Source organism: Pseudomonas sp. R1-15, from assembly GCF_051132085.1.
In the GTDB taxonomy this organism is placed as follows: domain Bacteria; phylum Pseudomonadota; class Gammaproteobacteria; order Pseudomonadales; family Pseudomonadaceae; genus Aquipseudomonas.
The window spans coordinates 4,591,703-4,647,638 of the sequence record NZ_CP071660.1 but is presented as its reverse complement, the minus strand read 5'-3'; the positions used below and the strand labels follow the sequence as shown (position 1 = coordinate 4,647,638).

The 55,936-nt window shown below is 61.6% G+C and carries 55 protein-coding genes (1 of these 55 only partly in view); 17 read left to right on the top strand and 38 right to left on the bottom strand.

Translation table 11 applies throughout. The features are described 5' to 3' along the window. The 3 genes from J3P97_RS20875 to pdxH all read left to right on the top strand — a co-directional run. Positions 1-475: the 3' end of a serine hydrolase domain-containing protein gene (locus J3P97_RS20875; RefSeq protein ID WP_434572239.1), read on the top strand. It extends 671 nt beyond the left edge of the window; the window shows 475 of its 1,146 coding nt (coding positions 672-1,146); its start codon lies off the left edge, out of view; its stop codon occupies positions 473-475. Positions 476-593: 118 nt separating this feature from the next. After that, positions 594-1,694: an OmpA family protein gene (locus tag J3P97_RS20870; RefSeq protein WP_434672686.1), complete on the top strand. Its 1,101-nt coding sequence runs from the start codon at positions 594-596 to the stop codon at positions 1,692-1,694. Between the two features lie 24 nt (positions 1,695-1,718). Beyond that, entirely contained in the window at positions 1,719-2,366 is a 648-nt protein-coding gene (gene pdxH / locus J3P97_RS20865; RefSeq protein WP_434656178.1) for a pyridoxamine 5'-phosphate oxidase, read from the top strand. On the opposite strand, the gene J3P97_RS20860 is transcribed toward pdxH, so the two are convergent. Further along, positions 2,314-2,598, bottom strand: coding sequence for a hypothetical protein (locus J3P97_RS20860; RefSeq protein WP_434601657.1), 285 nt, complete (start codon positions 2,596-2,598; stop codon positions 2,314-2,316). The genes pdxH and J3P97_RS20860 overlap by 53 nt on opposite strands. A 173-nt stretch (positions 2,599-2,771) precedes the next feature. Between J3P97_RS20860 and J3P97_RS20855 the strand changes: the two genes are divergently transcribed. Beyond that, on the top strand, positions 2,772-3,236 hold the full coding sequence (locus J3P97_RS20855) for a glycine zipper 2TM domain-containing protein (RefSeq protein ID WP_003184697.1): 465 nt from the start codon (positions 2,772-2,774) through the stop codon (positions 3,234-3,236). Between the two features lie 656 nt (positions 3,237-3,892). On the opposite strand, the gene nhaA is transcribed toward J3P97_RS20855, so the two are convergent. Continuing rightward, a complete protein-coding gene (nhaA, locus tag J3P97_RS20850; protein WP_434672685.1) occupies positions 3,893-5,080 on the bottom strand; it encodes a Na+/H+ antiporter NhaA in 1,188 nt (395 codons plus the stop codon). Positions 5,081-5,346: 266 nt separating this feature from the next. On the opposite strand from nhaA, the gene J3P97_RS20845 reads away from it, so the two are divergent. Continuing rightward, the gene (locus J3P97_RS20845) at positions 5,347-6,441 is read left to right on the top strand and encodes a PLP-dependent cysteine synthase family protein (protein WP_434672684.1); all 1,095 of its coding nucleotides are present in this window, start codon (positions 5,347-5,349) and stop codon (positions 6,439-6,441) included. A 158-nt stretch (positions 6,442-6,599) separates the two neighbouring features. On the opposite strand, the gene J3P97_RS20840 is transcribed toward J3P97_RS20845, so the two are convergent. The 3 genes from J3P97_RS20840 to J3P97_RS20830 form a co-directional block, all read right to left on the bottom strand. After that, positions 6,600-8,213, bottom strand: coding sequence for an NAD(P)/FAD-dependent oxidoreductase (locus J3P97_RS20840; protein ID WP_434628851.1), 1,614 nt, complete (start codon positions 8,211-8,213; stop codon positions 6,600-6,602). Positions 8,214-8,323: 110 nt separating this feature from the next. Next, entirely contained in the window at positions 8,324-8,998 is a 675-nt protein-coding gene (locus tag J3P97_RS20835; protein WP_434605197.1) for a COG3650 family protein, read from the bottom strand. Positions 8,999-9,057: 59 nt separating this feature from the next. Beyond that, positions 9,058-9,657: a short chain dehydrogenase gene (locus J3P97_RS20830; RefSeq protein ID WP_434672683.1), complete on the bottom strand. Its 600-nt coding sequence runs from the start codon at positions 9,655-9,657 to the stop codon at positions 9,058-9,060. 105 nt (positions 9,658-9,762) lie between these two features. On the opposite strand from J3P97_RS20830, the gene J3P97_RS20825 reads away from it, so the two are divergent. Further along, on the top strand, positions 9,763-10,671 hold the full coding sequence (locus J3P97_RS20825) for a LysR family transcriptional regulator (RefSeq protein ID WP_434672682.1): 909 nt from the start codon (positions 9,763-9,765) through the stop codon (positions 10,669-10,671). A gap of 104 nt (positions 10,672-10,775) precedes the next feature. On the opposite strand, the gene J3P97_RS20820 is transcribed toward J3P97_RS20825, so the two are convergent. From J3P97_RS20820 to J3P97_RS20795, 6 genes are all read right to left on the bottom strand, one after another. Further along, entirely contained in the window at positions 10,776-11,477 is a 702-nt protein-coding gene (locus J3P97_RS20820) for an ABC transporter ATP-binding protein (protein ID WP_186613630.1), read from the bottom strand. Next, positions 11,478-12,245 carry a high-affinity branched-chain amino acid ABC transporter ATP-binding protein LivG gene (gene livG / locus J3P97_RS20815; protein WP_434672681.1) on the bottom strand — a complete coding sequence of 256 codons (768 nt, stop codon included), beginning with the start codon at positions 12,243-12,245 and terminating at the stop codon, positions 11,478-11,480. Further along, positions 12,242-13,498 carry a high-affinity branched-chain amino acid ABC transporter permease LivM gene (locus J3P97_RS20810; RefSeq protein WP_434572259.1) on the bottom strand — a complete coding sequence of 419 codons (1,257 nt, stop codon included), beginning with the start codon at positions 13,496-13,498 and terminating at the stop codon, positions 12,242-12,244. The genes livG and J3P97_RS20810 overlap by 4 nt, the downstream gene beginning before the upstream one ends. Beyond that, a complete protein-coding gene (livH, locus tag J3P97_RS20805; RefSeq protein WP_014336891.1) occupies positions 13,495-14,418 on the bottom strand; it encodes a high-affinity branched-chain amino acid ABC transporter permease LivH in 924 nt (307 codons plus the stop codon). The genes J3P97_RS20810 and livH overlap by 4 nt, the downstream gene beginning before the upstream one ends. Before the next feature lie 230 nt (positions 14,419-14,648). After that, a complete protein-coding gene (locus J3P97_RS20800) occupies positions 14,649-15,776 on the bottom strand; it encodes a branched-chain amino acid ABC transporter substrate-binding protein (RefSeq protein WP_434601653.1) in 1,128 nt (375 codons plus the stop codon). A gap of 60 nt (positions 15,777-15,836) precedes the next feature. After that, entirely contained in the window at positions 15,837-16,073 is a 237-nt protein-coding gene (locus tag J3P97_RS20795; RefSeq protein WP_434672680.1) for a hypothetical protein, read from the bottom strand. A 42-nt stretch (positions 16,074-16,115) separates the two neighbouring features. Between J3P97_RS20795 and J3P97_RS20790 the strand changes: the two genes are divergently transcribed. After that, complete coding sequence (locus J3P97_RS20790) at positions 16,116-16,421, top strand: DUF2288 domain-containing protein (RefSeq protein ID WP_434601651.1); 306 nt, start codon at positions 16,116-16,118, stop codon at positions 16,419-16,421. Between the two features lie 286 nt (positions 16,422-16,707). Here the strand turns inward: J3P97_RS20790 and J3P97_RS20785 are convergent, their stop codons facing one another. After that, positions 16,708-18,882: a hypothetical protein gene (locus J3P97_RS20785; protein ID WP_434601650.1), complete on the bottom strand. Its 2,175-nt coding sequence runs from the start codon at positions 18,880-18,882 to the stop codon at positions 16,708-16,710. A 191-nt stretch (positions 18,883-19,073) separates the two neighbouring features. Then, entirely contained in the window at positions 19,074-21,263 is a 2,190-nt protein-coding gene (locus J3P97_RS20780; RefSeq protein ID WP_434672679.1) for a putative bifunctional diguanylate cyclase/phosphodiesterase, read from the bottom strand. A 290-nt stretch (positions 21,264-21,553) separates the two neighbouring features. On the opposite strand from J3P97_RS20780, the gene J3P97_RS20775 reads away from it, so the two are divergent. Continuing rightward, entirely contained in the window at positions 21,554-22,903 is a 1,350-nt protein-coding gene (locus J3P97_RS20775) for a spinster family MFS transporter (RefSeq protein WP_434572271.1), read from the top strand. 141 nt (positions 22,904-23,044) lie between these two features. Here J3P97_RS20775 and J3P97_RS20770 read toward each other — a convergent pair whose 3' ends face one another. Next, positions 23,045-24,580, bottom strand: coding sequence for an MDR family MFS transporter (locus J3P97_RS20770; RefSeq protein WP_434601648.1), 1,536 nt, complete (start codon positions 24,578-24,580; stop codon positions 23,045-23,047). A gap of 51 nt (positions 24,581-24,631) precedes the next feature. Continuing rightward, positions 24,632-25,822: a 4-hydroxybenzoate 3-monooxygenase gene (pobA, locus tag J3P97_RS20765; RefSeq protein ID WP_434601647.1), complete on the bottom strand. Its 1,191-nt coding sequence runs from the start codon at positions 25,820-25,822 to the stop codon at positions 24,632-24,634. 170 nt (positions 25,823-25,992) lie between these two features. On the opposite strand from pobA, the gene J3P97_RS20760 reads away from it, so the two are divergent. Further along, complete coding sequence (locus tag J3P97_RS20760; RefSeq protein ID WP_434628867.1) at positions 25,993-26,886, top strand: helix-turn-helix domain-containing protein; 894 nt, start codon at positions 25,993-25,995, stop codon at positions 26,884-26,886. 7 nt (positions 26,887-26,893) lie between these two features. Here the strand turns inward: J3P97_RS20760 and J3P97_RS20755 are convergent, their stop codons facing one another. The 18 genes from J3P97_RS20755 to J3P97_RS20670 form a co-directional block, all read right to left on the bottom strand. Beyond that, on the bottom strand, positions 26,894-27,070 hold the full coding sequence (locus tag J3P97_RS20755) for a hypothetical protein (RefSeq protein WP_264430132.1): 177 nt from the start codon (positions 27,068-27,070) through the stop codon (positions 26,894-26,896). A gap of 259 nt (positions 27,071-27,329) precedes the next feature. Further along, positions 27,330-27,689, bottom strand: a complete 360-nt coding sequence (locus tag J3P97_RS20750) for a DUF5064 family protein (protein ID WP_434601646.1) — start codon at positions 27,687-27,689, stop codon at positions 27,330-27,332. A gap of 64 nt (positions 27,690-27,753) precedes the next feature. Next, positions 27,754-28,683 carry a carbamate kinase gene (gene arcC, locus J3P97_RS20745; RefSeq protein WP_434672678.1) on the bottom strand — a complete coding sequence of 310 codons (930 nt, stop codon included), beginning with the start codon at positions 28,681-28,683 and terminating at the stop codon, positions 27,754-27,756. A 166-nt stretch (positions 28,684-28,849) separates the two neighbouring features. Further along, positions 28,850-29,860, bottom strand: a complete 1,011-nt coding sequence (locus J3P97_RS20740) for an ornithine carbamoyltransferase (RefSeq protein WP_434572282.1) — start codon at positions 29,858-29,860, stop codon at positions 28,850-28,852. A 66-nt stretch (positions 29,861-29,926) separates the two neighbouring features. Beyond that, a complete protein-coding gene (gene arcA, locus J3P97_RS20735) occupies positions 29,927-31,183 on the bottom strand; it encodes an arginine deiminase (RefSeq protein WP_434672677.1) in 1,257 nt (418 codons plus the stop codon). A gap of 31 nt (positions 31,184-31,214) precedes the next feature. After that, entirely contained in the window at positions 31,215-32,642 is a 1,428-nt protein-coding gene (arcD, locus tag J3P97_RS20730; RefSeq protein ID WP_434672676.1) for an arginine-ornithine antiporter, read from the bottom strand. 688 nt (positions 32,643-33,330) lie between these two features. Further along, positions 33,331-34,677, bottom strand: coding sequence for a CoA transferase (locus tag J3P97_RS20725; RefSeq protein WP_434672675.1), 1,347 nt, complete (start codon positions 34,675-34,677; stop codon positions 33,331-33,333). A 33-nt stretch (positions 34,678-34,710) separates the two neighbouring features. Then, complete coding sequence (locus tag J3P97_RS20720) at positions 34,711-35,142, bottom strand: YbaN family protein (protein ID WP_434672674.1); 432 nt, start codon at positions 35,140-35,142, stop codon at positions 34,711-34,713. A 134-nt stretch (positions 35,143-35,276) separates the two neighbouring features. Then, complete coding sequence (locus J3P97_RS20715) at positions 35,277-35,867, bottom strand: biliverdin-producing heme oxygenase (protein WP_434672673.1); 591 nt, start codon at positions 35,865-35,867, stop codon at positions 35,277-35,279. 159 nt (positions 35,868-36,026) lie between these two features. After that, positions 36,027-38,621, bottom strand: coding sequence for a TonB-dependent receptor (locus tag J3P97_RS20710; protein WP_434672672.1), 2,595 nt, complete (start codon positions 38,619-38,621; stop codon positions 36,027-36,029). A 118-nt stretch (positions 38,622-38,739) separates the two neighbouring features. Beyond that, positions 38,740-39,702 (bottom strand): FecR family protein, encoded by a 963-nt coding sequence (locus tag J3P97_RS20705; RefSeq protein WP_434601639.1) that lies wholly within the window; start codon positions 39,700-39,702, stop codon positions 38,740-38,742. 114 nt (positions 39,703-39,816) lie between these two features. Then, positions 39,817-40,335, bottom strand: a complete 519-nt coding sequence (locus tag J3P97_RS20700) for an RNA polymerase sigma factor (protein WP_434572297.1) — start codon at positions 40,333-40,335, stop codon at positions 39,817-39,819. Positions 40,336-40,409: 74 nt separating this feature from the next. Continuing rightward, positions 40,410-41,750 (bottom strand): ATP-binding protein, encoded by a 1,341-nt coding sequence (locus J3P97_RS20695; protein WP_434672671.1) that lies wholly within the window; start codon positions 41,748-41,750, stop codon positions 40,410-40,412. Between the two features lie 68 nt (positions 41,751-41,818). Continuing rightward, a complete protein-coding gene (locus tag J3P97_RS20690) occupies positions 41,819-42,256 on the bottom strand; it encodes a Spy/CpxP family protein refolding chaperone (protein WP_434672670.1) in 438 nt (145 codons plus the stop codon). A gap of 309 nt (positions 42,257-42,565) precedes the next feature. Then, the gene (locus J3P97_RS20685) at positions 42,566-43,243 is read right to left on the bottom strand and encodes a response regulator transcription factor (protein WP_025215146.1); all 678 of its coding nucleotides are present in this window, start codon (positions 43,241-43,243) and stop codon (positions 42,566-42,568) included. 7 nt (positions 43,244-43,250) lie between these two features. Then, positions 43,251-43,661: a translation initiation factor 2 gene (locus tag J3P97_RS20680; RefSeq protein ID WP_434572302.1), complete on the bottom strand. Its 411-nt coding sequence runs from the start codon at positions 43,659-43,661 to the stop codon at positions 43,251-43,253. 114 nt (positions 43,662-43,775) lie between these two features. Then, positions 43,776-44,075, bottom strand: coding sequence for a YciI family protein (locus J3P97_RS20675; RefSeq protein WP_434672669.1), 300 nt, complete (start codon positions 44,073-44,075; stop codon positions 43,776-43,778). Position 44,076: 1 nt separating this feature from the next. Next, the gene (locus J3P97_RS20670; protein ID WP_434601633.1) at positions 44,077-44,673 is read right to left on the bottom strand and encodes a septation protein A; all 597 of its coding nucleotides are present in this window, start codon (positions 44,671-44,673) and stop codon (positions 44,077-44,079) included. A gap of 87 nt (positions 44,674-44,760) precedes the next feature. Here J3P97_RS20670 and J3P97_RS20665 point away from each other — a divergent pair, with 87 nt between their 5' ends. From J3P97_RS20665 to rluB, 6 genes are all read left to right on the top strand, one after another. Further along, complete coding sequence (locus tag J3P97_RS20665; protein WP_434572306.1) at positions 44,761-45,624, top strand: PHP domain-containing protein; 864 nt, start codon at positions 44,761-44,763, stop codon at positions 45,622-45,624. A 13-nt stretch (positions 45,625-45,637) separates the two neighbouring features. Further along, a complete protein-coding gene (locus tag J3P97_RS20660) occupies positions 45,638-46,267 on the top strand; it encodes an L-threonylcarbamoyladenylate synthase (RefSeq protein WP_305499273.1) in 630 nt (209 codons plus the stop codon). A 132-nt stretch (positions 46,268-46,399) separates the two neighbouring features. Next, positions 46,400-47,098 carry a segregation and condensation protein A gene (locus J3P97_RS20655; RefSeq protein ID WP_434674578.1) on the top strand — a complete coding sequence of 233 codons (699 nt, stop codon included), beginning with the start codon at positions 46,400-46,402 and terminating at the stop codon, positions 47,096-47,098. Positions 47,099-47,109: 11 nt separating this feature from the next. After that, the gene (gene scpB, locus J3P97_RS20650; protein WP_434672668.1) at positions 47,110-48,069 is read left to right on the top strand and encodes an SMC-Scp complex subunit ScpB; all 960 of its coding nucleotides are present in this window, start codon (positions 47,110-47,112) and stop codon (positions 48,067-48,069) included. A 122-nt stretch (positions 48,070-48,191) separates the two neighbouring features. After that, positions 48,192-48,383 (top strand): DUF1289 domain-containing protein, encoded by a 192-nt coding sequence (locus J3P97_RS20645; RefSeq protein WP_305499277.1) that lies wholly within the window; start codon positions 48,192-48,194, stop codon positions 48,381-48,383. Between the two features lie 144 nt (positions 48,384-48,527). Beyond that, entirely contained in the window at positions 48,528-49,763 is a 1,236-nt protein-coding gene (gene rluB / locus J3P97_RS20640; protein ID WP_305499278.1) for a 23S rRNA pseudouridine(2605) synthase RluB, read from the top strand. Positions 49,764-50,013: 250 nt separating this feature from the next. Here rluB and J3P97_RS20635 read toward each other — a convergent pair whose 3' ends face one another. Both J3P97_RS20635 and J3P97_RS20630 read right to left on the bottom strand, forming a co-directional pair. Continuing rightward, on the bottom strand, positions 50,014-50,979 hold the full coding sequence (locus tag J3P97_RS20635; RefSeq protein ID WP_434672667.1) for a leucyl aminopeptidase: 966 nt from the start codon (positions 50,977-50,979) through the stop codon (positions 50,014-50,016). Between the two features lie 85 nt (positions 50,980-51,064). Continuing rightward, complete coding sequence (locus J3P97_RS20630) at positions 51,065-51,202, bottom strand: hypothetical protein (RefSeq protein WP_003178782.1); 138 nt, start codon at positions 51,200-51,202, stop codon at positions 51,065-51,067. A gap of 656 nt (positions 51,203-51,858) precedes the next feature. On the opposite strand from J3P97_RS20630, the gene J3P97_RS20625 reads away from it, so the two are divergent. Together J3P97_RS20625 and arfB are read left to right on the top strand one after the other, a co-directional pair. After that, a complete protein-coding gene (locus tag J3P97_RS20625) occupies positions 51,859-53,280 on the top strand; it encodes an amino acid permease (protein WP_434672666.1) in 1,422 nt (473 codons plus the stop codon). Between the two features lie 263 nt (positions 53,281-53,543). Continuing rightward, complete coding sequence (gene arfB, locus J3P97_RS20620) at positions 53,544-53,957, top strand: alternative ribosome rescue aminoacyl-tRNA hydrolase ArfB (protein WP_434672665.1); 414 nt, start codon at positions 53,544-53,546, stop codon at positions 53,955-53,957. On the opposite strand, the gene J3P97_RS20615 is transcribed toward arfB, so the two are convergent. The 3 genes from J3P97_RS20615 to J3P97_RS20605 all read right to left on the bottom strand — a co-directional run bounded on the left by J3P97_RS20615 (position 53,954) and on the right by J3P97_RS20605 (position 55,668). Continuing rightward, a complete protein-coding gene (locus J3P97_RS20615; protein WP_434601628.1) occupies positions 53,954-55,153 on the bottom strand; it encodes an MFS transporter in 1,200 nt (399 codons plus the stop codon). The genes arfB and J3P97_RS20615 overlap by 4 nt on opposite strands. 83 nt (positions 55,154-55,236) lie before the next feature. Then, the gene (locus J3P97_RS20610) at positions 55,237-55,449 is read right to left on the bottom strand and encodes a hypothetical protein (protein WP_434628911.1); all 213 of its coding nucleotides are present in this window, start codon (positions 55,447-55,449) and stop codon (positions 55,237-55,239) included. A 75-nt stretch (positions 55,450-55,524) separates the two neighbouring features. Continuing rightward, complete coding sequence (locus tag J3P97_RS20605) at positions 55,525-55,668, bottom strand: hypothetical protein (protein ID WP_305499286.1); 144 nt, start codon at positions 55,666-55,668, stop codon at positions 55,525-55,527. Positions 55,669-55,936: the final 268 nt, after the last annotated feature.

Here is a 55,936-nt window from a genome sequence, read left to right as displayed (position 1 = left end):
GCAGGTGACGATGCGTGAACCTTCGGCCATGACCACCCGGGCCTTCACCAACCCGCCATCGATCATGACCAGCACCAACAAACCCGAGTGGCGCCGCATGCAGCAACCGGCCGCCAACGGCCACGGCAATGCCCGGAGCATCGCCGGGTTCTACGCCGGTCTGCTCGATGGCAGCCTGCTGGAAGGCGAAATGCTTGACGAACTGACCCGCCAGCACAGCTTCGGCGAGGACAAGACTTTATTGACCCAGACCCGTTTCGGCCTGGGTTGCATGCTCGACCAGGCGGATGTGCCCAACGCGACCTATGGCCTCGGGCCGCGGGCGTTCGGTCACCCTGGGGCAGGGGGCTCCATCGGTTTTGCCGATCCCGAGCATGACGTTGCGTTCGGTTTCGTGACCAACACATTGGGACCTTACGTCCTGATGGACCCGCGCGCGCAGAATCTCGCGCGGGTGCTTGCCACTTGTCTGTAAACAGTGGTTGTCGGTAATGCACACAGGAACCTCGGCTCCTTTGCGGTTTCCAAGCGTCTGTTTATGCGGCCGGAACATGGCCTCTGTTTTTTCATCCTGATCATTTTGTGGATATCCAATGTCATCGAATAAAACCCTCGCTCTGGCGCTGTGCTTCGCTATTACCGGTTGCGCACAAAACCCACAAAATGATGCCGAGGGCGGCGGAGGCTGGTGGCCGTTCGGCTCGTCCGACAAAGTCGCGAGCAAGGACGCGGCGCCATCGGCTCCTTTGAAACCCGCCGCCGAGGCACCGCAGGCCAAGGCCGAGGGAGCCACGCACTGGTGGTGGCCGTTCTCTCCGGATGAATCCGCCGCGGATGATGTCGCCAAAAAAGAACCGCTGAAACCTGAAGCCAAGGCGCCAGCCGTGGCCGAAGCCGAAAGCAACGGCAAATGGTGGTGGCCGTTCGGCGGCAAGGAACAGGAGACCGCCAAGGCGGTGCCGATGCCCGACCCGAAAGTCACCCAGGCCTGGCTCGACGACTATGAGCCGAAGCTGCGTACGGCGATCAAGGACAGCAAGCTCGAACTCGAACGTCGCGATAACGTGCTGGTGGTTACCGCTCCCGCGGACGGTTCGTTCAACCCTGATCGTCCGGCCATGCTGCTGCCGGTGACACTTGGTCCGTTCACTCGCGTCGCCAAGATTCTTGAAGCCGATCCGAAAACCGCCGTACTGATCCTCGGTCACGCCGATACGTCGGGCGCGGCGCCGGCCAACCTGAAGCTCAGCCAGGAACGTGCTCAATCGGTGGCGGCGATTTTCCGTCTCAGCGGTTTGCAGCGTGATCGCCTGATGCTGCGTGGCATGGGCTCGGTGGCTCCGCGTGCGGCCAACGACAGCGTTGAAGGCCGGGCCTTGAACCGTCGCGTCGAGTTGCTGGTTACGCCAGCGAACACCATGGTTGCATTGCTGAGCAAGTACAACATGCCAGCCCCTGCGCCAGTAACCATGGTAGCTGCCCAGGACGTGAAACCTGCCGCGCCGGCCCCGGCCCCGGCGACGAAAAAGGCTGCCGCTCCGGCTGCCAAGAAAGCAGCGGCCAAGAAGGCTCCGGCGAAGGCACCCGCGAAGAAGACCCCGGCCAAGAAGGCTACGCCCGCGAAGAAGCCCGAGCCGGCCAAGGCCGCTGCCGACGGCAAGAAAGTCGCTGCCGCCGATACCGCCAAACAGTGATTGGCTGACCACAAGGAACGCGCCATGACCCAAACCCTGGCTGATATGCGCCGTGACTACACCCGCGATGGCCTGACCGAGGCGCAAGCCCCGGCCGAGCCGTTCGCCTTGTTTCACCAATGGTTTGCCGAGGCGGTGAAAACCGAACAGGCACCGGTGGAAGCCAATGCCATGACCCTGGCGACGGTGGACGCAGACGGCAGGCCTCACTGCCGGATCCTGCTGCTCAAGGGGCTCGATGCCGAGGGCTTCACGTTCTTCACCAACTACGACAGCGCCAAGGGCCAGCAACTGGCCGCGAGTCCGTTCGCGGCCATGACGTTTTTCTGGCCGACGCTGGAGCGCCAGGTGCGCATCGAAGGCAAGGTCGTGAAGGTCACCCCGCAAGAGTCGGACGCTTATTACCAGGTACGGCCGCTGGGCAGCCGTCTCGGTGCCTGGGCCTCACCCCAGAGCCGGGTGATCGCCGGGCGGGATGAGCTGGAAGACTTGCTCAAGGCCACTGAGCAACGCTTCAGCGACAGCCAACCCCATTGCCCCGAGCATTGGGGCGGCTATCGCCTGTTGCCCGAGCGCATCGAATTCTGGCAAGGCCGCCCGAGCCGCCTGCACGATCGCCTCAACTATCGCCTGCAAGGCGCGGACTGGATTCGCGAGCGTCTGGCGCCCTGACGTCGGAGTAACCTGCCGCAGCGGCCTGGAGCCAGTGCGGCAGGTCCCGACGCTTGGTCCCTTGTTCGCGGGCGAGGGCCAATTGTTGCAGCATGTAGTCTCGCTTCCGTCCATCCTGCCCCGCCAACGACAAGGCCAGGTCGCGGTCCATCCAGCGTTTGATACGTACGTAGAGCCATCCATGAAAGTACAGACCGGCGACGGTGGTGGCGACTATGATGAAGTAATCCATGGAAAATCCCGGGGTCGATGACGCGAACTTTCGAAATTGGCGCTACTGTTGGGTGAATTTTTCGGGGTGCGCCTGTATCCCACCTGAATGAAAACAATTTTTCCCCGGCAAGGCCGTGACAGGCATCAAGCCGGGGGAGTTTAATGGATCACTGTCTTTTGGAGTTTGATGCTATGCGCAAGTCTGTTTTGCTGGTTGCTTCCTTTTCCACGATGGCGATGTTACTGACAGGCTGCCAGTCAAGCCTGACCGGTGACTCCTATTCCCGTGACGAAGCGCGTCGCGTGCAGACGATTCGCATGGGCACCATCGAGTCCCTGCGCCCGGTCAAGATCGAAGGTACCAAGACCCCGATCGGCGGCGCAGCCGGTGCGGTGGTGGGCGGTGTTGGCGGCAGCGCTATCGGTGGTGGTCGTGGCAGCATCGTGGCAGCCGTGATCGGCGCCGTGGCCGGTGGCCTGATCGGCTCCGCCACTGAAGAAGGCCTGACCCGTACCCAGGGTGTAGAGATCACTGTGCGTGAGGATGACGGCAGCATGCGTGCCTATGTCCAGCAGGTTCAGGAGAACGAAGTGTTCCGTGTAGGTGAGCGGGTGCGGATTTCGACTGTCGATGGTACGAGTCGCGTATCGCACTAAGGAGGGTTAGATCTGTCCTTGGAATACGAGATAGATCCATTGCTGCGGTAACGGCGGCTTATGGTTCCGCCCTGACGGCGAGTCACTTTTTCATCCATGCCGAGGTGCCCACTGCGCAACACCTTCGCTCAGCCAGCGTGGTTAACGGGGCGACCTAGATCGACGTCCACCGCGAGGCGGCCTGATAGCCGACCTGGTTTCGGTTGGCTCGCGTTTCCCCTGTGGGAGCGAGCCTGCTCGCGAAGGCGGCGTGTCAGTCAATTAAGATGTTGAATGTGCGGCCCCCTTCGCGAGCAAGCTCGCTCCCACAGGGGTTCCCTGTATGCCGTGAGGTCTGTGTCTGTCGAAGAATCCAGTGTGGGAGCGAGCTTGCTCGCGATGGCGGTGGTGCGGCTACAGAAATGCTAAGCGCATGTGTTGCTGTTGCTGTTGCTGTTGCTCTGCTTTTGACTTTGATCTCGGCGCCCCGTTAACCATGCCGGAGTGAGGGCACGCCGAGCCTTGGCGAGGTGCCGAGTGGTGGGGCAGAGCGTTTTTGGTTACTTTTGGGGCTCTTCCAAAAGTGACTCGCCGTAAGGGCGAAACCCTAAGCCGCCGTGACCGCAGCAACGGATATACACACCATCTCATGACAAGAAGCAAAGCCCGCTGAACTCTCAGGAACTCAGCTCTGAAGGCTTACGACTAGCCATCGCCGTCACCCCATATCCAATCAGCGCCGCCAGGATCGACCCGGTGAGAATCCCCATCCGATCCATCCCCGCATACTCACTTACCTCCGGCACGAACGCCAGGGAGCCGACGAACAGGCTCATGGTAAAACCAATGCCACAAAGAATCGCCACGCCTAGTATCTGCCCCCAATTGGCCCCGGCAGGCAGACTGGCGATGCCGATTTTCACCGCCAGCCAGGTCAGGCTGAACACGCCGACAGTCTTGCCCAGCAACAGGCCGATTGCGATGCCCATCGGAACATGATGGGTAAAGCTCTCGACCGTGACGCCGCTCAGCGAAAGGCCAGCGTTGGCGAATGCGAACAGCGGCAAGATAATGTAGGCCACCCAAGGATGCAGCGCATGCTCAAGCGTCAGCAGGGGGGAGGTTTCAGCGTTTCTCGTGCGCAGTGGGATGCAGAATGCCAGCGTCACCCCCGCCAGCGTGGCATGCACGCCGCTCTTGAGCACACAGACCCAGAGAATCAAGCCGATCACCATGTACGGCCCGAGCTTGACCACGCCCAGCCGATTCATTGCCACCAGGGCTGCGATGCAGGCCGCGGCCAGCCCCAACGACAGGGTCGACAGCTCGCCGGAGTAGAACATCGCGATGATGACGATGGCGCCCAGGTCATCAATGATCGCCAGCGTCATCAGGAACAGCTTGAGCGATACCGGTACGCGCTTGCCAAGCAAAGCCAGCACGCCGAGGGCAAAGGCAATATCGGTAGCCGTAGGAATCGCCCAGCCAGCGAGCGCGGCAGGGTTGTCGCGATTGAGAAACCAGTAGATCAGCGCCGGCACCAGCATGCCGCCTATTGCCGCGGCCCCCGGCAGGACGATCTGCGAAGGTTTCGACAGTTGCCCGTCGAGCACCTCGCGTTTGACCTCCAGGCCAATAAGCAGGAAGAACAGCGCCATCAGGCCGTCATTGATCCATAGCAGCAACGGCTTGGCGATCTTCAACGCACCGACCTGGACGACCACGGGCGTGTCCAGCAGGCCGCCATACAGCCAGGACAGCGGAGAGTTGTTGATGACCAGGGCCAGCACGGCGGCGGCAATCAAGAGCAGGCCGCTGGCAGCTTCCAGCTGGAAAAACCGCGTCAGTGAGTTACGTAGAGCCAAGGTTGCTCTCCATTAATCAAATCAAAAAGATGGCACACCCTAACCCGTACTGTTTGTTGTTAAAACAAAAGTTATATTCTTTTTTGTTATATGTCGTTACAGCGCCTGCGCCGGGCATTCAGGCAGTTGCCGGGCACATTGGACCTTAGCTGTACCTGTGCGGGATGTCGGTTTTTTCCTAAGCTGGTGTCTCGTATTTCCTGAATAGATCGTGCCCCCGGCCATCGGTCTGCCTGAAAGTCCTACCGGCCCTGCGAGAAAACACCATGAACAATCCCCGCCAATGGGCGCGTGAAGCCATCCGTATCATCGAGGCGGATTTCCAACGCAGTGCCGATACGCATCTGATCCCATTGCCGCTGGCCGGACTGCCGGGCATCGAGCTGTATTTCAAGGATGAGTCCAGCCATCCCACCGGCAGCCTCAAGCACCGACTGGCCCGCTCGCTGTTCCTGTATGCGTTGTGCAATGGCTGGCTCAAGCCCGGTGCACCGGTGATCGAGGCCTCCAGCGGCTCGACGGCGATTTCCGAGGCGTATTTTGCGCGATTGCTGGGCCTGCCTTTCATCGCGGTGATGCCTGCCACTACCTCCCGGGAAAAAATCGCCCAGATCGCCTTCTATGGTGGCCAGAGCCATCTGGTGGATGACCCTACGCAGATCTACGCCGAATCCGAACGTCTGGCCCGCGAGCATGACGGGCATTTCATCGACCAGTTCACCTACGCCGAGCGGGCCACGGACTGGCGGGCGAACAACAACATTGCCGAGTCGATTTTCCAGCAGATGCGCTTCGAGCGGCATCCAGAGCCCACCTGGCTGATCTCCAGCCCTGGCACGGGCGGTACAACGGCCACCTTGGGGCGCTACGTACGCTACCGCCAGCACAATACCCATGTGCTGTGTGCCGACGCCGAGCGTTCGGTATTTTTCGACTACTACCGCAGCGGCGATGCCAGCCTGCGCCTGGATTGCGGGTCGCGGATCGAAGGGATCGGTCGGCCACGGGTCGAAGCCTCGTTCCTGCCCAAGGTGATCGATGCGATGGTCAAGGTGCCGGACGCCCTGTCCCTCGCGGCCATGCACTACCTGGCCCAGCGACTGGGACGGCGGGTCGGCGGATCCAGCGGCACCAACCTGATCGGCGCGCTGATCGCCGCGAAGCGAATGGTGCAAGGCGGTGAGTCGGGGTCGATCGTGGCGATTCTGTGTGATGGCGGGGAGCGTTATGCCACGACTTATTACGATCCGGCGTGGCTGAAGGCCCAGGGGTATGAGTTGGACCCATTGATCGATGCGGTGGCGGGATGTGCGGAGCGCGGAGAAGCGCTGCCGGAGGGCGTGTTGCGGGCCAATATCTGAATCACTGGGATCCCCTGTGGGAGCGAGCTTGCTCGCGATAGCGGTGGATCAGCCAACGGATGAGTTGGAGGCCAAGCCGCCATCGCGAGCAAGCTCGCTCCCACAGGGGCCTGCTGTTCATTCAATCCAGATGAACAGCATTTCACAGTGAATGGAAGTCAGTCCTTCAAGCCAAGAATATCCCGCGCCACCGCTTCGGCGATCCGGATCCCGTCCACGCCCGCCGACAAGATCCCGCCGGCATAACCGGCACCTTCGCCAGCCGGGAACAGGCCTTTCACATTCAAGCTCTGCAGCGTTTCGTTGCGGGTGATGCGCAACGGCGATGAAGTCCGGGTCTCAATGCCGGTGAGTACCGCATCATGCAGTGAATAACCACGGATCTGTTTCTCGAACGCCGGCAGCGCTTCACGGATGGCCTCGATGGCGAAATCCGGCAGAGCCAGGGCCAGGTCGCCCAGGGCAACCCCAGGCTTGTAGGACGGTTCGACGCTGCCCAGCGCCGTGGACGGCTTGCCGGCGATGAAATCACCCACCAGTTGCGCGGGGGCTTCATAGTTGCTGCCACCGAGCACGAAGGCGTGGGACTCCAGGCGTTCCTGCAACTCGATGCCCGCCAGCGGGCCACCCGGATAATCCACTTCCGGCGTGATGCCGACGACGATGCCGGAGTTGGCGTTGCGCTCGTTGCGCGAGTATTGGCTCATGCCATTGGTCACGACGCGGTTCGGCTCGGAGGTCGCCGCCACCACGGTGCCGCCCGGGCACATGCAGAAGCTGTACACCGAGCGACCATTTTTCGCGTGGTGCACCAGTTTGTAGTCGGCGGCGCCGAGTTTCGGGTGGCCGGCGTACTTGCCCAGGCGTGCGCTGTCGATCAGCGATTGCGGATGTTCAATACGGAAACCCACCGAGAACGGCTTGGCTTCCATGTACACGCCACGGCTGTGGAGCATGCGGAAGGTATCCCGGGCGCTATGGCCCAAGGCAAGGATCACGTGTTTCGAACGGATCTGCTCACCACTGGCCAGCTCGACGCCAACCAGTTGGCCGTCCTCGATCAAAACGTCGGTAACTCGCTCGCCGAAGCGCACTTCACCGCCGAGGGCGCGAATCTGCTCACGCATGTTTTCGACGACGCCGGTCAGACGGAACGTACCGATGTGCGGCTTGCTGACATAGAGGATTTCTTCGGGGGCCCCGGCCTTGACGAACTCATGCAGGACCTTGCGCCCAAGGAACTTCGGATCCTTGATCTGGCTATAGAGCTTGCCGTCGGAGAATGTCCCCGCGCCGCCTTCGCCGAACTGCACGTTGGACTCGGGGTTGAGCACGCTTTTTCGCCACAGGCCCCAGGTGTCCTTGGTGCGCTGGCGTACTTCCGGGCCGCGCTCAAGGATGATCGGCTTGAAACCCATCTGCGCGAGCAACATGGCGGCGAAGATGCCGCACGGCCCGAAGCCGACCACGATCGGCCGCTCGCTCAAGTCCGCCGGTGCCTGGCCAACCACCTTGTAGCTGATGTCCGGCGCTTCGTTGACATTACGGTCATCGGCGAACTTGCGCAGCACACCGGCTTCATCGCGCACCGACAGGTCGATGGTGTAGATGAAGCACAGCTCGGAGGATTTCTTGCGGGCGTCGTAGCTGCGCTTGAACAGGGTGAAGTCGAGCAGGTCATCGCTGGCGATGCCCAGCCGCTGCACGATGGCAGGGCGCAAGTCTTCTTCGGGATGGTCGATCGGCAGCTTGAGTTCGGTGATTCGTAACATGACGGGGTCCGGTTCGCGGGGCGCACAACTGCGCCAAGGCGTTCTTCAAACCGGCGATTATAAGCCGCAATCCCGGTTTTCCGTGAGGTTAAAACCCGTCATGCGTCGAATCAGTCGTCGCGCGCGCCACCAAAGTAGGCGCAACCGCGCTGGACTTGACCGTTGACCCGCAACTCGGCGCTCATGTGCTGCACGCTGCCACTGGTGCTGTCGACGCAGCGTTGCGGCGTGACCCACAACTCGACCTTCTGGCCGTTGGCCTCGGTGCCGAGGTTGAAGCGGCCATCGCCCAACTGCTCCTCGACGTACGGCACCGCCAGCGGCGGCTGCCCTTGGCGATCCAGGACCAGGCCCTTGCCGCTGGCCTTGAGTGTCCATTCAGGGGCATGTCCCGCTGCCCGCAGAATCACCCGTTTGAAGTCAACATCATCGCAAGCGGTCCCGGAGCGTTCCAGGCGATACAGCTGCTCGACGTCCAGTTGGCTGTCGGTGCCGGCCGCTGCGCTGGAAACGATACGCCCGCGCAGATCGGCGAACAGTTTGCCGCGATCATCCGCCAGGGTGGCGGCTTGTTGCAGCACGCTGGTGCCGCCGGTGTCGTTGACGATGTAGCGGCGCTGTTCCTGGCACGGCTGGAACACCAGCTTGCCATCGGCCGCCGTGAGTTCGCCCTGCATGCGCGTCTGGCCGGCATGGGAGGCGCTCTGGCGCGGGGCGTCGAGCAACTGGCAGCCGGCGAAAAGCGCAAGCGAGGCAATACACAACAGGGAACGGGCGGCACGCATCATTGGGTCTCCAGACAAGTGCCGCCACGTTACTCAGACTGATCCTTCATCACAAGGGGTCAGCCGACGTGAAAAGTCTGCCCGGTTTGCAGGCCTTCGACGCTCTTGGCATAGGCCAATGCCACTTCAGCCGCAGGAACCGGCTTGTAGCCGCGGAAGTACGGCGCATATTTGTCCATCGCTTCCAGCAATACGTTCGGGCTTACCGAGTTGAGCCTGAGGCCCCGGGGCAGCTCGATTGCCGCAGCGCGCACAAAACTGTCGAGGGCGCCGTTCACCAGGGCCGCCGAGGCGCCGCTCTTGATCGGGTCGTGGCTGAGTACGCCGGTGGTGAGGGTAAAGGATGCGCCGTCATTGGCGAATTCGCGGCCGATCAATACAAGATTGACCTGACCCATCAACTTGTCTTTCAAACCGAGGGCGAAGCTTTCTTCGGTCATGTCGCCCAGCGGCGCGAAAGTGACGTTGCCCGCCGCACAAATCAAGGCATCGAAGCGACCGGTTTTTTCGAACAGGGCGCGGATCGAGGCGCTGTCGCTGATATCCACTTGCACATCACCGCTGTGGCGGCCGATACGGACAATTTCATGACGGGGCGACAACTCGTTAGCGATGGCCGAACCGATGGTTCCGTTGGCGCCGATCAACAGGATTTTCATGGACTGATCCTCAAATGGGGTGGACGAGGTTGCAGTCTAGAGTGGATTTTCCTTGGGATAAGCGTGCTAATAGGAAACCTTTGGTTTTCATTTGGAAACAATCCAATGAGCGAGATCGATGATCTGGCAGCGTTTGCCGTGCTGGTAGAGGCCGGCAGTTTTACCCTGGCGGCGCAGCGGTTGGGATGCAGCAAGGGTCAACTGTCCAAGCGCATCAGCCTGCTGGAGGAGCGGTTTTCAGTGATCCTGCTCCAGCGCACGACTCGACGCCTGAGCCTGACGGCGGCGGGTGCGGCACTGTTGCCCCAGGCCCAGGCCTTGTTGGTGCAGGTGGAAAGGGCGCGTCAGGCGTTGGCCCGCTTGAAGGGTGAAGTTTCCGGGCCGGTGCGGATGACAGTACCGGTTTCGTTGGGCGAAACCTTTTTTGAAGGCCTGCTGACCGAGTTCGCTCTCGCCTACCCCGACGTGCAGATCGAGCTGGAGCTCAATAACGGTTACCGCGATTTATCGCGCGATGGGTTTGATCTGGCGATCCGCTCGGATGCGACGATCGACGAGCGGTTGGTGGCTCGCCCGCTGCTGGCCTGGCATGAACTGACCTGCGCCAGCCCGGCCTATCTGGAACGCTTCGGTGAGCCCGCGGTTCCCCAGGCCCTGGCGGAGCACAAATGCCTGCTCAACAGTCACTACAGCGGTCGTGAGGAGTGGTTGTACCACCAGCAACATGAGTTGCTGCGGGTGCGGGTGTCCGGGCCGTTTGCCAGCAACCATTACAGCCTGTTGAAAAAAGCCGCCCTGGCCGGCGCTGGAATCGCCCGTCTGCCGTCGTATCTGCTTGACCAGGAACTGGCCGACGGCCGCCTGCGCTGGTTGCTGCGGGACTTTCAGACCCGTCGCATGCCGATGTACCTGGTGCATCCATATCAGGGAGGATTGCCCAAGCGTACGCAGGTGCTGGCTGATTATCTGATTGAATGGTTCAAACGCAGCGGGGAGGCGCTGGATCGGTTGTAATCGGTCCCTGTGGCGAGGGAGCAAGCTCCCTCGCCACAGGGATCTACGTCCAACATCCGAGCAAAAAAAACGGCCCGAAGGCCGTTTTTTCTATCGCGACAGACTCAACCGCCCAGGTACGCCTCGCGCACTTTCGGGTCGGTCAGCAGTGCTTCACCGGTGCCTTGCATCACCACGCGACCGTTCTCCAGCACGTACGCTCGGTCAGCGATCTTCAGCGCCTGGTTGGCGTTCTGCTCCACCAGGAACACCGTCACCCCATCCTTGCGCAGCTGTTCGATGATGTCGAAGATCTGCTGGATGATGATCGGCGCCAGGCCCAGCGACGGCTCGTCGAGCAGCAGCAGCTTGGGCTTGCTCATCAGTGCACGACCGATGGCGAGCATCTGCTGTTCGCCGCCGGACATGGTGCCGCCGCGCTGGGTAAAACGCTCTTTCAGGCGTGGGAAAAGGTGCAGCACCTTGTCCATCTGTTCCTGAAAGTCGCCCTTGTCGGTAAAAAAACCGCCCATGGCGAGGTTTTCTTCCACGGTCAGCCGGGCAAATACCCGACGGCCTTCAGGCACCACGGCGATGCTCTTGCGCATGATTTGCGCCGAGTCCTGTCCCACCAGCTCCTCACCCATGTAGCGGATGCTGCCGCTGTGGGCCTGCGGCGAACCGCAGAGTGTCATCAGCAGGGTGGACTTGCCGGCGCCGTTGGCACCGATCAGCGTGACGATTTCGCCCTGGCGGACCTCGACGTTGACGCTGTGCAGCGCCTGGATCTTGCCGTAGAAGGTGGAAACGTTTTCGAACTGCAGCATTTACGCTTCCCCCAGGTAGGCTTTGATCACTTCAGGATTGTCGCGGATCTGTTCCGGCGTACCGTCGGCCAGGGGCGTGCCCTGGTTGATCACGACGATGTGGTCGGAAATGCTCATGACCAGCTTCATGTCATGTTCGATCAGCAGCACGGTCACGTTGTGCTCCTCGCGCAGCACGCTGATCAGCGCCTTCAGGTCTTCGGTTTCCTTCGGGTTCAGGCCGGCGGCCGGTTCGTCGAGCATGAGGATCCGCGGACGGGTCATCATGCAGCGGGCGATTTCCAGGCGCCGTTGCTGACCGTAGGCCAGGGTCCCGGCGGTACGGTTGGCGAACTCGGTGAGGTTGACCTTGTCCAGCCAGTACGCGGCGTACTCCATGGCCTCGCGTTCGCTCTTGCGGAACGCCGGGGTCTTGAACAGGCCGGCAAAGAAGTTGGTGTTCAAGTGACGATGCTGGGCGATCAGCAGGTTTTCGACCGCCGTCATGTCCTTGAACAGACGCACGTTCTGGAAGGTCCGCACCACGCCCTTGCGGGCAATGTGATGACCGGGCAAGCCCTGGATCGGCTCGCCGTCCAGCAGGATGGTGCCGCCGGTAGGCTGGTAGAAACCGGTCAGGCAGTTGAACACGGTGGTCTTGCCCGCGCCGTTCGGCCCGATCAAGGCAACCACTTGTTTCTCTTTAACGGTCAGGGCCACGCCGTTGACCGCCAGCAAACCACCGAAGCGCATGCTCAGATTTTCGACTTTCAGGATCTCGCGGCTCATTTGCGCAGCTCCATGTGCGGGCGTTGCATAGGCAGCAGACCTTGAGGACGCCAGATCATCATCAGCACCATCAAGGCGCCGAACATCAACATGCGGTATTCGCTGAATTCACGCATCATTTCGGGAAGCAGGATCATCACGATCGCCGCCAGGATCACACCCAACTGCGAGCCCATCCCGCCCAGCACGACGATGGCGAGAATGATCGCCGACTCGATGAAGGTGAAGGATTCGGGCGTCACCAGGCCTTGGCGAGCGGCGAAGAAGCTACCGGCGAAACCGGCGAACGCAGCACCCAGGGTAAAGGCCGACAGCTTGATCACGGTCGGGTTGAGACCCAGCGCACGGCAGGCGATTTCGTCTTCGCGCAAGGCTTCCCACGCGCGGCCGATCGGCATGCGCAGCAGGCGGTTGATGACGAACAGCGCCGCCAGGGCCAGCAGCAGGGCGACCAGGTAGAGGAAGATCACCTTGTTGATCGAGTTGTATTGCAGGCCGAAGTACTCGTGGAAGGTCTGCAGGCCTTCGGCGGCTTTACGTTCGAAGGTCAGGCCGAAGAACGTCGGCTTCTCGATGTTGCTGATGCCGTTCGGGCCGCCGGTGATGTCGGTCAGGTTGCGCAGGAACAGACGGATGATCTCGCCAAAACCCAGGGTCACGATCGCCAGGTAGTCGCCGCGCAAGCGCAGGACCGGGAACCCCAGCAGAAAACCGAAGGTGGCGGCCATCATCCCGGCGATCGGCAGGCAGATCCAGAAGCTCAGGCCGAAGTAGTGCGACAGCAGCGCGTAGCTGTAGGCCCCGACGGCGTAGAAGCCGACATAACCCAGGTCCAGCAGGCCGGCCAGGCCCACGACGATGTTCAGGCCGAGGCCGAGCATCACGTAGATCAGGATCAGCGTGGCGATGTCCACCGCGCCGCGAGAGCCGAAGAACGGCCATACCAGGGCCACGACGATCAGGCCCAGCACGATCCAGCGCTGGGTCGACGGCAGGGTCAGGAAGTTGCTGGCCTTGGCCGGGATCACCGGCACGCCGGGCGACGCTTTCCACGCCGCACTGATCTGCGTGCTGAACAGCACCCGCAGGAACATCAGGACGGAACATACGGCGATGGTCGCCAGGATGGTCGGGCTGGTGCCGTGCACTTCCAGGTTGATACCAACGATGGTCAGTTTGAGACCGAGTACCGGATAGGCCACGGCCCAGACCAGCAGGGCGCTGAAGAGCGCCGATTTGAGATGCCTAGTCATACTTTCTCAACCTCCGGACGGCCCAGGATGCCGGTCGGCCGGAATAACAGAACCAGAACCAACAAGCCGAACGCCACGACGTCCTTGTACTGGTCGCCGAAGATGTCGGCACCAAAGGCTTCCGCCACGCCCAGCACCAATCCGCCGAGCATCGCGCCGGGGATGCTGCCGATGCCGCCGAGCACCGCGGCGGTAAAGGCTTTCAGGCCCACGAGGAAACCGGCGTTGGGGTTGATGACGCCATATTGCATGCTCAACAGCACCGCGGCGATGGCCGCGAGGGCCGCACCGATGACGAAGGTCAGGGCGATGATGTTGTTGGTGTTGATGCCCAGCAGGTTGGCCATCTTGATGTCCTCGGCGCAGGCGCGGCAGGCGCGGCCCAGGCGGGAACGGGAGATGAACAGCGTAAGGCCGAGCATGGCGACCAGGGTCACCACGAACACCACGATTTGCATGTAGGAAATCAGCACTTCATGTGCCCCGCCTGGCCCGATGGCGAAGTTGCCCGGAATCAGGTTGGGAATGGATTTGTCCTTGGAGTCTTGCGAAAGCAGTACCGTGTTCTGCAGGAAGATCGACATACCGATGGCGGAAATCAGCGGGATCAGACGGTTGCTGCCGCGCAGCGGGCGGTAGGCGATCCGTTCGATGCTGTAGCCATAGGAACTGGTAACCACGATGCTCGCGATGAAAGCTGCGGTCATCAACAGCGGGACACTGTCGAGTCCCATCATGGCCAGCCCGGCGATGGCGATGAACGCCACGTAGGAGCCGATCATGTACACCTCGCCGTGGGCGAAGTTGATCATTCCAATGATGCCGTAGACCATCGTATAGCCGATGGCGATCAGGGCATACGTGCTGCCAACGGTCAGGCCGTTAACCAGCTGCTGGAAGAAGTGATAGATGTCAGGCATTACAGCGCTCCTAAAAACCTGATACGCATTTCACTGGTGGAGTCATTTTCCCGCCCGGGTCCCGTGGATCTGCATCCACTTCGAACACGAGGTTTGCCAGCGAACCGCTGATGACGGTTTTGAGATTTTCAGGTGGGGAGACTGGCGGATCACGCCAGCGCGGCCCAATACATTTAAAACAAAGCCCACGGCACGCCGTGGGCTTTATTGGCAGTCAGTCAGGCCAGGCCTTACTGAGGCGAAGCTTCGGTTTTAGGTTTGCCGAAATGCCACTCGTAAACCACGAACTTGAAGTCCTTCAGGTCGCCCTTGTCGTCGAAGCTCAAGTCACCGGTTGGCGTCTTGAAAGTGCCGGCGTGGATGGCTTCAGCCACTTTGGTCGCGTCTTCGCTCTTGGCAGCCTTGATCGCGTCGGCGATCACGGTCACAGCGGAGTAGGACGGGAATACGAACGGACCGCTCGGGTCTTCTTTCTTGGCCTTGAACGCGTCAGCCAGGGCGACGTTGGCCGGATCCTGGTCGAAGGATTTCGGCAGGGTCACCAGCAGGCCTTCGGAGGATTCCTTGGCGATTTGCGAGATGGAGTCGTTACCCACGCCTTCCGGACCCATGAACTTGGCTTTCAGGCCTTTTTCCTGGGCTTGACGCAGAATCAGGCCCAGCTCCGGGTGGTAGCCGCCGTAGTAGACGAAGTCGACGTTGGCTTGCTTGAGCTTGGCGATCATCGAGGAGAAGTCTTTGTCGCCGGCGTTCACGCCTTCGAAGACGGCCACTTTCACGCCTTTGCCTTCGAGGGTTTTCTTCACGGCGCTGGCGATGCCTTCACCGTACTGCTGCTTGTCGTGCAGGACAGCAACGATTTTCGGCTTGACGTGGTCGGCGATGTAGTTGCCGGCCGCAGGGCCTTGGGCGCTGTCCAGGCCGATGGTGCGGAAGATCATCTTGTAGCCGCGCGCGGTGATGTCCGGGCTGGTGGCGGCCGGAGTGATCATGATCACGCCCTCGTCTTCGTAGATGTCCGAAGCCGGCTGGGTGGAGCTGGAGCACAGGTGGCCAACCACGAACTTGACGCCGTCGTTGACGACCTTGTTCGCAACCGCGACCGCTTGCTTCGGATCACAGGCGTCGTCGTATTCAACGGCGACCAGTTGCTTGCCGTCGACGCCACCCTTGGCGTTGATCTGTTCGATGGCCATTTTCGCGCCACTGAACTGCATGTCGCCGTATTGGGCTACAGGGCCGGTTTTCGGGCCGGCGATGCCGATCTTGATGGTGTCGGCGGCGAACGAATGGCTGGCAACCCCGGCCAGAACCATAGCGGCAAACAGTTTGGAAATCTGCTTAGTAGCCTTAGTCATAGTGCTCCACTCATGCTGTTGTAGTTTTTATAGTCCTGGCGCCGTAGCAGCAGAACCGGGTCAGATATCTTGGATACCCACGCGGAAAATGCCCCCGGCAACTGTACCGGTACAGTGTAGAGCGCCGATTGTTGGCAAGGGAAGCTGGCGCTTGGGGGCAAAGCCTGGGGGTGTCGCTTTATTGAAAGAAAAAGACAGATTCGCGGCGGGGTTTGTCCGGTCAAATCGGCAATCCTTGGCTTTCCTGCGCTTTTCAATCGGTGCTGCAATTGCAACCGGGTTTTTCTGCCAGACCACCGACGTTATCATTCGCGCCGATTTCTTTTCCGGACAGCTCCCATGAATCAAGAACCTAGCACCCTCTATGCCAAATTGCTCGGTGAAACCGCATCCATTACCTGGAAGGAGCTGGAACCGTTCTTTGCCAAGGGTGCCCTATTGTGGGTCGATCCGGCACTGGATCTGATCGCCGCCGCCGAGGCCATTGCCGAGGACGAAGGTACCAAAGTCGCCGCCTGGCTGGCCGGCGGGCAGCTCGCCAAGCTGTCTGAAACGCGGGCGCTGGATTTTCTTGAGCGTGATCCGCTGCTGTGGGCCGTGGTGGTTTCGCCGTGGATCATGATCCAGGAAAGGGCGTCGAATTGATCGGTGCACCAAGTTGGTTCGTGTTTCGGCATCTCGGAAAGTGTGTAGGTGAGTAGCGTGATGACAGCCTGCCGTGGCGAAACGCCACAGGGCAGGGTGACGTATACGTAACGGGAACAGTTTTTGGCGCGGCCGATGGGCTGCCTAATTGTTTCTGGATGTTGTTTTTGCGGTGCCGCTCGTGGCCCCTTCGCGAGCAGGCTCGCTCCCACAAGGGATATGTGTTCACAAATCCTGCGGGAGCGAGCCTGCTCGCGAATCGGCGCGACGCGGTGTCACTCCAGCCTCAATAACTCTTGCCAGTATGGTTATTCAGCGAAATAACCTTGGTCTTGCCGATCCGGTGACGGTAGATCTCGCGCAGGTACTTGATCGACTTCTTCACGCAGTCGCGGGACAGGCGGATGTCGTTGATCGAGACAAACTTGTCCTTGTCACTGATCAGCTCGCGGTACTTCTTCTCGTACATCGGCTTGATCGCGTACCAGTTGGTGTCGAGGATCTTCGCCGGGTTCTCGAATTCATTGAGCAGGTCGTCGATGCGTGCTTCGTCGAACTCTTCATTGATGATGAAGTCCAGGATCGAGTTGTCCAGGGTCTCGTCGAAGCGATACGGCGTGCGGGCAAAGCAGCGCTTGATGAACGCCACGATCAGGGTCAGGAAGTCATCCGACAGGCACGGGCTCTTGGCGATCAGGGTAGTCAGCGACAAGTTGGCCGAGGCGCCGATCACCAGCGCATAGCGCTTGAGCGTGGTGTTCGGGAACAGGCTGTTGAGGTGGGTCTTGAGCCGGTTCAGGTCCATGTAGGACAGCTTGTAGTCCTTGGGCAGCGAGACGATCGACACCACCGATGAGCAGTTCTTGAAGAAGTGCAGGTCGTGCAGGGCGGCGGCGTCATAGCCGGAATTCTTGTATTGCTCCAGCGAGGCCCGGTAACGCTTGGACTCGATCGGCAACAGGCTGATGCCTTCGATGGCCTGGGTGACCTTGTTGAAGTGCGGCAGGTCGATGGAGCGGAAGAACAGGTCATCGATGTTCAGGCGCGGCGGCTCCTTTTCGAACACCTTGAATTTGTCGCCGCTCGGCGCCGGGGTTTCCGGAACGACGGATTCAGCGTAGGCAATCGCTACCGGGCCGGCCAGGCTCATGAACAGGTCGTTGGCATCCAGGCGAATGGTTTCGCCGATGTCGATGCCGGCGCGCCGGAAGTAGTTCTGGTCGTAGTCGGTGGTCACGGCCTGGGCCGTGAGGATGTTGAAGATCTGCTGGGAAATATACTGGTTGGCGTGCTTTTCCATGGCATTGACATCGATGTTCTGGATATTGCCGTCATCGCTTTCTTCGGCGTAGCGCATGATGTCGTTGGAGATCAGCATCATCGCGTTCCATGGCCGGATACGGCCCATGACGCTGGCTTCGCTGCTGTCTTCGTTGGCGAAGTTGTACGAGAAATCCCATTCTTCCGAGAGGTATTTGCACAGCAGCCGTCCGGCGTTGATGTGCAGCGCCTCGGACATTTCACTGCGATGATCGGAAATGTTCGGCAGCACGCAGATGCCGCTGGTGAAGATCGGTTCGAAGACGAAGGAGTGGCCGCTCTTGCTGTCGTGTTCGTCCATCGGCTTGGTGTCGAACGTCTTGTTCATGTACGAGTACTGCTGGGCCAGGCCGAACTCCGAAGCCATGCCCGAACCGGTACCGCCGCCGGCGCTGAAGATCGAGAAGTACAGGCGCGACTGGTTGGCCTTGATGCCGCAGCTGTCGATCAGGTACGAGTGGATCATTTTCCAGTCGGGGCTGGAGAAGCGCTGGGTGTCCTTGTTCAGGATGATCTTCGCCAGGTACTGGCCGAGGATCGGCGCGTTACCGGCACCACCCGCATGGACTTCGGAGAGGTCCATGATTTTCATTTTGCTGTAGTCGCGCAAGAACCCGCTTTTTTCGCCCTTGCGGGAAAAACGGATACGCCCGGCGATGTCTTTGTCCAGGTCGCCGAGCATGACCAGCGGTTCCACCAGAAACACCGGTTTGCTGGCCTTGCTGGTCCCCAGGCGCAGGTTGCGCATCCACTGCGCGGGGCGATAGCCCTTGTCACCGTAGTGCTTGTCTTCGGCGTTGAATTCGTTGAGATAGAACTTGCGCGCGTTGTAGACCAGTTCCGCTACGTCCAGGGCGATGTTGGAGCCGCAGCGCCCGAGGCCGATCAGGCACACCGAGGGGAATTCCTGCTGGCCACGTTCGCTCTCGTCATCCACCAGGTGCGGCGGGCGGGGGAATACGGCATCACGCAGGCCATCGAGGTTGTCGAGGATGCGGTCGGTGTTGGTCTCGGTGAAATACAGATATTGCTGGGTCGCCAGGGATCGCGAGCTGCTCGACAGCGCCGAGGCGTCCGCGCCGTTGGCGGCCGGGCTCAGGGTCAGATCGGAAACCGCAGTGGCTGTTTTTTTGGAGGTCATTGTGCGCCGTATGCCTGACTGGTCGGTCCGACGACCTCTGTCATCGAACCATCGCGGATGGGAACTCGCGTCCTGACGGTCGCGAATATCGGGCCCAAGCATTCAGGGCTGCAGCCTGAGCAGCGCTCGGGAGAATCTTTCCTGATCATGTTGGATCGGCCATGGCGCGGCGTTCTTTAATCAAAAAGAGGCTAAATGATGGCAGCGACGGTGTGCGTTCGCTTGCGCTGGTCGATTTCGGCCAGCAGTGGCCGCAACTCAGGCAACGGTACCGGACGACCGAGCAGGTAGCCTTGAACCAAATCGCAGCCATGGCGTTCGAGGAAGTCGTATTGCTCGAACGTTTTGACGCCTTCGGTGACGACCCGTAAATGCAGCGTATGGGCCATGATGATAATGGCCCGGACGATGTCCATGTCTTGAATGGCCTGGGGAAAGTCTTGCATAAACGAGCGGTCGATCTTCAACGTGTTCAATGGCAGGCGCCTGAGGTAGGCCAGGGATGAATAGCCGGTGCCGAAGTCGTCGATTGATAATGAAACACCGAGGTCGCGAATCTGCTGCAGTAGAACCAGGGTCTTGGAAATGTTGCCCATCAGCGCATTTTCGGTCACTTCCAGCTCGAGCCGTTCTGGCGCCACCCCGCTGACGCGCAAGATGTGTTCGATTTCGTTGGCCAGTTCGCCTCTTGCCAGGTTCAAGGGTGAGCAATTCACCGTGACTGTGAGCGTTCCGCAATTATGGCGGGACAATTCGCCCAAGTCTTCGCAAGCCTTGCGCAGCGCCCAATTGTCCAGCTCGGCAATCAAATCATTGGCTTCGGCGATGGCAATGAACTGGTCAGGCATCAACAGTCCGCGTACCGGGTGTTGCCAGCGAATCAGTGCTTCAAGTTTCGTGACCCGGCCGAGTTTCAGGTCATAGATCGGTTCGTAATAAAGCATTAATCCAGTGCCTTCGCGCAGCGCATAGCGCAGTTCCTCCTCGAGTTGCAGCTCCAGCGTGGCGCGGATTTTCAGGTCCGCGCTGAAAAAGTGCAGCCCGTTACGGCCGCTATCTTTGGACTGGTATAGCGCCAGGTCCGCATTCTTGAGCAGTTCCTCGCAGGTCTTGCCGTCACTCGGAAACAAGCTGACTCCGATGCTAGTAGTCATGACCATGCGTCGTCCGGACAACTCGATGGGATCTTTCATTTTTTGCATGATGCGCTGGGCTATTTGCCGTGCTTCTTCACGGCCGTCAAGGCTGATCAGGAGGCAGAATTCATCGCCTCCGAATCGCGCCACCACGGCTTCGTGGCCGACCACCGAAGCCTTGATATAAGTGGACAGGACCTTGAGCAGTTCATCGCCGGCGTCATGGCCGAGACTGTCATTGATGCGCTTGAAGTGATCGATGTCGAGGAACATCACCGCGAGCATGCCGCCTTCGTGAGTCTTCTCAATGAGTTTCTCGGCGAAAATCTGGTTGAAGCCGCGGCGGTTGATCAGGTCTGTCAAGGGGTCGTGGTGGGCCACCTGCTGCAGCGAAATACGCGCTTGATCCAGCTCAGCGAGCAGGGCGTTGACCCGCCGCAGATCGTGCTCCTTGCGTTGCAGCATCTTGTTCGCCAGTGCGGCGCCAATGCTGCTGCCGATAATCAGCAGGGTCACCACTGCTACCGTCGACCCCAGTTGCAGATGATAGTTACCGCCGGGCAGCGGTTGCAGGCTGCCATCCGGCAGCACCAGGCTAAGGGCCGCCATCGCGGTGAAATGCATGCTGACGATGCCAGCACCAAGCACCAGGCTGGCAGTGTATTTGAGCAATTGGTGAACCATGCCGCTGCCGTTGCGCAAGTGACTGAAAATCCATAGGGCGGCCAGGCTGGCACCGATGGCGATCATTATCGAGAGAGCAAAGAGAACGGGTTGGTAGTAGATCATCGCGTCTGATCGCAGGGCGGCCATGCCCACGTAATGCATGATCGCGATGCCCAGGCCGATCCAGACAGCGGCCTGTAGGTATTGCCAGAAATTCAGATAAGGACGGCTGAGGGTATGCATTGCCAGCCATGAAGCGGTCAGCGCGAATAACAGCGAGAGCAGGGTGGTGGGCAGGTGGTAGTGGATTTCAATGGGGGCTTGGAATGCCAACATGCTGATGAAATGCATGGACCAGATGCCGCCCGCCAGACTGCCGGCTCCAACCCAGCGCCAGAGTCGCCGGGAGGCGGCTTTTTCCACATTCCCAACTCGTTCGCTAATGTCCAGCGTGGCGAAGCTGGCCGTGCAGGCCACCAGATAGGCCAGCACCACCAGAAAGGAATTATGGGAACAATCGAGTATGACGTGGCCGTGTTGCGGGAGCCCATCCATGAAACGTAAACCAAGCCACTCCATAGCAATATCCCGTCCGTAAGTGTTCCATCCTTGCGAGCTACATGCTAGTCGATGGCGGCGATTTTAGCCTTCCACAGAGCTCAAGGCAGTGTAATAGCATACTAACGCCAACCTTGTGGATGGATGGTGAGGAAAATGAATAAGCCATTGTCTGTGGGACCTACCTCCCATGGGTGGATATCAGCCTTGCGAATAGTTACAGACAGCGCTGGCAGGCATGATTAGATTGGCGGTTCCGGGCTCGAATGCGTTGGCAAGGAAGCCCCAAAACAATAAAAAGAGACGGACCCATGCAGAACTCGACCCAAGCGGCGAATGCCTGGCGCATTCTGTTCCTGCTGTTCCTGGCCAACCTGTTCAACTTTTTCGACCGCACCATCCCGGCGATCATCATCGAGCCGATCCGCATGGAGTGGAGCCTCAGCGACTTCCAGATCGGCATCATCGGTACCGCCTTCACCATCGTCTATGCCATCGCGGGCCTGCCATTGGGACGCATGGCCGATACCGGTTCGCGCAGCAAACTGATGGGCTGGGGCCTGGCGGCCTGGAGCGGGCTGACGGCGGTAAACGGCCTGGTGGGCAGTTTCTGGGCGTTCCTGGTGGTGCGCATGGGCGTGGGCATCGGTGAAGCCAGTTATGCGCCGGCGGCCAACTCGTTGATCGGCGATCTGTTCCCGGCGCACCGTCGGGCTCGGGCGATGGGCATTTTCATGCTGGGGCTGCCGCTGGGCCTGCTGCTGGCGTTCTTTACCATTGGCGCGATGGTCAAGGCGTTCGACAGCTGGCGCGCGCCGTTCTTCATTGCGGCGGTGCCGGGCCTGGTGCTGGCGGTGTTCATGTTTTTCATCAAGGAACCCAAGCGCGGCGCGGCGGAAACCGTGGCGGTGTCCCAGGAAAAGGTCGACAAGCCGATTCGCCGGGTGCTGGCGATTCCAACCTTTCTCTGGCTGATCCTGGCGGGGTTGTGCTTCAACTTCGCCACCTATGCCTGCAACTCCTTCCTGGTGCCGATGCTGCAGCGTTATTTCGGGATGCCGCTGCACGAGGCGGCCGTGGCGACCGGGATCATGGTCGGCGTGACCGGGTTGTTCGGGCTGACCCTCGGCGGCTGGGTGGCCGACAAGATTCACCAGCGCGTGCCCAATGGCCGGCTGCTGTTCGCGGCATTCAGCCTGGCCATCTCCACGGTGACTACAGCGTGGGCGTTGCATGCCGGGCGCATCGAGATCGGCGTGTTCGTCGCGGTGTTCAGTGTCGGCTGGCTGTTTGCCTATAACTTCTACACCTGCGTCTACACCGCGATCCAGGACGTGGTGGAGCCGCGCCTGCGGGCCACGGCGATGGCGTTGTATTTCGCCGGGCTGTATCTGCTCGGCGGCGGCCTTGGGCCGGTGGTGGTCGGCGGCTTGTCCGACTACTTCGCCCACACGGCCATGGCGGTCGCAGGCGCTCCGCAAATGACCGAAGCGTTCAAGGCGATCGGCCTGCATGACGCGATGTACCTGATCCCGGTGGCGCTGCTGTTGACCATGGTGTTCCTGTTCCTGGCCTCTCGCTGCTTCGTGCGCGATGCCAAGCGGATGAAGGAAGGGATGAGCGCGGTGGTGGTGCCCGAAGGTGTCGTGGGGGCGGCCTAACGGGATTTTGTGGCGAGGGAGCTTGCTCCCGCTGGGCCGCGAAGCGGCCCCAAAATTCCCCCTGCTCACTCAGGATTTTGGGCCTGCTGCGCAGTCCAGCGGGAGCAAGCTCCCTCGCCACATAGGTCAGTGCCATCCGCACTAGCGAGTTTTTTCTTCTCGCCCGCGCAACAGGCAATCGGGCATTGCCAGCGCCGCCGCCAACCCCAGCAACGACACCGCCGCGCTGATCATCAGCAAATGCCGGAACGTCGCTTGCAGTTCCTCGCGCAAGGCATCCCGTGCCGCGCCCGGCGCGGCGTTCAGGCCGTCGAGCAGCACGTTGCCGGAATGCCCTTCGCTGATCACTGACGAACCGGCGAGCTGGGCAAAACCTGAATCCTGCAATAGCGCCAGCAGCAGCGCCGACATCAATGCCACGCCGACCGCGCCGCCCAGTGAGCGGAACAGGTTGGTGGTGCTGGTGGCAACGCCGATGTCCCGTTGCTGCACCGAATTCTGCGAACCCACCAGCGAGGTGGGAAATTGCATGCCGGACGCGATGCCGCCAAGCAGCATGAACAGGCTGCTGAGCCAGAATGCCGCGGGCGGGGTGAAGGCCATGCCGAGGATAGCGAACGGGAAGAGCAGGGCGCCACTGAGGATCATCGGTTTGTAGCGACCGGTGATCGAGGTGCGCCGTCCGGCGAAATAGGCGCCCATCGGCAGGCCCATCGCCAGTGGCAGCAGGTGCAGCGCGGCACTGTCGGCCCCGGCGCCGGTCACGCTCTGGAAGCGCAACGGCACCAGCACCGTCAGCGAGATCGCCTGGAAACTGGTGAAGAACACCGTGCACCAGCACAGCACCGCGCTGCGGTTGACGAACAGGTGCATGGGCAGCAACGGCTCTCGGGCGCGGCGCTCATGCCAGGCGAATACCCCCAGCACGACCACGGCGCCACCGAGCAGCCCGAGCACTTCGCGGCTGTGCCAGGCGTGACCCTGGCCCACCTGGGTGATGCCCAGCAGCAAGGCAGTCAGGCCGATGATCAGCAAGACGGTGCCCAGGTAGTCGATGACGGGCGTGCGTTGCGGCACTGGCAGCCCCACCAGCGTGCGCCGGGCCACGAGCCAGGCGCCCAGGCCCAGCGGCAGGTTGATCCAGAACACCCAGCGCCAGGACAGGTATTCGGTCATGTAACCGCCCAGCACCGGCCCGGCGACGCTGGCGACCGCATACATGCTGCTGAAGTAGCCCTGGTAACGGCCACGTTCCCGGGGCGGGATGATGTCGCCGATGATCGCCTGGCTCACGGAAATCATCCCGCCAGCGCCGATGCCCTGGAAAATCCGCGCCAGTACCAGTTGTTGCATGTCCTGCGCCAGGCCGCAGAACAGCGAGGCGAGCGTGAACAGGCCCATGCCGAACAGCATCAATGGCCGCCTGCCGTACAGGTCGCCCAGCTTGCCGTAGATCGGCACCGCAACGGTCATCGCGACCATGTAGCCGGAGATCACCCAGGCCAGCAAGCTGACATCCTTGAATTGCGCGGAAATCGCCGGCATCGAGACGGCGACGATGGTCTGGTCCAACGCACCGAGGAAAATCGCCAGCATCAGCGCCACCAGCACGCTGCGGATGGCGGGTTGCGGGACTTGAGGCGTATCGAGCTGATTCAAGGCTGGACCTGCGGGCATCGCGCCGGGGAGGCGAATGGACGGGAGCCCGCAGTTTAAATCGATAGTTGGCTATTCGATAGCCTCGTAAGGAAGGCCGACATAGTTTTCCGCAATGGTTTTTCGACCGGCCTCGGAGTCGACGAAATACTCCAGCTCCGCTTCGCTGATGCGCTGGTTGAACGCATCGTCGTCGAAGCGATGCAGCATCGAAGTCATCCACCAGGAGAACCGTTCGGCCTTCCAGACTCGCCGCAGGCAAATGGCCGAATAGCGTTCCAGGAGATCCACGCGACCGTCGCGATAGACCTTGAGCAAGATATTGAACAACGTGCTGACGTCGCTGGCGGCCAGGTTCAGCCCCTTGGCACCGGTGGGCGGGACGATGTGGGCGGCATCGCCGACCAAAAACATCCGCCCGTACTGCATCGGTTCGACGACAAAACTGCGCAACGGCGCGATGCTTTTTTCGATGGACGGGCCGGTCACCAGCGCTTCGGCCAGGTCGGCGGGCAGGCGGTTTTTCAGCTCGCTCCAGAAACGCTCGTCCGGCCAGTCGGCTATCTGTTCCTCGGCGGGTACTTGCAGGTAATAGCGGGTGCGAGTTCTCGAGCGCATGCTGCACAGGGCAAAGCCGCGCTCATGGCGGGCGTAGACCAGCTCCTCGTGGACCGGCGGGGTGTCGGCCAGGATGCCGAGCCAGCCGAACGGGTAGACACGCTCGAAGACCTTGAGTTTTTCCGCCGGGATCGATTGCCGCGCGACGCCGTGGAAGCCGTCGCAGCCGGCCACGTAATCGCAGTCCAGACGCCAGGTTTCGCCCGCATGCTCGAAGGTCACGAAAGGCTGGTCGGTCTGCAGGTCGTGGGGCTGGGCGTTATCGACCTGGTACAGGGTCTGCGCGCCGCAGGCCTGGCGGGCAGCCATCAGGTCGCGGGTGACTTCGGTCTGGCCGTAGACCATGACGTTCTGGCCACCGGTCAGTCCCTTCAGGTCAATGTGCACGCGCCGGCCATTGAGGACCAGCTCGAAGCCATCATGGGGCAGGCCTTCGGCATCCATGCGCTGGCCGACCCCGGCCTGGCGCAGCAACTGCACCATGCCTTGCTCAAGCACGCCGGCGCGGATGCGGCTGAGGACGTAGTCGGGTGTCTGGCGTTCCAGGATCAGGGTATCGATGCCGGCGTTGTGCAACAACTGGCCGAGCAGCAGTCCAGAGGGGCCGGCGCCGATAATGGCGACTTGGGTCTTGAGGGTTTTCATTGTTGTTATGACTCGCAAGAGCACGCGACCAGGGTCGGTGTTTATTATTAGTAATCCTGGCCTGCATTTTTCGCTTGCGAACCTGTCAATTGAAGGGGAAAACTGCGCTGAAACCTGTACTTTCTGCCAATCGGTGCGATTACCGCCCGTAACCCGAGGCCAACCCTCGTATGAAGAAAACCGAGCTGCCTTCGATACCGGTGTTCAAGCTCTACGGTGAGAGCCAGGATTGGCCGACGCCGGACCTGCTGCATTGCGAAACCATTTCCACGCGCAGCAGCGAACACCAGTGGGAAATCAAACCCCATCGGCATGCGGACCTGTGTCAGTTGCTGTTTGTCTACAAGGGCCAGGCCGAGCTGGAAATAGAAGGCCAGCGCACCCGGCTCGACGAGCCGGCCGTGCAGATCCTGCCGCCCTTGTCAGTGCACGGCTTTCGCTTTTCCGAGGATGTGCAAGGTTACGTGGTTACCCTGGCGGCGCCGCTGGTGACGCATCTGCAAGGGCAGCTCGGGCATTCGGTGAATGTCCTGGCCCAGGCCGAAGCCTACCCGGCCGGCGAAAACGCCGACTACCTCAACAGCCTTTTCAGCGCCTTGCAGGCGGAATATGTTGGCCACGAACCGGCCCGGGAAATGCTGATGCATGCATTGGTCAGCGTGATCATGGTCTGGGTCAGTCGCCAGGTAATGGACAGGCGTACCTCGTCGCAGCGCCCGCAACGGGCCCGGGAATATCTCAACGGGTTCATCCAGTTGGTGGAGGAAACCTATCGCCAGCACGTCAAGGTCGAAGACCTCGCCCATCGCCTGGGCATCTCGGTATCGCACCTCAACGGCACCTGTCGCGAACTGGCCGGGCAACCGGCGTTGCAGATCATGCACGAGCGTCAGCTGCTGGAGGCCAAGCGGCTGCTGACCTACACCGGCATGACCATCTACGAAATCTCCGAACTGCTCGGCTTTTCCGACCCGACCAACTTCACCCGGCTGTTTCGCCGGCGTGTTGGCATTTCGCCCAAGGCCTTCCGCGACCGGCTCAAGACCGATCAGCAGGACGACTGAAACCGCTTCAGCGCAGAGCGTTCAGGGATGCGTTGTGCGGTATGCAGCGTTCGAAGTTGCAGCTGGCGTATTCACGGGGCAACTGCCTGGCCTGTTCGACCCGATAAGCCGCGGTGCCATACAGCGCTAGCGTGGCCGTGCAGGTGATAAAAATGGCGAGGCGTCTTCTTGTTTTGATGTTCATGGCGATGACCTCTGAACGAATACCCGGGGGTACTGTTTTCAGCATAGGTCAGCCATGGCGAGTTGCCAGTCGGGTGGGGCTTGTGTGTAGCCCGGTATTCAGGCCACTGATAGCGCCAGGTGCAGAGATTCATTGTGGCGAGGGAGCTTGCTCCCGCTGGGCTGCGCAGCGGCCCGAGGATTTTGCGGTCGCTGCGCAACCGAGCGGGAGCAAGCTCCCTCGCCACAGGTGCTTTTCAGGCCCGAAGTGGGTGTCAGGATTATTCCAAATGCTCAGGCTTCATCGGATCACCCGGCTTGACGTCGAGCTGGTGCCGCACGTCTTCGAACATCTCGTCGTAATACCTGTGCATCGAGCCGATGCTGGCGGTCTTCGGCATGCCGTACTGCTGGGCGATGCGCGTGGCGTGGCGGGCGAAGTCGAAGGCCTGGTCCTTGGCCAGGAAAAACGTCTCGTCCACGCTCTTGTCTTCCACCGTGCCGTGTAGCCGGAACGACATGCCCGTTCCTTCCTCGGGATCCTGGGTCACCTCGTAATCGATGCACAGGTTGTAGCTGTAGTCGTCCTTGTTCAGCGCATGGCGTTCCATGTGCAGGTGACCGGGTTGGAACGTGGCCATAAGGGTCTCTCCTTCGAAGGCGTGGAGAACGGCAGACACCGCGCCTGCCGTATAAGTTTTGTGGTTACCGATAAACAATCCCCGGCGTTGCCGTGCTGATGCGCGTGCCGGCGGTGCCCTGGACGATAGCCTCGATGTCTGACAGCGACCCGATCACCGCGACCTTGCCGGTGTGGCGGGCGAATTCGCAGGCGGCTTGCACCTTGGGCCCCATGGACCCGGCGGCAAAGCCCAGTTTTTCCATCTCGTCGGGGTGAGCCCGGGCGATGGCTTTCTGGGTCGGCTTGCCGAAATCGATGAAAGCGGCGTTGACGTCCGTGGCGATGACCAGCAGATCGCTTTCCAGCTGTTCGGCCAAGAGCGCTGAACACAGGTCCTTGTCGATCACCGCTTCGACGCCTTGCAGGTTGCCGTCGGCGTCGTACATCGTCGGGATGCCGCCACCGCCGGCACAGATCACGATGCTGCCTTTTTCCAGCAGCCACTTGATCGGACGGATTTCAAAGATGCGCCGGGGCCGTGGGCTGGCGACCACCCGGCGGAACTTGTCGCCGTCGGCGGCAATCGCCCAGCCTTTTTCTGCGGCCAGTTGCTGCGCCTCTTCCCGGCTGTAGACCGGGCCGATGGGCTTGGTCGGGTTCTGGAAAGCCGGGTCGTTGGCGTCCACTTCGACTTGGGTCAAAAGCGTGGCGAAGGGCACTTCGAAGTCCAGCAGGTTGCCCAGTTCCTGTTCGATGATGTAGCCGATCATGCCTTCGGTTTCGGCGCCCAGCACGTCCAGCGGATACGGCGTGACCGAGGTGTAGGCCGCCGCCTGCAACGACAACAGGCCGACCTGCGGGCCGTTGCCGTGGGCGATGACCAACTGGTTGCCGGGATGGATCCTGGCGATCTGTTCGGTCGCGGTGCGGATGTTGCTGCGTTGATTGTCGGCGGTCATGGGTTCACCCCGACGCAGGAGGGCATTTCCGCCCAGGGCAACGACGATGCGCATGGTGCTGTCCTTTCAAGTCAGATCGAACAAAACAGTTCCCTTGTGGGAGCGAGCTTGCTCGCGATGACGGCTGCACATCCAACATCAATGCAAGCTGACACTCCGCCATCGCGAGCAAGCTCGCTCCCACAGTGAAGAGCATTCCAACAGGGGATCGGGCCGGTATTCAGATATCCGCCAACGCCGCCACCAGGATCGCCTTGATGGTGTGCATGCGGTTCTCTGCCTGTTCGAAGGCGATGTTGGCCGGGGATTCGAAGACGTCCTCGGTCACTTCCACGCCGTTGGCCAGGTTCGGATAACGCGCGGCGATGTCCTTGCCGACCTTGGTTTCACTGTTATGAAAGGCCGGCAGGCAGTGCATGAATTTCACCCGCGGATTGCCCGAGGCTTTCATCATTTGCGCGTTGACCTGATAGGGCAGCAGTTGCTGGATGCGCTCGTCCCAGGCCTCCACCGGCTCGCCCATGGAGACCCAGATATCGGTATGGATGAAGTCCACGCCCTTGACCGCTTCTTCCGGGTCTTCGGTGATGGTGATCCGTGCACCGCTTTGGGCGGCGAAGGCCTGGCACTGGTCGATGAAGTCCTGATGCGGCCACAGGGCTTTCGGCGCGCCGATGCGCACGTCCATGCCCAGCTTGGCGCCGATCATCAGCAGCGAGTTGCCCATGTTGTAGCGCGCATCGCCCAGGTAGGCGTAGCTGATGTCATGCAGCGGCTTGTCACTGTGTTCGCGCATGGTCAGGGTGTCGGCGATCATTTGCGTGGGGTGGAATTCGGCGGTCAGGCCGTTGAACACCGGCACGCCGGCGAACTTGGCGAGTTCCTCGACGATCTCCTGCTCGAAGCCACGGTATTCGATGGCGTCGAACATCCGCCCCAGCACGCGGGCGGTGTCCTTCATGCTTTCCTTGTGGCCGATCTGTGACGAAACCGGGTCGATGTAGGTGACGTGGGCGCCCTGGTCATGGGCCGCGACTTCGAAGGCGCAACGCGTGCGGGTCGAGGTTTTCTCGAAGATCAGCGCGATGTTCTTGCCTTTGAGGTGCGGTTGCTCGGTGCCGGTGTACTTGGCGCGCTTGAGGTCGCGGGACAGGTCGAGCAAAAAGTGCAGCTCGCGGTGGGTGTGGTGCATCAAGCTCAGCAGGCTGCGGTTGCGCATATTAAAAGCCATGATGGATCTCCTTGGGTGTCGGTTATCCCCTGGGCCGTTTTCGATAAAACGACCCAGGCTCAGAGGTCAGTAGTCGATTGGGTCGCGGACGATCGGGCAGGTCATGCAATGGCCGCCGCCACGGCCACGACCGAGTTCGCCGGCGCTGATGGTGATGACCTCCACCCCGGCCTTGCGCAGCAGGGTATTGGTGTAGGTATTGCGGTCGTAGCCAATGACCACGCCCGGCTCGAGGGCGACCACGTTGTTGCCGTCGTCCCATTGCTCGCGTTCGGCGGCGAAGCTGTTGCCGCCGGTTTCCACTATGCGCAGCGCGGGCAGCTTGAGGGCACTGGCGACGGTACTGAGGAAGCTGCCTTCCTCGCGCCGCACGTCGATGCCGCCGGGTTTGCTCTCGTCCGGGCGCAGCGAAAACGCGACGATCTGGCTGACGACTTCGGGAAAAATCGTCACCAGGTCGCGGTCACAGAAACTGAACACGGTGTCCAGGTGCATCGCTGCGCGGGAACGCGGCAGCCCCGCGACAATCACCCGCTCGACGGCTTTGTGCTTGAACAGGTTCAGTGCCAATTGGCCGATGGCCTGGCGCGACGAGCGTTCGCCCATGCCGATCAATACCACGCCATTGCCGATGGGCATTACGTCGCCGCCTTCGAGGGTGGCGTTGCCGTGGTCCAGGTCCGGGTCGCCGTACCAGATCTGGAAATCGGCTTGGGTAAACTCGGGATGAAATCGGTAGATGGCGGTGGTGAGCAAGGTTTCCTGGCGGCGGGCCGGCCAATACATCGGGTTCAGCGTCACGCCGCCGTAGATCCAGCAGGTGGTGTCGCGAGTGAACTGGGTGTTGGGCAGCGGTGGCAGGATGAAGCTGGAGTGCCCGACAAAGTCGCGGAACATCTGGATGGTCTTGCCGCCGAAGCTGTCCGGCAGGTCATCGGCCGAGACGCCGCCGATCAGGTATTCGGCGATCTTGCGTGGCTCCAGGCTGCGCAACCAGGCGCCCACTTCATGCACCAGGCCCAGGCCCACGGAGTTGGCGGTGATCTTGCGATGCAGGATCCAGTCGAGCGCTTCGGGGATGGCGACGATGTCGGTCAGCAGGTTGTGCATCTCCAGCACGTCGATACCGCGTTCACGCATCTTGGTGACGAAATCGAAGTGATCGCGCTTGGCCTGGTTGACCCACAGCACGTCATCGAACAGCAGTTCGTCGCAGTTGTTCGGCGTCAGCCGCTGGTGGGCGAGGCCTGGTGAGCAGACCATGACTTTGCGCAGTTTGCCAGCTTCGGAATGGACGCCGTATTTCACTTTTTCCGTGGTCATTACAAATCCTCCAGATGAAACGGTCAGCCGGCTACAGGCTCAGGAAGCCGTCATAAAGGCCGTAGGCAGCCACCAGGGCACCGACCACCACGGCGGTAAAAATCAGCTTCTCGACCGAGGTGAAAACCGGTTTGCCCAGTTCGTGCTTGGCCTTGGCGAACAGGACTGCGCCGGGTGCGTAGAGCAGGGCGGAAAGCAGCAGGTATTTGATCCCGCCGGCATATAGCAGCCACATCGCGTAGATCAGCGCGATGGCGCCGATGGCCAGGTCCTTGCGCCGTTCGGCCAGGGCGTTTTCATAGGTCTCGCCGCGTACCGCCAACAGCACCGCGTAGGCGGCCGACCACAAATACGGCACCAGGATCATCGAAGTGGCGAGGTAGATCAGCGACAAGTAGGTGCTGGCGGAAAACAGCGTGACGATCAGGAACAGCTGGACCATCGCGTTGGTCAGCCACAGCGCGTTGGCCGGGACATGATTGGCATTTTCCCGGCGCAGGAAGGCCGGCATGGTGTGGTCCTTGGCGGCGGCAAACATGATCTCGGCGCACAGCAAGACCCAGGACAGCAGGGCACCGAGCAGCGAGATAACCAGGCCGACGCTGATCAGCACAGCGCCCCAGTGACCGACCACGTGCTCGAGTACGGCGGCCATGGACGGATTCTGCAGCTTCGCCAGTTCAGGTTGGGTCATGATGCCCAGCGAGAGCACGTTCACCAGTACCAGCAACAACAGCACCGTGATGAAGCCGATGACCGTGGCCTTGCCGACGTCGCTGCGTTTTTCGGCGCGGGCCGAGAAAATGCTCGCGCCTTCGATGCCGATGAACACCCACACGGTGACCAGCATCATGTGTCGCACCTGATCCATCACGCTGCCCAGGTCCGGGTTTTTCCAGCCCCAGATATCGGCGGTAAAAATATCCAGCTTGAAGGCGAACACCGCGATCAGCACGAACAGCAGCAGCGGCACGACCTTGGCGACGGTGGTCACCAGGTTGATGAACGCCGCTTCCTTGATGCCCCGCAGTACCAGAAAGTGCACGGCCCACAGCAACAGCGATGCGCCAATCACTGCCGCCACGGTGTTGCCTTCGCCAAACACCGGGAAGAAATAGCCCAGGGTGCTGAACAACAAGACGAAGTAGCCGACGTTGCCGAGCCAGGCGCTGATCCAGTAACCCCAGGCCGAGGAAAACCCCATGTAGTCGCCAAACCCGGCCTTGGCGTAGGCGTACACCCCGCCGTCCAGATCGGGTTTGCGATTGGCCAGGGTCTGGAACACGAATGCTAGGGTCAACATGCCGACTGCGGTGATTGCCCAGCCGATCAATACGGCGCCGACATCGGCGCTGGCGGCCATGTTCTGCGGCAGGGAAAAGATCCCGCCGCCAATCATCGAACCCACTACCAGCGCAACCAGCGCGCCCAGTCGAAGTTTTCCGGGGGTATCGGACATTGCAGGACTCTCATGCGAAGGAGAGTCAACAGCCTAAGTCGATTCAAGGGGACGACAGCTGATCTGGGTCAGTTCAACCGCGAAGCATGAGCTGAAAGGGCTGGATGCAAAACCTGTGGGAGCGAGCCTGCTCACGAAGGCTGAGTGTCAGTCGATTGAGATGTTGGATGTGCCGGCCTCTTCGCGAGCAGGCTCGCTCCCACAGTGAATTTTTGTAGGCCGTGGGATCTGCGTTTGTCAAAAAACCCCTGTGGGAGCGAGCTTGCTCGCGAAGGCTGAGTGTCAGTCGATGGAGATGTTGAATGTGCCGGCCTCTTCGCGAGCAGGCTCGCTCCCACGGTGATTCTTTGTAAGCCGTGGGATCTGAGTCTGTCGAAATTCCATGTGGGAGCGAGCCTGCTCGCGAAGGCGGTGTGTCAGTCGGTTGAGATGTTGGATTGCCGGCCTCTTCGCGAGCAGGCTCGCTCCCACAATGATTCTTTGTAGGTCGTGGGATCTGAGTCTGTCGAAATTCCATGTGGGAGCGAGCCTGCTCGCGAAGGCGGTGTGTCAGTCGATTGAGATGTTGGATGTGCCGGCCTCTTCGCGAGCAGGCTCGCTCCCACAGTGATTCTTTGTAGGCCGTGGGACCTGCGTTTGTCGAAAATTCCATGTGGGAGCGAGCCTGCTCGCGAAGGCGATTGAACGATCACCACTGAGGGCGATGTGCGCCCAGTTCGGTGGCCGGCAGGGCCCACTGCAACGGCGTGCCGGTGATTTTCAGTGGCACCTGCAAGCGGTGCGCCGGGCCCCAGGGCGTTTGTTCCACCAGCAGTCCCTGGTCAGCCTCGTCTTCGGGGCGCAACGCAGCCCCATCGCCGGCGCCACCCTCGATCAACAGTTTCGCCGTGCGGGCCAGCGACAAGCGTGCCGAACCGCCACGGCCATCGGCCAAGCGCCTAGCCAGCAGTACGATCGCGCTGGCAGCCATCAGGTAGCCGGTGCCGTGGTCCAGTGCCTGGACGGGCAGCGGCGTTGGTTTGTCCGTGTGTTTCCAGGCCATGCCGGCCTCGGCGATGCCGCTGCTCATCTGCACCAGGCTGTCGAAGCCGCGACGGTGTTGCCAGGGGCCGCTCCAGCCGTAGGCATTGAGGCTTACGTCGATCAGCCCAGGCGCCAGTTGGCGGCGTTGTGCGGCGCCGTAGCCCAGGCGTTCGAGCGCGTCGGCGCGATAGCCGTGCAGGAGGATGTCGGCATCCTTGAGCAATGCTTCGAACGTCGCGCGGTCGGCGGGCTGATGCAGATCAAGGCGGGCGCAGCGTTTGCCGAGGGTAACTTCCGGAACCGCGCCGGGTTCGTTCCAGATCGGCGGGTCGATACGCAGCACATCGGCGCCCAGCCCGGCCAAAAAGCGGCTGGCAATCGGGCCGGCCAGCACGCGGGTCAGGTCAAGCACCTTCAAGCCCGCCAGCGGCTGGGCGACGGAGCCGAGCCAGGGTTCAAGCGGAGCTGCACGCATGTCATCGAAGTGAACAAGCGGTTCGGCGTTCACCGCCAAACCTTGCGGATGGGCCTGCCACGCCTGCCAGGAGCGCATCTGTGCAGCGCAACCACCGGCGTCGACCACGGCCTGTTCCAGTTCGGCCTTGTTCCAACGGACAACTTTGCTCGCCATGTCGGCGCGGTCGGTGCAGGTACCGAGGACCTTGTCCGCGGCAAGACGATGATGCGGTGCATTGGTGTGCAGGCGGATCCAGCCGTCGGCGGTGGCGTAGTCGCCAGCCACCGGGTCCCACAGCGGCGGTACGCTCCAGCCGACGGGCCGCAGGGAGGTGGCGAACCAGAACGAGGCCAGGCGCCGGTCGACTTCAAGCGTCGGCAGGCGGCCGGTCTGCTGATGAATGAGTTCGGCGACCGCTTGACCGGCCGTGGCGATGCTGGCGCAGGCCAACTCGGTAACCCCGAAGGCAGAGGGTAGAGCGCCTTCGCCAGTGAAGGGGATCGGAGTCGTGGGCAAACCGAGGGCGGTTTGCATGGATGTGAGCAGATCTGACATCGAAAGCCCTCCAGGCGAGAGAGCGATCATAGTTCAAAATTGCGTAGGGGGCCGCTTCGCGCCCCAGCGGGAGCAAGCTCCCTCGCCACGAGTTTCCGGGCGTGACCAGATCCACAGGTTGCCCAGGCCCATGCCGGCCATGGCCAGGTACATCGGCCAGCCGTGGGCAAGCATCAGCCACATCATTGCGGCACAACCGAGCATGCTGATCGTGGCGCCGACCTTGGCCCGGCGCGGGATGACCTTGCCGTTGCGCCAGTTGTGCAGCATTGGCCCGAACCACCGATGGTGCTCCAGCCAGGCGCTCAGACGCGGTGAACTGCGGGTCGCGGCCCAGGCTGCGAGCAGGATGAACTCGGTGGTCGGCAGGCCGGGCACGACCAAGGCGATGAGGCCGATGGCCAGGCTGGTGTAGGCGAGCAGGGCGAAGAGCAGTTGGCTGGGTTTTGAGGGTATGCGGCTCATGTATTTTTATCCAACATGCGCTTTACCTTGTGGGAGCGAGCTTGCTCGCGATGACGGACTGCCAGTCGCCATAGATGCTGCCTGATGCACCACCATCGCGAGCAAGCTCGCTCCCACAAGGGCGTGGGTGACCGTCAGGCCAACTCGGCCGCATAGGCGTGTTCCAGCAACACGGTAAACCGGTTGAAGGCCTCCAGCGCGCCTTTGTCCGCCTCGGCTTCCTGCTGTTCGGTGAAGGCCAGGCCGTCGAGGGTCCGGGTGAAGGTTTTCCAGCCTTCGGCACGGCCGCCCGCCGGTTCCGCCAGATGCCGGGCGCCGAAGGTTTCGTTCATTCCCAGGGCCACGGCACGCTTGATCAGGAACGCGGCGCCGAGCTTCGAGCCCTCGGAAACGAACAGCCAGCCCAGCGCTTCGGCCTGGCTAGGGTTTTTTACCGCACCGGCCACCGGCGCGGGCACTTCGGTGTCCAGGTCCGCGAGATCCGCCTTGGCCGCTTCGGCGCGGCAGCGGGCCGGCAGGTCGGGTATCAGGGCAGCCAGTTGCGCGTCGTTGTACAGCGCCACCAGTTCTGACTGGAACAGGTACTGGGCGACGACGAAGCGCGCGTAGCTGGCCTGGGTTTCGAATGGGGCGTGGGCCTTGACCAGGGCGTCGAGCTTGCCGTGGGGCTCGTGGGTGATCTGGTTCAGGCGCTGGGAGCGTAGGGCGGGGCGTGGGGCGGTCATGAAAAATTCCTTGAAGTGAATACATCGTGGCGAGGGAGCTTGCTCCCGCTCGGCCGGGCTGGCGCTCCAGTGCGCAGCGACCGTTAGATCTTGGGGGCGCTTCGCACCCCAGCGGGAGCAAGCTCCCTCGCCACGGATGGCTTTTTGCCTGGAACCGAATCAGATATCCCAGATCAGGTTGACCGCGAAGTTGCGCCCCGGCGCCGTCAGGCGATCGAGGTTGGCCGGGCTCAGCACCGCCGCTTCGCCGACGCTGTCGTAGCCGCGCACGTCATCCCACAGCCAGTACTTCTTGTCGGTGAGGTTGTAGAGGCCGCCGCTGACGGTGACGTCGTTAGTCACCTTGTAGTAGCCGCTCAGGTCGAGAATGCCGAAGCCCGGCGTCTTGAACTGGCCGCTGACGCCGTCGGGCGAATTGAAGTTGCTGTCGTCGACGCGGTTTTTCTTCTGGACCAGGGTCCAGCTGAGCAAGGTGCCGAACTGCTCCTGGTCGTAGCCCAGGCCGAACACGCCGGTAAGCGGGTTGACGCTGTTGAGCGGCTCGCCCGTGTCGTTGTTGCGGCCATACAGGTAGGCCACCGAGCCTTGGGTGTAGAGGCCTTTTGGCGCACCGAACACGTCCAGGTCCAGGCGTCCCTTGGCTTCGATGCCCTTGATGGTGGCGTGCTTGATGTTGTTGCTCTGGAAGGTCAACTGGTCGGCGCCGGGGGTGATGGCGTCTTCGTTGATGAAGTCGCGGTACTTGTTGTAGAACACCGCCACGTCGAACGATCCGGAGTCGAAACGACCGCGCAGGCCGGTTTCGTAGCTTTTGCTTTTTTCCGGCTCCAGGTCGGGATTGGGTTCCACGCTGTAGCCCACGCCGGCGTTATCGAAACGTCCGTACAAGGCCTTGGCGGTCGGGGTGCGGAACCCTTCGGCGTACTGGCCGTACCAGGTGTACTGGTCGGTCAGGGCATAGGTCAGGCCGAACTTCGGCGAGACGCGATGCCAGTTCTTGTCCTCGCCACTCACCGTACCGCCGTTGGTAGGGTCCACGGTGCGCAGGAATTCCTCGGTCAGGCGTGGCTTGAGCCGGGTGTAGTCGTAGCGCAGCGCTGGCGTGAAGGTCCATTTGCCCCAGCTGATCTGGTCCTGGGCGAAAACGCTGTAGGTGTTGATGGTCGGGTCCGGGAAGTCGCTGGCTTTTGCCAATACGTCCCGGGTGCTGATGGCGCCGATGGCGGGGCAGCCCACGCCGATCGCCAGGCACACGCCGTTGCCGCTGCGTGAGCCGGTGACTTTCTGATGCTTGAGCGTGGTGCCGTAGGTCAGTGTGTGATCGGTGTCGGCCAAGCTGAATGACTTGTCCGCCTGCGCGTCGAAGACCCACTGTTTTTCTTGATAGAGCGTTTCACGGGTGCGCAACACCCGGCGGGTGACCGGGAAATAAAACTCGGCGGTGCGCTGGTCGGTCTTGGCGATCTGGTGGTTGAGGCTCCACTTGATGTTGTCGGCCAGCAGGCTGTCGAGGGCGAAGCTGTGCTCCAGGCCGAAACGCTCGCGGGTGATCGTATCGTTACCGGTGCGCCACTGGTACATGCCGCCGGGCAGGATGGAGGCGGAAATGGCTGGTTGGCCGTTGGCATAGGGCCCGCCGTAGGCGCTTTTCAGGTCGACGTCGCGATCGTCCTTGTACTTCTCGTACACCAGGCTCAGGCGTGCGTCATCGCTGTAGTCCCAGCCGAGTTTGGCCAGCACGTTGTTGGCGCGCACGTCTTCCGGGTTGGCGGCGGTGCGGTCCAGGCCGGTGCCGTTGTTGCTGCCGTAGGATTCGGTCTCGTGGCCGTCGCGCTGGCTGTAATGCAACAACCCGTCGAACGGCCCGCTGCGGCCGGCGACGGTGGCGGATTTGAGCCAGCTCTCATCGACGGAGCTGTAGCCGGTCTTGAGACGCGCGCCGACGTCCTTGCCGGGCTTGATGATGTCGTCCGGATCGAGGGTGAAGTAACTGACGACGCCACCGATCGCGTTGCTGCCGTACAACACCGAGGCCGGACCGCGCAGAATCTCCACGCGCTTGACGATTTCTGGGTCGACGTAGTTGCGTTGGGTCTTGGCGTAGGGGCCGTTGAAGAAGCCGCCGGGGATTTCCACGCCGTCGACCTGGGTCAGGATCCGGTTGCCGTCGATGCCGCGGATGTTGTAACCGCTGATGCCGCCGCGCTGGCCCGCGCCGCCCACCGACACGCCGGGCTCATAGCGCACCAGGTCCTTGATGGTGTTGACGTTGTTGCGGTCCAGCTCCTGGCGATCATGGATCGAAACGGTGCTCGGTACGCTGGCGATGTCTTGTTCCTGGCGGGTGGCGCTGATGGTCACCTGTTGCAACTCCAGCGCGCTGCCGGCGCTGCGCTTTTCCAGGACGATGTTGTTATTGCCCAGTTTGCGGTAGCTCAGGTTGGTCCCCACCAACAGGCGCTCCAGGGCTTTTTCCGGCGGCAGCGAGCCGTTCACGCCCGGCGAGGCGACGCCTTCGGCCAGCTCTGCCGGCAGCCCCACCTGCCAGCCGGTGACGGCGGTAAATGCGTTCAGGGCGGAAACCAGTGGTTGCCGGGCGATGCTGAAGGTGTAGTCGCCCATGTTGCGCGCTGGCGATTGCTCGGCGGTGGCAGCCAGGGCCGCCGGCGCGGTACCGGTCATCAGGATGGCGGCGGTGAGTAGTGACAGCGTGCAAGAGGGGGCAAGAAACCGGCAAGTAAGGCGAGAGGACATCGATAGCGCTCCGTGTCGCATCTGTTATAGGTGCAGATCGCATCGCGAGATGCGAATCAATTGCATTGGCTATAACGAGACGAACCAGCGAAAACTATCGAGTAAAAATAATTCTCATTCAGTTCAGGATTACCAGCGCCGGGAATTCCTGGAGGCGGGCAGAGGTGATATGGGCCAGGGAACGCACCACGTCCAGCGGCTGGTCGAGGCGATAGTTACCTGTCACTGCCACGCCGGCCAACTGCTGGTTGTTGTTGATGATCCAGCCCGGGTAGTAGCGTCGCAACTCCGCCAGTACCTGGCCCAGCGGCCGATTCTCGAACACCAGCCGACCCTGGACCCATGCCAGGTCCGTGCCGACATCGAGGCGTGCCGGGCGGTCGAAGCCGTTGGGACCAATGCGGATGCTTTCTCCTGCCGACAAGCGGACATGGGCATCGTAGCGGGTCGCACGCAGGTCGACATCGCCACGCTGCACCTGGACCTGAGCGACGCCGTCCAGGTAACGCACCGCAAACGTGGTGTCGCTGACACTGGCGGTGACCGGCCCGGCGTCGATCTCCAACGGCACATTGCGACTGGCCGGCACCTCGAAAAAAGCCTCGCCCTTGTAGAGCCGGGCCACGTGCCGCTGTTCGTCGAAGGAACTGGAAAACGCCGAGTCGGTATTCAGCAGGACCTTGGAACCGTCTTCCAGTTGCAGCCGCTGGCGCTCACCGACCACGGTCAGGTGATCGGCCTGCAATTGCAGGGGCAGGTCGCTGAAATTGAACAACCCGAGCAACAGTACGGCGGCGGTGGCCAGGGGTTTCCAATGGGCTCGAAGACGCGACAGCGCGGTGGCCTTGGGGCGGGCCTGGAGCTGCCGGGCGCTTTCGATGATCTGCGGGCCGTTCCAGATCGCCTGGGCCCTGGAGAACGCTTCGCCATGACGCGGATCTGCCGCCAGCCAGGCCTGGAACTGTCGGGTCTGTTCATCGCTGGGGCTGTCGAGCAGGACCAGCCAGTCCAGCGCCTGGTCCATGGCGTGGGCGGTGTCCTGTGCCGCAGCGGCTTCAGGGGAGCGATGGTTGTCCGTCACGGTGGTTCCTCGGCAGTGTCTGTGCACGGCTGCTTGTAATCAGGCGACCAAGACTAGCAGGCTCGTCGGCCAACGCAATCGGCGAGAATGCTGGCCGCCCGGTGTTCTACAGACTCAATCGGCGCCCAGGCGTTCGGCCACGCCCACGCAAATCGCCATGATCAATTTCAGTTCTTTCTGCACGGTGCTCAGCGACACGCCCAAGCGTTCGGCGATGTCCTGGTAACTGTGGCCATGCAGGCGGTTGAGGATGAAGATCTGCTGTTGGCGCGGGCTCAGCGACTGCAGGCTGAGGTTGAGTTGTTCGAGTAACCGGCCGGCATGGGCGGCATCCTCGGCGCTGCTTTGCGGGGCGATGACGTTGTTCACCACATCCATCGGCACGTCGTCCAGCAGCGTGCGTGACTGGATGCGTCGCGCGCGCAAATGGTCGAGCGCCAGGTTGCGGGCGGTCTGGAAGACGAAGGGTTCGAGATGCTCGACCGTGCGCTCGTTCAGGGCGCGGGTGACGCGCAGGTAAGTTTCCTGAAGCAGGTCTTCGGCGGTGCTGGGGTTGTTGACCATGCGTTCGAGGGTGCGCAGCAGCGGCAGGCGCTGGGCGAGGAAAACCTGATGGAAGCGTGATTGGCTCACGATAGGGCTCGGTCCGGTTCGAGTAGATGATAATGCTTATCATCTACTCGAAAGGTCAAGCCTTCATTTGGTGCTCAAGGTTGCACCACCGCGCCCGGCACCAGCGGTATTTCCAGGGTGGCGATGAATCCGCCGTCGGGGTGATTCGCCAATCCCAGGGTTCCGCCATGCCGTTCCGCCGCACGGCGCGCGATCGCCAGGCCGAGACCATGCCCGGGGGCGGTCTGGCCGGGGGCGCGATAAAACGGTTCGCTCAACTGGCCCAGGTGTTCCGCCTCTACGCCGGGGCCGTGGTCGCGCACGCTGATCACTATCCTTTCTCCTTGGCGCGCGGCACGCATTTCGATGGGCTGCCCGGCAGGGTTGAAGCGCTGGGCGTTGCGCAGGAGATTGTCCACCGCCCGCTCGATCATGGTGGGCCAGCCCTTGAGTGTCAGTTGCGGCTCGGCTTCCAGGCGCACGTGTTGCGCCGGTGAAGCCAGCTGGGCGTCTTTTTGCAGGTTCTCCAGCAAACCGTTGAGGTCGACTTCCTCGGCGCTGGCGTTGTCGGCGTCGACCCGGGCCAACACCAGGATTTCGCTGATCAATGCTTCCAGGCGGTCACATTCGCGTGTCAGGCGCGGCCAGAGTTTTTCACGCTCGGCGGGGCTCGCCCGCTCCGCCAGCGCCAGGGCGATGCGCAGCCGGGCCAGGGGCGAGCGCAGTTCATGGGAAACATCGCGCAGCAATTGGCGCTGGCTGGCGATCAGGCTTTGCAGGCGCGCACCCATGCGATTGAAGTCAGTGGCCAGTACGCCGAATTCGTCCCGGCGGTTGGCCAGTTTGGCGAGGCTGTTCTGCTGGTACGTGGCTTGGCCGAGGTCATGCACCGCGCCGCGCAGGCGGCTCAGCGGGCGGGTGATGGAGAGGGTCACCAACAGGCTGAACAAGGTCAGTACCACCAGCGCAATGGCCAGGGCGCTAAGGGGCCAGAGCAGGCTGTCGCGGTGCCAGGCGTCCAGTTCGGGATGGGGGATGCGGTAGATGAACAGGTAGGTGTCGCCGGTCTTGGCGCTGGTGAACTCGTCAGTCAAGCGCCGCCAGGGGAGGCGTCGGTCGTCGTTGTTCTGGCGCGCCTCGAAGGCCGCGGCGCGATGGGGAAAGGTGCCGCGCACCACCGGGTCGCCGCTCTCGTTGAGCACCTGGACGTCGATGTGATACTTGCGCTTGCGCTGTTGCAGGATGTCTTGCGCAGCCTCTTCGCCCTGGCTTTCGTAGGTTTGTGTCCATTCTTCGGCCAGGGTGTTGAGCCCAGGATGGCGGCTGAGGATCCAGGCGTCCTGGTTCAGCATGTGGCCCATGAGGATCGAAAGCCCCGCGACCAGGGCGATGGCCAGCCAGAAACTGGCCAGGATGCGCCAGAACAGTGAACGCACGGATTTATCCTCGAAAACCAGGAAAGCCCAACGGCGGCGTGCCGTTGGGCTGGGGGTGCTTCAGCGCATTATTGCGCTTTTTGCGGTTGTTGCGCTTTCCAGGCTTTGAATTCGGCCCACTCGGCCCGACGTTCGGCGCGTTTTTTCTGGATGGCGTCAAACTCTTTCTGTTGCTCGGGCTTCAGCAAGCCACGGATCTGGGCATCGACTTTCTGGTGCCGGGCTTCCATTTCGTCCTGCATGGCTTTCTGGTCGGCTGGCGACAGCTTGGCCAGGTACTTGTCGACCAGTTCGCGTTGCTCATGGCGCTGTTCACCCATGATCCGGCGAATCTGCTCGCGTTGTTCGCGGGTCAGGTCCAGTTGGCTGTAGGGGCCTTTATCGTGCATCTGGCCACCGTGACGCGGAGCGTCCATCGGGCCCATCGGCCCCGGGCCTTCGGGCATGGCCATGGCCACGGTCGGCAGGGCGGCGGCGAACATCAGAGCGGTAAGGGTCTTGCGCATGGTGTCTCTCCTTGTCTCGTTCCCGGTCAGTTCCGGATGTGTGCAGATTACAAAGATCAAGGTCAGCGGCGGTCAGGGGTGGGTAAAGCTTGGGTAAAGACGGTTTGGCGAGGACCTGACAAATCTGCAGGCCCGAACACGAAGCCCTGTGATGGGGGTACTTGCTGTGGCGAGGGCGCCTTTGTGGCGAGGGAGCTTGCTCCCGCTCGGTTGCGCAGCAACCGCAGAATCTTGGGGCTACTTCGTAGCCCAGCGGGAGCAAGCTCCCTCGCCACAAAAGCCTCTATAGGCTGAGAGAAGCCGCACTCTTCAGAGGCTGTAGTAATAGCCCCGGCTACGCAGGGCGACGATGCGCGGGCGGCCGTCGGGGTGGGGACCGATCTTCTTGCGCAGGTTGCTGACGTGCATGTCGAGGCTGCGATCGTACAAGGTCAGCTTGCGGCCCAAGGCAATCTGCGCCAGTTCCTGCTTGTCCAGCGGCTCGCCCGGCTGCTTGAGCAGTGCTTCGAGCAGGCGGCTTTCGGAGACAGTGAGGGTCTGTTCCTGTTCATCGATGCTGACCACGCCACGCACCGGGCTGAAGGTCAGGTCACCCAGTTCGATCTGGCTGGAAACCGCGGCGGGATGGCTGCGGCGCAGCACGGCGCGCAGGCGGGCGGTCAGCTCTCGTGGATCGCAAGGCTTGGCCAGGTAATCGTCAGCCCCCAGCTCCAGGCCAAGGATGCGATCCAGCGGTTCGCCGCGGGCCGAGAGCATCAGCACCGGCAATTCCGGGTGATCGTTGCGCAACTGCTTGAGCAGTTCCAGGCCGCTGCCGTCGGGCAGCATCACATCCAGCACCACCGCCGCCGGGGCGGTTTCGGCCAGGGCCTTGCGGGCGCTCTGGCCATCGTGGCAAGCGCGGACCTGGAAACCTTCCTGGCCCAGCCAACTGCCGAGGAGCTCACACAGCTCCTGGTCATCATCAATCAGTAACAGCTCGCTCATGACTCACTCAATTTAGCCATTGCCGACGTTGTCTACGTCCACCGCTGGCAAAGATACCGCAGAGCAGGGCCAATAGCGCTACCCCGGCGCCGACGACGAACCACTGTTGCTGTTCGGTCAGCAGGCGCGGCAGCGGGCTGGACTGGGCTTCCTTGAGTTGCAACTTCAGGCGCTGGTTCTCCTGGCGCAGCCGTCCCACCAGCGCGCTCTCGCGTTCGCCGTTGGTGTTCTGCAGTTGCTGGGTGAGTGCTTCACGCATGCGCTCGCTGTCTTTCAGGCGCTGCTGCAATTCGGCGATCTGGCCGCCCGCGCTCAGTGACAAGGGCGCCGAATGAGCAGCCTCGGTGCTTTCCTCGCCGTGGGCGGGGGCTCCAATCGCCAACGAGACCAACAACAGGCACAACCGACCTTTGCGCATTGCAACTCCTGAATTCCAATCGAGATTGAGCAGATTAGACAGGTTGTCGGCAGGCTGACGAGAACAATGAGCCATTGAGCGCAATGAGCCAGGAAGACTCATCGCGCCCGGGGGTTATGGCAGAACTTGCTTGAACGGCTTGACCACGACATCGGCGTAGACGCCGGCCGCCACGAACGGGTCGGCCTTGGCCCACGCCTGTGCGGCGGCCAGGGAGTCGAACTCGGCCACGATCAGGCTGCCGGTAAAACCCGCGGCGCCCGGATCATTACTGTCCACCGCAGGGTGCGGCCCGGCCAGCACGATGCGGCCTTCGGCCTTCAGCTGCTGCAGGCGCTCAAGGTGTGCCGGGCGCACGGCCATGCGTTTTTCCAGGGAGTCGGCAACGTCGGTGGCAATGATTGCGTAGAGCATGTCAGTCCTCGGTTTTTGGCGTGGTGGGTTCGGCATCGTGCAGGTGACGGGACAGGTAGATGCCCTGGCCGATCAAGAACAGCAAGGTCATGCCCAGGCTGCCGAAGACCTTGAAGTCGACCCAGTATTGCTGGAACGTGAACGCAACGAACAGGTTGGCGGCGCCGCAGAACAGGAAGAAGGCGATCCAGGCGATGTTCAATCGGGTCCAGATCACGTCCGGCAGGCTCAGCGCGTGACCCATGATGCGTTTGATCAGCAGGCGATCGCCGACGAAGTGGCTGCCGATGAAGGCCAGGGCGAACAGCCAGTTGACCACCGGGGCTTTCCATTTGAGGAAGGTCTCGCTGTGGAAGGCCAGGGTCAGGCTGCCGAACACCAGGCAGGCGATCAGCGTCAGCCACTGGCTCTTCTCCAGCTTGCGCTGGGACACGAACAGCGCGCCGTAGACCACCAGGGAACTGATGATCAGCACCGCGGTGGCGCTGTAGATACCGCCTACAGTCAAGGAGTGGCCGGCGATGTCGACGGTCCGTGGATCAAGTTTGTAGACGATGAAAAACAGCAGGAGCGGGATGAAATCGATGAATTGTTTCACAGTGGCAGCCAGAAGCAGGATGTGGCGGCATAATAACAAACATCCTTGGTCGCGATAGGGCCAGCTGATTTGAGGTAACAAAGTCTCGTGAATGTTGATTTGCACTGCCATAGCACGGCCTCCGATGGCGCCCTGGCGCCTGCGGTTCTGGTGGCGCGGGCGTTCGAGCACGGCGTGCGAGTCCTGGCCCTGACCGATCACGACACCCTCGAAGGTCTCGACGAAGCGCGTAGCGCCGCCACCGCGCTGGGCATGCAACTGGTCAACGGCGTCGAACTGTCCTGCACTTGGGGCGGGGCGACCATCCACGTGCTGGGCTATGGCTTCGATGTGAATGCACCGTCACTGGTCCAGGCCATTGCCGAGTTGCGTGACGGTCGCTGGCTGCGCTCCGAGGAGATCAGCCGCAAACTTGCCCTCAAGGGCATGCCCGGCGCGCTGGAAGGCGCCCGGCAGGTCCAGCAGGAACTGGGTGACAGCGGCAACGCCCCGGCCCGGCCGCACTTTGCCGACTGGATGGTGCGCGAGGGCTTCGTCAAGGACCGCGCCGAAGCCTTCCGAAAATGGCTGGGGGCCGGCAAGCTGGGGGACGTCAAGCAGCACTGGCCCACCCTGGAAGAAACGGTCGAGACTCTGCGGGCCGCCGGGGCGTGGGTCAGCCTGGCGCATCCCTGGCATTATGAATTCACCCGCAGCAAGCGCCGCCGCCTGATAGCCGACTATATTCAAGCAGGGGGCCATGCCATCGAAGTGGTCAATGGCCATCAGCCGGCCGAGCAGGTCGGCAGCCTGGCGATCCTCGCCCGTGAGTTTGGCCTGCTGGTGACCGCCGGGAGTGATTTCCACGGCCCGGGAGGCTGGTCCGAGATTGGCGAATACCGCCCGTTGCCGGAAGATCTGCCACCACTATGGTGTAGATTCAAACATGATCCCGTTATCGCCGCCGTCTGAACAGGTAGAACACGTGAGTCAATTTTTCCAGATTCATCCGGAAAACCCGCAAGCGCGCCTGATCAAACAGGCTGTGGAAATCATCCGTGGCGGTGGCGTCGTGGTCTATCCCACCGACTCCTCCTACGCCATTGGTTGCCAGATCGGCGATAAAAACGCGGTCGAGCGGGTAAGACGCTTGCGTCAGCTGGATGACAAGCACAACTTCGCGCTCATTTGCAGCGACCTCTCGCAGTTGGGCTTGTTCGCCAAGATCGACACCGGCACTTTCCGCCTGCTCAAGGCCCATCTGCCGGGCCCCTATACCTTTATCCTGAATGCCACCCGGGAAGTCCCGCGGCTGTTGCTGCACCCAAAGAAGCGCACCATCGGGCTGCGGGTGCCGAGCCATCCCATTGCCCTGGCGCTGCTGGCGGAACTCGGTGAGCCGTTGATGAGCGTGACGCTGATCATGCCCGGCGAGACCGATCCGCTGACCGACCCCTATGAAATGCGCCAACTGCTGGAGCATCAGGTCGACCTGATCATCGACGGCGGTTACGGCGGCATGAAGGCGTCCACGGTGATCAACCTGGCCGACGGCGAACCGCAAGTGGTACGCGTCGGCTGCGGCGATCCGACGCCGTTCATGGTCGAGGCCTGAATGTCGGTTGTAGAAACCGCGGTCGAAAGCGTCGACAGCCAGGCCGGTGCGCAACAGGAGCTGCCGTTCGCCATGGTCTATGGCCAGGCGGTCATGGAAATGCCCCTGGACCTGTACATCCCGCCGGATGCGCTGGAAGTTTTCCTCGAAGCCTTCGAAGGGCCGCTCGACCTGTTGCTGTACCTGATCCGCAAACAGAACATCAATATCCTCGACATCCCGGTGGCGGAAATCACCCGCCAATACATGGGCTACGTCGAGCTGATGCAGTCGGTGCGCCTGGAACTGGCGGCGGAATACCTGGTGATGGCGGCCATGCTGGCCGAGATCAAGTCGCGCATGCTGCTGCCGCGCTCGGCCGAAGTCGAGGCGGAAGAAGACGATCCACGGGCCGAGCTGATCCGGCGCCTGCAAGACTACGAGCGCTTCAAGGCCGCGGCCGAAGGCATCGACGGCTTGAGCCGGGTCGGGCGCGATGTGCTGGTGCCCAAGCTCGACGCCCCCGAGGCGCGGGCGCGCAAGTTACTGCCGGACGTGAGCCTGGAAGAGCTGCTGATATCCATGGCCGAGGTCCTGCGCCGGGGCGACATGTTTGAAAGTCACCAGGTCAGCCGTGAGGCATTGTCCACCCGCGAGCGCATGAGCGATGTGCTGGAGCGGCTCAAGGGCGGCAGTTTTGTGCCCTTTGTCGAGCTGTTCACCGCCGAGGAAGGGCGGCTGGGCGTGGTGGTGACGTTTATGGCGGTCCTGGAATTGGTCAAGGAATCCTTGGTCGAGCTGGTGCAGAATGAGCCGTTCGCAGCGATCCATGTGCGGGCCCGAGCCGAATAACGAGCAAACCGATGAATCTGACCGAACCCCGTGAACTGGCGCCCTTGCTTGAAGCTTTCCTGTTGGCCTCTGGAAAGCCACAGTCGATGGAGCGTCTGTTCGAGCTTTTCGAAGAAGGCGAGCGGCCTGAGCCTGCCGTGTTCAAGAAAGCCCTGACGCTGCTGGGTAAATCCTGCGAAGGCCGGGCTTTCGAACTCAAGGAGGTAGCGTCCGGCTACCGTTTGCAGATCCGCGAAAAATTCGCCCCCTGGGTCGGGCGCCTGTGGGAGGAGCGGCCGCAGCGTTATTCCCGCGCGATGCTCGAAACCATGGCGCTGATCGCCTATCGCCAACCGATCACCCGGGGCGAGATCGAGGACGTGCGTGGCGTGGCGGTCAACAGCCACATCGTCAAGACCTTGCTGGAGCGTGAGTGGATCCGCGTCGTCGGCTATCGCGATGTGCCGGGCAAGCCAGCGATGTTCGCCACCACCAAGGCGTTTCTCGATCACTTCAACCTGAAGAACCTCGACGACCTGCCGCCGCTAGCCGAACTGCGGGAACTGGAGCCCGAGCCGATGCTCGAATTCGACGACGCCCCGGTGCCCCAGGCCTTGCAGGAATTGGCCGACGCCAGCGCCGAGCCCGAAGAGCCGAAGGAAGAGACCAGTTTCCACTCGTTGCTGCTGGAGCTGGACACCATGGAGGAGGGCTTGAAGACTGATTTCGATGACCTGCTGCGTGACGCGCCTGGTCCTGAGGGCCAGTCGCATGAGCTGGCGGAGCCCGATAGCTCGGTGGAGCCCGAGCCCGAAGCGAAATGGGAACCGGAACCTGAAGAAGACATCCTCGGCGTTGCCCAAGCCCGGGAAAAACTGCTGGCCGCCGTCGCCGCCCTTGAGCCGCAAGAACCCGAGCTGAGCGACGAAGAAGCCGAGGCCCGCGCCCTGGCCGAGGCGATCGAAAACGAACGGCGCCAGCTCGACGACTGACACACCGCCTTCCCTTGTGGGAGCGAGCCTGCTCGCGAAAGCGTCAGCTCAGTCAACATGATTTTGACTGATACACCGCCTTCGCGAGCAGGCTCGCTCCCACATATAATCCCGGGTGAATCATGAGCTCCACCAAAGACCCCTGCATCAGCCTCTGCAAGTTCGACGAAGATATTTGCATCGGTTGCGGGCGCAGCAAGCGCGAGATCAAAGCCTGGAAAAAACTCGACAAGGACGACAAGCGCGCCGTGCTGGCCGAAGCGGCGCTACGCCTGATCAAGCTGGGTGCCACCGGTCGGCGGAAAAAGCGCTGAGCGCGTTTCCATCAGCTAGTCTCTGATGCGCGAATCCTTCAACGAGCGTATGATTCGCGACCCTTTGGCGATCCCTTCGCCGAAAGACCCGTTTTCAAAGCGTCAGGCCAAGCCTGACTCGACCACACCGGGAGGTGCCCAGAAATGAAAGACCTAGACCAGAACGACAGCCAGGAAATCGGCCCAGCAGGCGAGAAACTGCAAAAAGTCCTCGCCCGTATCGGCGTCGGTTCGCGCCGTGACGTGGAAGCCTGGATCACCCAGGGCCGCATCAAGGTCAACGGCAAAGACGCCACCTTGGGCCTGCGTGTCGACATGCACGACGCCATTACCATCGATGGCAAGGTGATCAAGCGCGAAGAGGCCGCCGAAACGGTGCGCCGCGTGATCATGTACAACAAGCCCGACGGCGAAATCTGCACCCGTGACGACCCGGAAGGCCGTCCGACGGTGTTCGACAAGATGCCGCGTCCGAAAGAAGGCCGCTGGATCAACATCGGTCGCCTGGACATCAACACCACCGGTTTGCTGATGTTCACCACGGACGGTGAGTTGGCCAACCGCTTGATGCACCCGTCCTACGAGATGGACCGCGAATACGCCGTGCGCGTGCGTGGCGAAGTCGATGACGAGATGATCGAGCGCCTCAAGGCCGGCGTCGTGCTGGAAGACGGCCCGGCGCGTTTCACCGACATCAAGCAAGCACCGGGTGGCGAAGGTTTCAACCACTGGTACCACTGCGTGGTGATGGAAGGCCGTAACCGTGAAGTACGGCGCTTGTGGGAATCCCAGGGCCTGGTGGTCAGCCGCCTGAAGCGCGTGCGTTTCGGCCCGGTGTTCCTCAACTCCGACCTGCCGATGGGCCGCTGGCGTGAAATGACCCAGCAGGAAGTCGACATCCTGGCGGCCGAGGTGGGCCTCAAGCCTGTCTCCATGCCGCAGATGACCGCCAAGAGCAAGGACAAGCTGGAGCGGATGCAGCGCAAGTCCTCGCGTCCGATGGGCAAGACCGAGCGCGTGCGTACGCTGCGTCCGGCGGCCGATGGCGCAGCGACTGGCCCGCGTCCTTCCCGTGAACCGCAGATCGAAGGCGAGCGTCCGGCCCGCAAGCCTGCGCCACGCCAGGACGGCGAGCGCGGCCCGCGTACACCACGTCCGGCCAACGGTCGTACCGAGCGCGGCGAAGGTCGCGGTGCTCCGGCGGGTCGTGGCACGCCGGTCGCCGATCGTCCGGCCGACACCAAGCGCCCAGCCAAGCCGGCGCCAAAAAAACGCCCGGGTATCATCCTGGCTGACCGTGATGCACCGTCGGGCAAGCGCCGTGGCGCGCCGGCAGGTTCGGGGCAGCGTCCGGGGTTTGGGCGTCGTAAGCCGGAGTAATACAGCTGCGAGCTACAAGCTTCTAGCTGCAAGAAAAAACGCCAACCGTTGGGTTGGCGTTTTTTTTGGTCTGGCTTCAGTGATGTGGTGCCTTTGGGTCCGTCTTCGCGAGCAGGCTCGCTCCCACATTTGACCTCATTGAGCGCCCCTGTGGGAGCGAGCCTGCTCGCGAAGAGGCCAGCAATCCCACCGTTATTCAAAAGATTGTCCTTTCTTCTTGCCGCTTGAAGCTCGCCGCTCGAAGCTGCTTTTAAAGCACAAACCGCCCCTCAAACACCGGCTCCTTGTCCAGCGCCAGCACACCCCCTTGGAAAATCAGATCCAGGTGATGGCTACCCTTGGCCCCGCCACCGAGCCCCAGGTGCAAGCCGCAATGGCGCTCTTCGAAACCGGCATTGCGAGCGTACAGGCCCTTGACCCCTTCGTTGGTGCCGATGCCCAGTTCCTCGATGCGGCGGTTGGACGGGTTGGCGTCCAGGTACTTGTTGAAGTCGTGCTCCAGGCCCGGTACGTCGGTGGCGATTTTCTGGATGGTGGAGTCTTCGATCCACAGCTCCAGCGGCGATTGCAACACGCCGTACTTGCGCGCGAAGGGAATCGTACTGAGAAACGTGCCGACAAATTTCACCTGGCCATTGATGGTGTCGCTGTGAGTGGCGATTTCGCCTGGGGCCAGGTCGTAGTTGCCGACGCCATTGATATCGGTCCACTTCTTGACGCTGTTCAGCGCCGTGTCGAAATACGAGCCGTGCTCATCTTCGAAGCTCAAGGTGGTGGCCTGGGACATGCGGCGGATGAGGTGGCTATTGAGCCCGGCGATGCGTTGCGGAATGACGCTGAAGGTGTCGTAAAAATATTCGCCGTAATCCTTGAACAGCAGCGATTTCTTCCAGTTTTCCGCCATCACGCCTTGCAGCGCACGGACAAAGTCCGGGCCGTCGGGGCGGGGATTGGGCAGGGTGGAAGAGTCATAGAAAAAAATGTACAGGTCGCTGTCGGCAATTGCCTGGGACAGGCGCTGCGTGGGTTCAAGATCCAGGCGCATGGCGCTGAACCTGAACGGTGAGCCGCTGCCGGCCTGTTCGGCAATCGCGCCGGTCAGGGCTTCGTAGTCGGCCGTGTGGCCGAGCAACACCTTGGCGGGCTGGATGCCGGCCAGGGCGGGATGATGTTCGAGGTAGTAAAGGAAATGGGAGATGGCTCGTTGGGTGTCCATGCTTATTCTTCCTTGGCGATTGATGTGGCGTCCCTCGCGGCAAATGACGGAGCCGACCGGCCGGATCAGCTCCGCCGGGTAGCGCTTACAGAGGCCACATTGCCGTGCCGAACGGCACGACGGCGTCGGCTTGCATCATTTCAACGGCGGCTTCATGGGTCGGTGCTTCGAACCATTCATCCAGTTGCAGTTCGGTTTCCAAGTCTTTGTCCAGTGCTTGCATAGTGAATCTCCTAGATGACTTTTGCGGAAAACGCGGGCCGATCCGGCGGGCAGGACCCAACTGAATCGGCACCGCAAAAACTCGCCGGCACGATGCCTGGGCAAGTGGCTGAAAACCTAGTCGAGGGTTTTTTGGAATGCAAAAAAAAATTTTATTTTTTTCGTTTGAACTTTTTGTTCTATTTTTTCGCGACAAATTAGCTATTGAAAAACAGCCGGCTGGCGTTGGTTTTTATTAGGTAGCTAGCTACCGTCAATTTGCAGTCATCCTTCGGAAACTTCCTGCATGGAAATTTTGCGTTACGGCTTGTAAAGGAATGCTGACGGTTTTGACCGGTCTAGCGAACCGGTATCGGCATTTGAAAGGGCTGTAAGAAAAAACTGCCGAGTGGCTTGGCTTGACGCGTTTCTTGATACTTCGCAGCGCTTGTTTCAAGGCTGCGGGAAGGGTCAGATGCGCGCCAGACCTCAAGTGCGGGGTGAGACGCTGGTCTGCTGATGTCTGGCAGCGAGGGTACTGCAGTGTACAATGCGCCGCGTTTTACTGTGACCCTTCGCGTACCCACGCACTTTCAAGGTTATCCGCCTTGTTCACTCCGCCACGCCACAAGCGTGACGGGTCCGATTTCGTCACAGATAAAAACAAATAGGTGACGCATGACCGTTGTAGAAAATACGCATTCAGGCGAGCTGAAGCGCGGCCTGAAAAATCGCCACATCCAACTGATCGCCCTCGGTGGCGCAATCGGTACCGGCCTGTTCCTCGGCTCGGCGGGGGTGCTGAAATCAGCCGGCCCGTCGATGATCCTCGGCTACGCAATCTGCGGCTTCATCGCGTTCATGATCATGCGCCAGTTGGGCGAAATGATTGTCGAAGAGCCGGTGGCCGGTTCCTTCAGTCACTTCGCACACAAATACTGGGGCGGTTTCGCCGGGTTCCTGTCGGGCTGGAATTGCTGGATCCTCTATATCCTGGTGGGCATGTCCGAGCTGACCGCCGTCGGCAAATACATCCATTACTGGGCGCCGGACATCCCGACCTGGGCCTCGGCGGCAGCGTTCTTCATCCTCATCAACGCGATCAACCTGGCCAACGTCAAAGTGTTTGGCGAGGCTGAGTTCTGGTTCGCGATCATCAAGGTGGTAGCGATCGTCGGAATGATCGCCCTGGGCAGTTACCTGCTGGTCAGTGGTAATGGCGGCCCACAGGCCTCGGTTACCAACCTGTGGTCCCACGGTGGGTTCTTCCCCAACGGCGTCAGCGGCCTGGTGATGGCCATGGCAATCATCATGTTCTCCTTCGGCGGCCTGGAGATGCTCGGTTTCACTGCTGCCGAAGCCGACAAGCCGAAAACCGTGATCCCCAAGGCCATCAACCAGGTGATCTACCGGATTCTGATTTTCTACATCGGTGCGCTGGTGGTGCTGCTCTCGCTGACACCATGGGACAGTCTGTTGACCACCCTCAACGCCTCTGGCGATGCCTACAGTGGCAGTCCGTTCGTGCAGGTGTTCTCGATGCTCGGCAGCAACACCGCGGCGCACATCCTCAACTTCGTGGTGCTGACCGCCGCGCTGTCGGTGTACAACAGCGGCACCTACTGCAACAGCCGCATGTTGCTGGGCATGGCCGAGCAGGGCGATGCGCCCAAGGCGCTGGCGAAAATCGACAAGCGTGGCGTGCCGGTGCGGTCGATCCTCGCTTCGGCGGCGATCACTCTGGTGGCGGTGCTGCTGAACTACCTGATCCCCCAGCATGCGCTGGAGTTGCTGATGTCGTTGGTGGTCGCCACTCTGGTGATCAACTGGGCGATGATCAGTTACTCGCACTTCAAGTTCCGCCAGCACATGAACCAGACTCGCCAGACGCCGCTGTTCAAGGCGCTGTGGTACCCGTACGGCAACTACGTCTGCCTGGCATTCGTGGTGTTCATCCTCGGCGTGATGCTGCTGATCCCGGGCATCCAGGTTTCGGTCTACGCGATTCCGGTGTGGGTGGTGTTCATGTGGGTGTGCTACGTGATCAAGAACAAGCGCAGTGCCCGGCATGAACTGGCCGGGGCGGCTGCCGCCAAGTAGGTTTTTCGCCAGTAAAACAAACCCGGCCAAGTGCCGGGTTTGTTATTGAACGCCAAACACAACCCCCTGTGGGAGCGAGCCTGCTCGCGAAGGCGGCAGTACAGTCAATATCACTACAACTGACCCACCGCTTTCGCGAGCAGGCTCGCTCCCACATTGGTCCTGCAGTGTTCACAGAGTTTGTGTTCCCAACGATTCCCAAAGTGCAGGGGGTGGATGGGGAATTCGCGGTATCCTGTGGAGCCTGACACCGGACGCTTTCCATGCTGGTCATTTCCAACACCGTGCACATCCCGGACGCCGAGATCGAGCTGACGGCCATCCGCGCCCAGGGCGCCGGCGGGCAGAACGTCAACAAGGTCTCCAGCGCCGTGCACTTGCGCTTCGATATCCCGGCTTCGTCGCTGCCCGAGTTCTACAAGGAGCGGCTGCTGGCCCTGCGCGACAGTCGCATCACCGGCTACGGCGTATTGATCATCAAGGCCCAGCAATACCGCACGCAGGAGCAGAACCGGGCCGATGCGCTGGAGCGCCTGGTCGAGTTGATCCTCAGCGCCACCAAGGTCGAAAAGAAACGCCGTCCGACCAAACCGACCCTGGGCTCGAAAAAACGCCGTCTCGAATCCAAGACCAAGCGCGGGTCGATCAAGGCCGGGTGCGGCAAGGTGGACTTCTAGTGCCTGTCCCGCTCCTCGCGATACCGAGGGGCCTGGCGATACAGGTAGACGCTCAATGCCAGCCCACCCAGGGCTGCCAGCGCGGCGAACAGAAAGATCGAGGCAAAGCCGAAACCCGCGGCAATCGCGCCGGCCAACGGACCGGTGATGCCCAGCGACAAATCGATAAACAGTGAATACGCGCCCACCGCCGCCCCACGGCTGGAGGCCGGTACCAGGTTGACCGCTTCCACCCCCAGCGCCGGGAATACCAGCGAAAACCCGAAACCACTCAACGCCGCCCCTGCCAGGGCCCACTGCGCATCCGGCGCCAGCCACAACAGCAGCAGGCCCAGGGTTTCCACCGAGAGGCAGGCGATCGCCACCCGGAAGCCACCGAGACGGTTGATCAGGTTGCCGAACAGCAAGCGTGCGCCGATGAAACTCGCACCGAACAGGCTCAGGCAGAGCACGGCGTTATCCCAATGCCGGGTGGCGTAATACAGGGTGATGAAGGTGGCGATGGTGCCAAAACCGATGGAGCCCAGGGCCAGGCCGCAACCATGGGGCAGCACGCGCCCGAGCACATGCATGAATGGCAGGCGTTCACCCGTGACGATCGGCGCGGCGGTTTTCGGCCAGGCCAGTGCCAGCCCGAGCACCGCCAGCAGGATGATACTGACGCCCATGCTCCACAGCCCCAGGGACTTGACCAGCCAGACCCCCAGCGGCGCGCCGATCGCCAATGCCCCGTAGCTGGCGATACCGTTCCAGGAAATCACCTTGGCGGTATTGGCCGCGCCGACCCGGCCGATGCCCCAGCCAATCGAGCCTGAACCCACCAGGCTTTCCGCGCTGCCCAGCACCAGGCGTCCGATCAACAGGCTGCTCAGGCTCAGGGCAGGCATGCCCGCGGTCCAGGCCGAGACCAGCATGAACACGCCGCTCAGGCCACATCCGGCCAGGCCGAACATGACCGCCCGTTTACTGCCCAGGTTGTCGATGATGCGCCCCGCATAAGGCCGGCTGAGGAGGGTGGCCAGATACTGCACGCTGATGACCAGCCCGGCGATCACCGCGCCGAAGCCCAGCTCGCCATGAACGAAGCCTGGCAGTACGGCCAAGGGAATACCGATGTTCAGATAACCGATGAAGGTGAACAGGACGATGGAGACGACTTGCAGCGTGACCGCCAAGGGGCGCTGGGAATCTGGCATGGGTGAAAGGTCCACGGGGCAGCTGGATAGATAGGCTGCTTATGATAACGGCGACCGTGCGGGCGAAGCTTGGAAAAGTAGAACTATTTGCCGGACGGCGTCTCGCCAGGGGTTCTGCCAGCGACCAGATGCGTGGTGACGAGAGCGGCCAGGGCATTTTCTTCCGTGCCGAAGCGGGCCAGCAGGGCGGCTTGTTTCTCGGGTGAGAGACGGGTCCAGATGTCGACCATTTTCTCGGCGGTGTCGATCAGTACGCTGGCCTGGGCCGGGCTGAAGGAGGAGGTGTCATCGGTCATGGTGCAGGGCTCGGATTCAGGCGGTGTGGAAAGCGCATCTTAGCGCTTTCCACACAGTCTGTTGGTGCGGGTGTATCAGTCTTCGCTGTCGGCCTGGCGGCGTTCAGTGGCTTGCGGCGGCTCGGGTTGCTGGGCGTCGGGTTGCCCCCCGGCTTGTAGCGTGGGCGTCTGCTCAGGTTCGTGCAGGCTTGGGAAGGGGAGATTCGGAATCTCGTGCATTTCGCGCTCCTCGCAAAGTCTGTTGATCGATCGGGTAGATCCGCGCTTGTACAAAGCGTGGGCAGGATACCCCAGAAGAAATGACAAAAAGACTTTTAAATCCAGGCGGAGCGACAAAAGGAGTTGTCCGGACAGGTCATGTTCACTCGCGGAAAACGACGCCGTTACCGGTGGTCGCCAAGGCTCAAGAACAGGGTATGCGTGCCGATGGCATGCTATATCCCGCACGTTCAGTTGCGACAGTGGACCCTGGACACGGACGGTCCTT

What these genes read in the sequence shown, in the direction of transcription:
- scpB (WP_434672668.1), top strand. Translation starts at nt 47,110, where the DNA reads ATGAATCTGACCGAACCCCGTGAACTGGCGCCCTTGCTTGAAGCTTTC.
- J3P97_RS20720 (WP_434672674.1), bottom strand. Translation starts at nt 35,142, where the DNA reads ATGAGCCGCATACCCTCAAAACCCAGCCAACTGCTCTTCGCCCTGCTC.
- arcA (WP_434672677.1), bottom strand. Translation starts at nt 31,183, where the DNA reads ATGACCACGGAAAAAGTGAAATACGGCGTCCATTCCGAAGCTGGCAAA.
- J3P97_RS20635 (WP_434672667.1), bottom strand. Translation starts at nt 50,979, where the DNA reads ATGGACACCCAACGAGCCATCTCCCATTTCCTTTACTACCTCGAACAT.
- pobA (WP_434601647.1), bottom strand. Translation starts at nt 25,822, where the DNA reads ATGAAAACCCTCAAGACCCAAGTCGCCATTATCGGCGCCGGCCCCTCT.
- J3P97_RS20605 (WP_305499286.1), bottom strand. Translation starts at nt 55,668, where the DNA reads ATGCACGAGATTCCGAATCTCCCCTTCCCAAGCCTGCACGAACCTGAG.
- J3P97_RS20690 (WP_434672670.1), bottom strand. Translation starts at nt 42,256, where the DNA reads ATGCGCAAGACCCTTACCGCTCTGATGTTCGCCGCCGCCCTGCCGACC.
- J3P97_RS20645 (WP_305499277.1), top strand. Translation starts at nt 48,192, where the DNA reads ATGAGCTCCACCAAAGACCCCTGCATCAGCCTCTGCAAGTTCGACGAA.
- J3P97_RS20835 (WP_434605197.1), bottom strand. Translation starts at nt 8,998, where the DNA reads ATGCGTGCCGCCCGTTCCCTGTTGTGTATTGCCTCGCTTGCGCTTTTC.
- livG (WP_434672681.1), bottom strand. Translation starts at nt 12,245, where the DNA reads ATGAGCCGCGAGATCCTGAAAGTCGAAAATCTGAGCATGCGCTTCGGT.
- J3P97_RS20710 (WP_434672672.1), bottom strand. Translation starts at nt 38,621, where the DNA reads ATGTCCTCTCGCCTTACTTGCCGGTTTCTTGCCCCCTCTTGCACGCTG.
- J3P97_RS20675 (WP_434672669.1), bottom strand. Translation starts at nt 44,075, where the DNA reads ATGCTCTACGCAATCATTGCCACCGACGTTGCCGACTCCCTGGAAAAA.
- pdxH (WP_434656178.1), top strand. Translation starts at nt 1,719, where the DNA reads ATGACCCAAACCCTGGCTGATATGCGCCGTGACTACACCCGCGATGGC.
- J3P97_RS20810 (WP_434572259.1), bottom strand. Translation starts at nt 13,498, where the DNA reads ATGACTAGGCATCTCAAATCGGCGCTCTTCAGCGCCCTGCTGGTCTGG.
- J3P97_RS20760 (WP_434628867.1), top strand. Translation starts at nt 25,993, where the DNA reads ATGAAGAAAACCGAGCTGCCTTCGATACCGGTGTTCAAGCTCTACGGT.
- J3P97_RS20790 (WP_434601651.1), top strand. Translation starts at nt 16,116, where the DNA reads ATGAATCAAGAACCTAGCACCCTCTATGCCAAATTGCTCGGTGAAACC.
- J3P97_RS20725 (WP_434672675.1), bottom strand. Translation starts at nt 34,677, where the DNA reads ATGTCAGATCTGCTCACATCCATGCAAACCGCCCTCGGTTTGCCCACG.
- arcC (WP_434672678.1), bottom strand. Translation starts at nt 28,683, where the DNA reads ATGCGCATCGTCGTTGCCCTGGGCGGAAATGCCCTCCTGCGTCGGGGT.
- J3P97_RS20625 (WP_434672666.1), top strand. Translation starts at nt 51,859, where the DNA reads ATGACCGTTGTAGAAAATACGCATTCAGGCGAGCTGAAGCGCGGCCTG.
- J3P97_RS20840 (WP_434628851.1), bottom strand. Translation starts at nt 8,213, where the DNA reads ATGTTACGAATCACCGAACTCAAGCTGCCGATCGACCATCCCGAAGAA.
- J3P97_RS20755 (WP_264430132.1), bottom strand. Translation starts at nt 27,070, where the DNA reads ATGAACATCAAAACAAGAAGACGCCTCGCCATTTTTATCACCTGCACG.
- J3P97_RS20715 (WP_434672673.1), bottom strand. Translation starts at nt 35,867, where the DNA reads ATGACCGCCCCACGCCCCGCCCTACGCTCCCAGCGCCTGAACCAGATC.
- J3P97_RS20820 (WP_186613630.1), bottom strand. Translation starts at nt 11,477, where the DNA reads ATGCTGCAGTTCGAAAACGTTTCCACCTTCTACGGCAAGATCCAGGCG.
- J3P97_RS20845 (WP_434672684.1), top strand. Translation starts at nt 5,347, where the DNA reads ATGAACAATCCCCGCCAATGGGCGCGTGAAGCCATCCGTATCATCGAG.
- arfB (WP_434672665.1), top strand. Translation starts at nt 53,544, where the DNA reads ATGCTGGTCATTTCCAACACCGTGCACATCCCGGACGCCGAGATCGAG.
- livH (WP_014336891.1), bottom strand. Translation starts at nt 14,418, where the DNA reads ATGCCTGACATCTATCACTTCTTCCAGCAGCTGGTTAACGGCCTGACC.
- J3P97_RS20685 (WP_025215146.1), bottom strand. Translation starts at nt 43,243, where the DNA reads ATGAGCGAGCTGTTACTGATTGATGATGACCAGGAGCTGTGTGAGCTC.
- J3P97_RS20800 (WP_434601653.1), bottom strand. Translation starts at nt 15,776, where the DNA reads ATGACTAAGGCTACTAAGCAGATTTCCAAACTGTTTGCCGCTATGGTT.
- J3P97_RS20855 (WP_003184697.1), top strand. Translation starts at nt 2,772, where the DNA reads ATGCGCAAGTCTGTTTTGCTGGTTGCTTCCTTTTCCACGATGGCGATG.
- J3P97_RS20775 (WP_434572271.1), top strand. Translation starts at nt 21,554, where the DNA reads ATGCAGAACTCGACCCAAGCGGCGAATGCCTGGCGCATTCTGTTCCTG.
- J3P97_RS20680 (WP_434572302.1), bottom strand. Translation starts at nt 43,661, where the DNA reads ATGCGCAAAGGTCGGTTGTGCCTGTTGTTGGTCTCGTTGGCGATTGGA.
- rluB (WP_305499278.1), top strand. Translation starts at nt 48,528, where the DNA reads ATGAAAGACCTAGACCAGAACGACAGCCAGGAAATCGGCCCAGCAGGC.
- J3P97_RS20630 (WP_003178782.1), bottom strand. Translation starts at nt 51,202, where the DNA reads ATGCAAGCACTGGACAAAGACTTGGAAACCGAACTGCAACTGGATGAA.
- J3P97_RS20610 (WP_434628911.1), bottom strand. Translation starts at nt 55,449, where the DNA reads ATGACCGATGACACCTCCTCCTTCAGCCCGGCCCAGGCCAGCGTACTG.
- J3P97_RS20830 (WP_434672683.1), bottom strand. Translation starts at nt 9,657, where the DNA reads ATGAAAATCCTGTTGATCGGCGCCAACGGAACCATCGGTTCGGCCATC.
- J3P97_RS20750 (WP_434601646.1), bottom strand. Translation starts at nt 27,689, where the DNA reads ATGGCCACGTTCCAACCCGGTCACCTGCACATGGAACGCCATGCGCTG.
- J3P97_RS20785 (WP_434601650.1), bottom strand. Translation starts at nt 18,882, where the DNA reads ATGACCTCCAAAAAAACAGCCACTGCGGTTTCCGATCTGACCCTGAGC.
- J3P97_RS20825 (WP_434672682.1), top strand. Translation starts at nt 9,763, where the DNA reads ATGAGCGAGATCGATGATCTGGCAGCGTTTGCCGTGCTGGTAGAGGCC.
- J3P97_RS20860 (WP_434601657.1), bottom strand. Translation starts at nt 2,598, where the DNA reads ATGGATTACTTCATCATAGTCGCCACCACCGTCGCCGGTCTGTACTTT.
- J3P97_RS20615 (WP_434601628.1), bottom strand. Translation starts at nt 55,153, where the DNA reads ATGCCAGATTCCCAGCGCCCCTTGGCGGTCACGCTGCAAGTCGTCTCC.
- arcD (WP_434672676.1), bottom strand. Translation starts at nt 32,642, where the DNA reads ATGTCCGATACCCCCGGAAAACTTCGACTGGGCGCGCTGGTTGCGCTG.
- J3P97_RS20740 (WP_434572282.1), bottom strand. Translation starts at nt 29,860, where the DNA reads ATGGCTTTTAATATGCGCAACCGCAGCCTGCTGAGCTTGATGCACCAC.
- J3P97_RS20780 (WP_434672679.1), bottom strand. Translation starts at nt 21,263, where the DNA reads ATGGAGTGGCTTGGTTTACGTTTCATGGATGGGCTCCCGCAACACGGC.
- J3P97_RS20770 (WP_434601648.1), bottom strand. Translation starts at nt 24,580, where the DNA reads ATGCCCGCAGGTCCAGCCTTGAATCAGCTCGATACGCCTCAAGTCCCG.
- J3P97_RS20870 (WP_434672686.1), top strand. Translation starts at nt 594, where the DNA reads ATGTCATCGAATAAAACCCTCGCTCTGGCGCTGTGCTTCGCTATTACC.